The sequence below is a fragment of the Nocardioides sp. YR527 genome, assembly GCF_900101045.1.
GTDB lineage: Bacteria > Actinomycetota > Actinomycetes > Propionibacteriales > Nocardioidaceae > Nocardioides.
In genome coordinates, this window is sequence record NZ_FNFN01000001.1 from 453,985 (window position 1) to 508,246 (window position 54,262).

Genomic DNA, 54,262 nt, shown 5'->3' on the forward strand with positions numbered 1-54,262 from the left:
CGAGGTCCGCGAGTTCGTCCCTCGGCCGGCCCTGTGGGCCCATGTCTCTCCGCGAAGGGGACCGCCGAGGCCGGCCGGCCTCTGACGTCCTACGCGCAAGCACCACCGGGTGACCCCCGGTGGCGCTCGTGCGTACCCCCGAGTTCGCGAGAAGAGAAGCAACCGATGACTGTTCCCACCCAACCCCATACCGAGACGGCCGAGACGCCGAGCGATCCACAGGCCGACCACCAGGCGGACCATCAGGCCGGCTGGTGGCCGACGATCCGCCCGCTCGTGCTCCGGCTGCACTTCTACGCCGGGGTGCTCGTCGCCCCGTTCATCCTGGTCGCCTCGGTGACCGGGCTGCTCTACACGATCGCCCCGCAGGTCGAGCAGATCGCCTATCACGACCTGACGCATGTGACCCCCGCCGGCGAGACGGTCCCGCTCGCCGAGCAGGTCGCCGCCGCCCGGTCGAGCCACCCCGACGGCACGATCCTGCGGGTCGACGTCCCGCAGGCGTCCGACCGCAGCACCCGGGTGGTGTTCATCGACGAGAGCGTCCCGGCCGACTACGCGATGTCGGTCTTCGTCAACCCCTACACCGCCGGCGTGGAGGGCCAGGTACGCAGCTACGGACAGTGGCTCGGCTTCCGGGCATGGCTCGACGAGCTGCACCGCAACCTCCACCTCGGCGCCTTCGGCCGGTACTACAGCGAGCTCGCCGCCAGCTGGCTGTGGGTGGTCGCCCTGGGCGGCCTGATGCTGTGGCTCGGCCGGCGTCGCCGTGACCGGCGGCTGCGCCGACTGGTCGTCCCCGACCGGGAGGCCACCGGACGCTCTCGGGTGATGTCCTGGCACGCCGTCATCGGCGTCTGGCTCCTGCTGGGTGTGCTGGCCCTGTCGGTCTCCGGCCTGACCTGGTCACGCTTCGCCGGTGCGAATATCGGCGAGGTGCGTACGGCACTGTCGTGGACCGAGCCCACGCCGGCCACATCGCTGGAGAGCGACGCAGCGGCCACCGAGCACGCCCACCACGGCTCGTCCGGCGCCGCCGGGTCCGACGACCCGGACGCGGTCTTCTCCGAGGGTGCGGGGATCGACGGCGTACTCGAGACCGCGAGGGGGGCCGGCCTGGGTGACCCGCTCTACCTGGTGCCGCCGGCCGAGCCGGGCAGCGCCTGGACGGCCGCCGAGAACAAGCGCGACTGGCCGACCCGCTACGACGCGATCAGTGTCGACCCGAAGACCGGCGAGATGGTGGATCGGGTCGACTTCGCCGACTGGCCGCTGATGGCCAAGCTGACCGACTGGGTCATCGGCGCGCACATGGGCGTCCTGTTCGGCGTCCCCAACCAGCTGGCGCTGGCGGCACTGGCGCTCGGGCTGATCCTCGCCACCGTGCTCGGCTACCGGATGTGGTGGCTGCGGCGGCCCCGAGGCGCCCGCGGCCCGAGGTTCGGGCGGCCCGCGCCGCGCGGCGCCTGGCGTCGGCTGTCCTGGCCGGCACTGGCGGCGCTCGTGGCGACCACCGCGGTGGTCGGCTGGTTCGTCCCGATGCTGGGGGTGACCCTGATCGGTTTCCTCGTGGTCGACGCCGCGATCGGCCTGACGCGCAGCCGCAGTCGCGGATGATTCAGGAGGCGGCGCAGGCGGTGCAGAGGCCGAAGATCTCCACGGTGTGGTTGACGTCGGTGAAGCCGTTCTGCGCCGCCACCTTGTCGGCCCAGGTCTCCACGGCCGGGCCCTCGATCTCCACGGCCTTGCCGCAGCCGCGGCAGACCAGGTGGTGGTGATGGGTCGTGGAGGCGTCGCCGCACAGCCGGTAGGTCGACTCACCGTCGGGCTTGTGGATCACGTCGGCGAGCCCGTCGTCGACGAAGATCTGCAGGTGGCGGTAGACCGTGGAGAGGCCGATCTTCTCGCCGTTGGCGCGCAGCGTGGCGTAGACGTCCTGGGCGCTGCGGAAGGTGTCCTCGGCAGCGAGAGCCTCCTTCACCGCGGCGCCCTGGTTGGTTGCGCGCCGCTTGACCTGCTGGGTTGGTGCCATGAGCGACATGTTAGTCGGTATCGGTATGGATCCCGTGTCCAGCAGGGCGGTCGATGCCACGGCGTGAGACGCCTGTGTCATAATGGGAATGATTCCCAATAAGACGAAAGGCTGCCATGTCACGCACGTGTCAGGTCACCGGAGCCCGCCCTGGCTTCGGCAACAATCGCCCCTGGTCCAAGAAGGCGACCCGCCGACGCTGGGAGGTGAACCTGCAGAAGAAGACCTACTACGTCCCCAGCCTGGGCCGGAAGGTCACGCTGCGGCTCAGCACCAACGCGATCAAGCGGATCGACGTACGCGGCATCGACGCCGTCGTCGCCGAGATGCTCGCCCGAGGGGAGAGGTTCTGATGGCCAAGAAGTCCAAGATCGCGGCGGAGGCCAAGCGTCGCGACATCGTGGAGCGGTACGCAGCGCGTCGTGCCGAGATCAAGGAGCGCATCCGCGCCGCCGAGCCGGGCTCGGCCGAGCAGGCCGAGGCGGTCCGAGCCCTCTCGCGTCTCCCGCGCGACTCCTCTCCCGTACGACTGCGCAACCGAGACCAGGTCGACGGCCGGCCGCGGGGCTATCTGCGCAAGGCGGGAGTGTCCCGGATCCGGTTCCGCGAGCTCGCGCACAAGGGGCATCTGCCGGGGATCACCAAGTCCAGCTGGTGAGTTCCTAACGAGAATCGTTCCGAGTCGGCGAGGCGCGACCGGGCTTTGGTCGGGCTGTGCTAAAAACACGCTCCATGAGTACGAAGACCCCGGTGCGGGCGCCGGAGAAGCCTGGTTTCAGGCTGGGGCAGACAGAGGTCGTGGCGATCGTCCTGCTCGTCATCCTGCTCTCCCAGCGCTGGCTGCTACCGCTGCTGGACCACGACCTGTTCAACACCTGGGGCACCATCTTCGTCGCCATCGTGGTGCAGTCGGCTCCGTTCCTGCTCGGTGGTGTGCTCCTCAGCGCCGTCATCTCGACCTTCCTCTCGGAGAAGGCGCTGAGCAAGATCGTGCCCAAGAGCCCGGCGCTCGGTGTCCCGGTCGCCGGCCTGGCCGGGATCGGGCTGCCGGGCTGCGAGTGCGCCGCGGTGCCGGTGACCAACTCGCTGATCCGACGTGGGGTGGCGCCCGCCGTCGCGCTGACGTTCCTGCTGGCCGCGCCCGCGGTCAACCCGGCGGTGCTCGTCTCGACCGCGGTCGCCTTCCCGGGGCAGCCGATGATGGTGCTGGCGCGCTTCCTGGCGTCGCTGATCACCGCGGTGGCGGTCGGCTGGATCATGCTGGCCCGCGGCAAGCTGCTGCTCGAACGGCTCACCGACGTCGGCCGCGACGAGCATGCCCACGACAGGTCGTTCCTCGGCAACGTCAGCCACGACTTCCTGCACGCCTCCGGCTTCCTGGTGCTGGGCGCCATGCTGGCCGCGGCGGTCAACACCTTCGTACCCCGCTCGGTGGTCAACACCGTCGCCGGTCAGGCCGTGCTGGGGATCCTCACCTTGGCGCTGTTCGCGTTCATCGTGGCGCTCTGCTCGGAGTCCGACGCCTTCGTGGCCGCCTCGTTCACCGCCTTCTCCGACACCGCGAAGCTGGTCTTCCTCGTCGTCGGCCCGGCGATGGACATCAAGCTCGCCTCGATGGAGGCCGGCCAGTTCGGCATGGGCTTCGCCCTTCGCTTCGTACCCTTGGTGATCATCACGGCGGTCGCCTCCGCCGTCGGCATCGGATGGTGGCTGCTGTGACTCGAACTACCCAGGCCCTGGTCGTCGGATTCCTCGGTGCCGTCCTGCTCAGGCTCGCGCTCGGCGACGGCTATCTGCGGTACGTCACCAGCTGGATGAAGTGGCCGCTGGTCGCCACCGGCGTGGTGCTGCTCGGGCTGACCGTGTGGATGCTGCTGCGTCCCGCCTCTAGCGACCACGCCGACCACGACGGTGACCACGACGACGACCACGACGACGACCACGACGACGACCACGACGACGACCACGACGACACCCATGAGCACAAGGTCCCGGCGATGACCTGGCTCGCGATCGTGCCCGGCGTGATCGTCTTCGTCGCCAGCCCGCCGTCCCTGGGCGCCTACCTCGCCGAGCGACGTGCCGACGACCCGGTCGCGGCGGCTCCTGACGCCGAGATCCTGCCGCTGCCAGCCACCGACGGGCCGGTCGACGTCGAGGTCGCCGAGTTCATGTGGCGTGCCGGGGTCGAGGACGGCACGACGATCAAGGACCGCGACGTACGACTCACGGGCTTCGTCAGCACCGACGAGAACGGCAACTGGTACGTCACCCGCATCGCCATCGCCTGCTGCGCCGCCGACGCGAGCGCATCCCGGGTGCGGGTGGAGGACTACGACGACGCTCCCGAGCGCGACTCCTGGGTCGCGGTCACCGGTCGCTGGGTCGAGGGCACCGCGCCGGGCGGCAAGTCGGAGACGGCCATCGAGGCCGCCTCCGTCGAGCCGCGCGAGGCGCCGGCCAACACCTACCAGTGAGCGCCCCCGTGAGTCGCGGCCCGAGTGACCCGAGGCGCTCCGGCAACCCCGCCCGCCGGGCCGAGGCGCAGCGTGAGCCGACCTGGCGCGACCGACTCCCGCACCCGCCGCGCGCGCTCATCCTCGGCACGCTCATCGCGGTTGCGATCGGTGTCGTCGTGCTGACCCGCGACCTCGGCGGTGGAGACGCTCCGGCAGTCTCTGCCCCCTCCGGTGGGGTCTCGTCGGCCGCTCCGGTCGCCGTCGGGCCGGTCGCGTCCTTGGAGGAGTTCTGCGGCGCCGTCCAGACGATGGCGAACGCACATGCGACCCAGATGTCCACCCCGAACGACGAGAACGAGACCGCGCTCGGCCTGGCGGCGACCGGCCTGCAGTCGACGGGCGTCCCGGAAGGTACGCCGGCGGCAGCCGTCGAGGGCGTACGGATGATGATCGAGGACGCGCTGCGTACCGGCCGCGGCCAGGACCCGCTGGAGCGCAACGAGGCCCAGAACCTCGCCTACGAGCGTCTCGGCGAGTTCCTGACCGAGAGCTGCGGCGCGGCGAGCTGAGCGGTCAGCGGCGGCGGAGCAGGACGACCGAGTCCTCGAGGGTGGCGTCCTCGCCGGACGGGCTGGTGACGGGACGGTCGCGGTGCTCGAGTACGACCGTCTCCCAGCTCTCCTCGGGCAGGTCGAGCGCGGCCAGCTCCTCCTTGGCGTCGAGGAAGCGGTGCTCGTGCGCGGCGGCGTCCGCCCACGGCGGTGCGGCCGCGTGGGAGGTGACCAGCAGGTGTCCGCCCGGGCTCACCAGCTCGGCCGCCCTGCGCAGGACGTCGGTGCGCGGCAGCTCGACGGGGGAGTGGAAGAAGCTGGCGGTGACCAGGTCGTAGCTCCCGTCGAGATCGACCGCAGAAGCGAGGTCGGAGACCACGAAACTCGCCCGGTCCTCGCTCAGCCCGGCAGCTCGCGCGGCCTCGCGTCCGCGCGCGGCGGCGTTCTCGGAGATGTCGATGCCGGTGGCTCGCCAGCCCTGCTGCGCCAGCCAGATCACGTCGGCGCCCTCGCCGGAGCCCAGGTCGAGGGCCGTCCCGGGCTCGAGCCCGGAGGCGATGTCACCGAGCACGGTGTTGACCTTGCCGGACCAGATCCGGTCGCTGCCGGCGTACCTGTCCTGCCAGAAGTCCACGGGAGCGGGCCCGTCGAGAGCGCGGTCGAAGTCGTCGGTGACCAGGGTCATGTTCACGACGCTGCCGGCCATGGCGCCGGCGCTCATGCTGATCGGGACGTTGGCCATCGGGTTGGAGACGTTGCCGACCGCCCAGATCCGGTCGCTGCTGGTCTTGCCGGTCGCGTCGACGGCGAGGAAGCTGCCGACGGGTGTCTCGGTGCGGTCGAGGCCGAGGTGGGTCAGGAAGCCGTCGTGGGGGCGCAGGGTGCCGGCGGTGAAGATGGCGTCGACCTCCGTGGTCAGCCCGTCCGCGGTGCGTACAGCGGTGACCTGGTCACCGTCGCCGAGAACCTCGGTGACCGGCGAGGTCACGAGGGTGATGCCGCGCGACAGCAGCCGCTGCTCGTCGGCCTCGTCGAGGGGGTCGAGCTCCGCGGTGAAGACGACTACGTCGTCGCTCCACTGCCGGATCAGCTGCGCCTGGTGCATCCCGAGCGGTGAGGTGGTCAGGACCCCGAGCCGCCGCTCGCGCACCTCCCAACCGTGGCAGTAGGGGCAGTGCAGGACGGTCGCGCCCCAGCGTTCGGCCAGGCCCGGGATGTCGGGAAGCTCGTCGGTGGCGCCGGTCGCGACGATCGCGGCCCGGCCGGTGAGCCGCTCGCCGTCCTCCAGGAGGACGCTCACGCCGTGCTCGGTCTCGTCGAGACGGGCGACGCGCCCGGGACGGATCCCCACGTCGTACGCAGCCAGCTCATCGCGTCCCTTGCGCAGCAGGTCCGCGGGGTCGATGCCCTCGTGGCCGAGGACGCCGTGCATGTGCGCCGCGAAACGGTTGCGGGGGAGGCCGGAGTCGATCACGAGGGTGCGGCGGCGGGAGCGGCCGAGCATGAGGGCGGCGGAGAGGCCGGCGGCACCGCCGCCGATGACGATCACGTCGAAGTGTTCTGTGTGTGCGTTCATGCTTCCAGTTCAGTGGCATAATGAAAGAACGGCAAGGTTTCTTGCTGAAATGGCAAATGGGAGATGGAGCACATGATCGACGAGCTCAAGCAGGTCGGACCCCGGATCCGGGCGATCCGGCACAGCAAGGGCTGGACCCTGGATCAGCTGGCCGCGATGGCCGAGATGTCGCCGAGCACCCTGTCCCGGCTCGAGTCGGGCAAGCGGCAGGCGAGCCTGGAGCTGCTGATCCCGCTGACCCGTCACCTCGGCGTGGGGCTCGACAGTCTGGTGACGCCCTCGGTCCCGGATCCGCGAGTGCGCCGACCGGTGATCCGCAAGGACGGCATGGTGATCGCGCCGCTGACCCCGGAAGGCTCGCCGGTCAACACCTTCAAGATCACCTACGAGCCGGTGACCGAGGTGCCGGAGCCGCGGGTCCACGACGGCTACGAGTGGCTCTACGTCATCTCCGGCAAGCTACGGCTGCTTCTGGGCGACCGCGATCTGGTGCTGACCCGCGGCGAGGCGGCCGAGTTCGATACCCGGGTGCCCCACGCCATCTTCGCGACCGGGTCGCGCCCGGCGCAGGTGCTGAGCATCTTCAACAGCGACGGCGTACGCATGCACACGCATACCGCCGAGGAGTGAGACGCATCTCGGTGTGAACGAGGGCCGACCCGTGTGTAAGATGAGAATCGTTATCATTAACCACAGCGGGAGGTCCCCATGAAACAAGGCATCCACCCCGTCTCCGGGCCGGTCGTCTTCCGCGACCGCTCGGCGGACACGCTCTTCCTGATGCAGTCGACGATCCTCGAGCGTCTCGCCGAGGACCACGAGCGCGTCACCTGGGAGAACGGCCAGACCTATCCGGTCGTCGACGTCGACGTCTCCAGTGCCAGCCACCCGTTCTGGACGGGGCGCGGCCGGGTGGTCGACACCGAGGGACGAGTCGAGCGGTTCAAGCGCCGTTACGGGCGCGGCTGATGAGCACGCCCCGTCCGAGGTCGCCGCGCAACCTCTCCCGCCCCAAGACGCCGGTGATCCTGGTGAGCGGGGTCGAGGAGGGCGCGATGCTCTCGGCGACCATCTCGCTCCACCTCGGCCTCCCCGACGCGGTCATGGTGCGTCATGTCATCGACCCCGGGCGCCAGCTCCTCACCCGCGTCGTCAGCGACCTCACCGGCGTGATCGAGCACGAGGAGATCAACCTCGCCCACGCCTGCGTGGCCTGCGCGATCCGTGAGGACATCGTGCCGACGCTGGAGCGCCTCGCTGCCCAGGGGCGCTGGGGCAGCATCGTGGCCTGCCTGCCGGTCGCCGCCGAGGCGGTCCAGGTCTGCCGGGTGCTCGCCTGGGCGCCGCGGATGGCCCCGCACATCGGCATCTCCGCCGTCGTCGCCGCGCTCGAGGGCTCGACGGTCGCCGAGGACCTGCTCGGTCCCGACCTCCTCGACGAGCGCGGGCTGGCGACCTCCGAGGACGACCGTCGTGGCGTCGCCGAGGTCGCCAGCGCGATCGTCGAGTACGCCGATGTCGTCTCCATCACCGAGGCCCCCGAGCCCGAGGAGCGGTCGCTGGTGGCGACCCTGGCTCGGCCGGGTACGCCGGTGCTGACCGACCCCTCGCTCCTCGATGCCGTCGGCCTGGTCGCGGGCGTGCACCGCCACCACGCGGTGGAGGCCTGGGTCGCGGAGGTGCGCCGCAACGCGCTGCCGCCGCTGCCCGAGGGCGGTGCCTGGCGGCTCGACCTGCGCTCCGAGCGCCCGATCCACCCCGTCCGGTTCCAGGAGGAGCTGGAGCTCCTCGGCGGCGGCCCGCGCCGCTCGCGCGGCTGCTTCTGGGTGCCGACCCGCCCCGACGACATCTGCGTCTGGGACGGCGCCGGCGGCCAGGCGAGCGTCGGCTCGACCCAGAAGTGGGGTCGCACCGAGCGGCTCACCCGGATCGTCGTGGTCGGCATCGACGACGAGGCCGCGGAGATCCCGCGCGCCTTCGAGCGCGCCCTGCTCACCGACCAGGAGATCGCCCGGCGCGGCCAGATCTGGGAGGAGTCCTGGGACGGGCTCGAGGACTGGCTCGGCCCCATCGGCCGCGCCGCCTGACCTGCATCAACCACGAGAAGGAGGCCTCCATGGCCGTACCCAAGCGCAAGATGTCGCGCAGCAACACCCGCCACCGCCGCTCGAGCTGGAAGGCGACCCCGGTCGCGCTCGTGCCGGTGACCGTCGACGGACAGAGCTACGACGTGCCCCGTCGCCTGGTCCGTGCCGTCCAGCGCGGCTACCTCGACACCGCCAAGCTCCGCTGAGAGGAACGACCCCGATGCCGAAACGACCTCCGTCCCCGATCCGCAAGCGGCGCAAGCCGCTGCTGGCCCCGGACGTGACCTACGTCGACTACAAGGACGTGCAGCTGCTGCGTACGTTCATCTCCGACCGCGGCAAGATCCGCTCCCGCCGCGTCACCGGAATCACCCCGCAACAGCAGCGCGCCGTGACCAAGGCGATCAAGAACGCCCGCGAGGTCGCGCTGCTGCCCTACACGAGCACGAAGGGATAGTCCGCATGAAGGTCGTCAACTCCATCCGGTCGCTGAAGAACCAGCCCGGCTCCCAGGTCGTACGCCGCCGCGGCCGGGTCTACGTGATCAACAAGCTCAACCCACGCCTCAAAGCCCGTCAGGGTTGAGTCGGGGATACACGAAGGGCCGGGTCGAAACGACCCGGCCCTTCGTGTGATCAGGAACTCAGCCCTTGTTGACGCGCTCCTTGAAAGCGGAGCCGGGCTTGAACGCCGGGCCACGCGAAGCCGGGATGTTGAGCTCCTTGCCGGTCTGCGGGTTCCGGCCGGTGCGAGCGGCGCGCTCGCGCGACTCGAACGTACCGAAGCCGGGCAGCGTGACCTTGTCGCCGTCAGCGACGGCTGCGCTGATCGCCTCGATGGCGGCACCCAGGGCGGCGGAGGCCTGCGTCTGGGTGATCTCGGCCTGCTTGGCGATTTCGCTCACCAGGTCGGTGCGGTTCATGCGATCTCCTTTAATCGTTGATCCGAGCCGCAAAGGTTGACGAGATGCGGCTCGTCGCCAGCGTAGGCCAGACCTGGGGATCTTCAACGTTCACGCGCCGCGTGTCCCCCGTGGTTACGGGCTCTGCGGGCCTTCGAGGAGCCGCCATCCCTCTGCTTGGGTACGTTCGCGCCAGAAGTCGAGGTAGCGCCCACTGTGAGCCAGGAGCTCGGAGTGGGAGCCGCGCTCCACGATCCGGCCGCCGTCGAGGACGACGATCTGGTCGGCGGCGACGACGGTCTGGAGGCGGTGGGCGATCACGATGACGGTCCGGTCGACCGAGAGCGCGGTGAGCGCCTCCTGGACCGCGGCCTCGTTCTCGGCGTCGAGGGCGGCGGTGGCCTCGTCGAGGAGGACGACGGGGGCGTCCTTGAGCAGCGCACGCGCGATCGAGACCCGCTGCTTCTCGCCGCCGGAGAGGGTGGAGCCGGCCTCGCCGATCCGGGTCTGCCAGCCGTGCGGCAGCCGCGAGACGATGTCGTCGACGCGGGCCAGTCTTGCGGCCTCCCGCAGCTCGTCCTCGGTGGCGTCGGGGCGCGACATCATCACGTTCTCGCGCAGGGTGCCCTCGAAGAGGTAGACGTCCTGGAAGACGATCGAGACACGCCGCATCAGCGCCTCGGTCCCCAGATCGCGTACGTCGACCCCGCCGAGCATCACCGAGCCGGCCGTGACGTCATGGAACCGGGCCACCACGCGCAGCAGGGTGCTCTTCCCGGACCCCGAGGGCCCCACCACGGCGGTCAGCGAGCGCGGGGGAGCGGTGAGGGAGACGTCGTCGAGGACCCGGGCCGTGCCGTCGTAGGAGAAGGCGACGTCTCGGAGCTCGAGGCCGCTGTCGGCCGGGTCTCCGGGAGTGGCCGGCTCGGGGAGCGGGTGGAGAGCGAGCACATCGAGGACACGTCGCAACGACCCCTCGGCGATCCGCAGCGCGCTGGAGAGCTCGCCGTAGTCGATGAGCGACTCCACGAACCGCACCGTGAGGACGAGCAGGCCGATCGCCGTCGCCGGGGCGAGCGTGCCGCCGAGACTGAGGTGGACGGTCAGGGCGATCACCAGGGTCAGCAGCGCCTGGATGGAGAGCAGCTGGATCCCCAGGCCGCCGAAACCGGTCACCAGCAGCCGCCGCGAGGCCCGCTTCTGCTCCTTCAGCGCGGTCTCGACGAGCTCGTTGCCGTGGACGGTGCGTCCGAACACCCGCAGCGCCGGCTGGTTGAGCGCGAACTCGACCACCCGCGCGGATCCTTCCGCCATGGCGGCGTCGTAGGCGCCTTCGCCACGACCGACGATCGCGGCCAGGAGCCGGGTGGTGGCCAGCACCGCGACGACGCCGACGAGGAGCGCGAGCGCCAGGCGCCACTCGAGGAACGCCATCGCGACGACCACGGTGATCGGGCTGACCACGGCGGCGATCAGCGGCCGCAGCAGATGACCCGGCACCGAGGCGATGTCGGTCGCGCCCTTGGCGGCCATCCGGGACAGCTGCCCGGTGCGGTCCCGGTCGTACCAGCCCAGCGGCAGCCGCACGGTGTGGTCGCCGAGTCGGGCGAGGGTGATGTCGAGCAGGTCGCAGGCCAGGTCGTAGCCGTCCAGGTTGCCCACGGTCAGGGCCACATGATGGGCCACGAAGAGCCCGGCGAGCACACCCAGCCAGGTGGTCGCGGCGTCCCAGTCCTGGCGCAGCGCGGCGTCCAGGACCGGCACGACACAGGCGAAGGCCAGACCCTGGAGTACGCCGGTGGTGACGAACATCGCGACGACGCGGGCGAGCTGGCGCCGGTGGGGGAGATCGACGAGGGCGGCGAGCAGGCGGACGATCGTGATCACGCGTGGCCTCCGACGGGATGGGCGCGCTGGTCGGCGGCCCAGAGTCGGGTGTAGCGCCCGCCCCGGGCGAGAAGCTCCTCGTGGGTGCCGAGCTCGGCGACCCGGCCCGCGTCGAGGACCACGATCTGGTCGGCCGCGGTGACCGTGGAGAGCCGGTGCGCGATCACCAGCAGCGTACGTCCGGCGACGAGGCGTGACAGGGCTCGCTGGACGAGCGCCTCGGACTCGGGATCGGCTGCGGCGGTGGCCTCGTCGAGGACCAGGATCGGGGTGTCCGACAGCAGGGCGCGGGCGATCGCGACCCGCTGCCGCTCACCACCGGAGAGCTGGCCGTCCTCACCGACCATCGAGTCGTAGCCGCGCGGGAGCTCCTCGATCCGGTCGGCGATCTGCGCGGCCTCGGCTGCGCGGCGTACGTCCTCATCGGGTGCCTGTGGGTGGGCGAGCCGGATGTTGTCGAGGATCGAGGTGCGCAGCAGCCCGGTGTCCTGGAAGACGAAGGAGACCTGCTCGTAGAGCTGGGCGCTGGTCATCTCCCGCAGGTCCATCCCAGCGATGGTGATCCGGCCCGTGGTGGGGTCGGCGAAGCGGGGCAGCAGCTTGGCCAGCGTCGACTTGCCCGAACCGGAATGGCCCACCAGTGCCGTCACGGTGCCCGGCTCGAGGACCAGGTCGATGTCGTGGAGCACCGGCGGCGCGCCGGGGGAGTAGGCGAAGGAGACGTCCTGGATCTCGACGCGGGAGGTCGCGGGAGCAGCCGCGGTCACGGCCGGCTCCGGCAGCTCGGGCTCGGCCAGCAGCCGTTGGATGCGCCGGGCCGCCTCGGTCGCCTCGCGCAGCTCGCGGGCGGCGTAGCCGGCGACGGTGACCGGTGCGGTCATGGCCAGGCCGAGGACGAGGAACGGGACCAGGTCGGGACCCGTGATCCACGAGGCCCGGAGCATCCAGACACCGGCACCGAGGACGAGCACCAGGGTCAGCGCCGGCGTCAGGGCGAGCTCCATCAGCAGCATCCCCAGGGCGGAGTGACGCATCCAGGCCCGGTTGAACCCGCCGAACCGGGTCGCGACCTCGGCCAGCCGGCGATGCGCCTGACCGGTGGCGCCGAACGTCTTGATCTCCGCGATCCCGCCGGTGTTCTCGACCGTGGCCGCCGCGAGCTCGGCCAGCCCGGCGTCGTAGTCACGGTAGAGAGCGGCGGCGCCGCGCATCGAGATCCGGAACCCGACCAGGCCGAGCGCGAGCGGCACGAGGGTGACCAGAGCGAGCGGCGGGGAGACCACGAACAGATAGACCGCGACGACGACAGGAAGCGTGATCGCCGCGGTGAGCTCCATGACCGAGTGGGCGACGAGGTGGTGCAGCGCGGCGACGTCGTCCTGCACCGCCTTCTTCACCGTGCCGGAGTTGCGTTCGGTGAACCACGCCAGCGGCACCCGGCCGAGCCGGGCGACCAGCAGCCGGCGCAGGTGGATGGAGAGGTCGAGGTCGGCGACGTGGGAGAGCCACGACGAGCCGAGCACCGTCGCCAGGCGTACCAGCAGCGCCGCCACGCTCACCCAGACCACGACCCAGGCGCGTCCGGCATCGACAGCCGCGCCGGACGCCGCGGGCAGCAGGATCCGGGCGAGCTCGACGATGCCGACCAGCGGCACCAGCCCGGCGACGGTCGAGACGACCATCAGCAGCAGGCTGGCGACCAGCCTTCCCCGGACAGGACGAAGCGTCTGGAGGAGGGGCGAGCGAGCCAACTGTTGTCCTGCCGAGATCGAGGGGTTGCTGCGTACGAGACCTAGCCGCCGTGGCCGGTGGGGGCGAGCAGGCGCTCGAGCTCGTCCTCCTTCTCGGTGGGCACGACGAAGAGGAGCTCGTCGCCCTGCTCGAGCGGCTGCTCGGGGGTGGGTACGTAGACCTGGCCGTCGCGCAGCAGCGTGACCAGCGCGCAGTTCTCCGGGAACGGCACCAGGCCGGTGGGCTTGCCGACGTAGGGCGAGTCGGCGGGCAGGGTGATCTCGACCAGGTTGGCCTGGCCCTGCCGGAAGGTGAACAGGCGCACCAGGTCACCGACGGTGACGGCCTCCTCGACCAGCGCGGACATGATCCGCGGGGTGGAGACGTTGACGTCGACGCCCCAGGCCTCGGTGAAGAGCCACTCGTTGTTGGGGTGGTTGACCCGGCCCACCGTGCGTGGCACGCCGAACTCGGTCTTGGCCAGCAGCGAGCAGACCAGGTTGGCCTTGTCGTCACCGGTCGCGGCGATCACCACGTCGCAGTTGTCGAGCCTGGCCTCCTCGAGCGAGGAGAGCTCGCACGCGTCGGCAAGCAGCCACTCCGCGTCCGCGACCCGTTCGGGCTTGATCGAGCCCGGGTTCTTGTCGATGAGGAGCACCTCGTGGCCGTTGGTGATCAGCTCACGGGCGATGGACCGGCCGACAGCCCCGGCCCCGGCGATAGCAACTCTCATCGTCAGTCTTCCTGGGGGCCGTTCTTGATGGTCTTGTACGCCTGCGCGGTGTTCTCCTCGCGCATGACGATGTGGAGCACGTCGCCCTCCTGGATCACGCTCTCGAGGACCGGGAGGACGCCCTCACCGAGCCGGTCGATCCACGCGATCCGGCTGCCGGACTGGCGCTGGAACTTGATGGTCCGCTGACCGACCCAGGACTCGGGCATGATGACCTGGTCGATGCGGATGTTGCCCGACATGTCGCGGAAGTCGGGCTCGGCGCCGGCCGGGAGGAGCCGGCGGAGCACCTGGTCGGCGGTCCACTTCACGGTCGCCACGGTGCTGATCCCGAGACGCTGGTAGACCTCCGCGCGGCCGGGGTCGTAGATGCGGGCCACGACCTGCTGGATGCCGAACTCCTCGCGCGCCACCCGGGCGGAGATGATGTTGGAGTTGTCACCGCTGGAGACCGCCGCGAACGCCTCGGCCCGCTTGATGCCGGCCTTGAGCAGGACCTCGCGGTCGAATCCCATCCCGGCGACCTTGTCGCCGTTGAACCCTGGCCCGAGCCGCCGGAACGCCTCGGAGTTCTGGTCGATGACCGAGACCGTGTGGTTGCGGTCCTCGAGGCTCCTGGCCAGGGTCGAGCCGACGCGGCCACAGCCCATGATCACTACGTGCACCGTGTCATGATTGCACTCACCCGGGCCGCGCGTCGCCTACGCCCTCGAAGTTGGCGTGTTCAGGTGCCTGTGGCGATCCGGAAGCGCGCGGAAGTCGCGATGTGCCGTAGCGTCTGCCGTTGTGGGTGTTGGTGATGTCTCCAAGCGGATCCTGATCGGTCGCAAGCTCCGTAGCTCGCAGCTGGGCGAGACGCTGCTGCCGAAGCGCATCGCGCTACCGGTTTTCGCCAGCGATGCGCTCTCCTCGGTGGCCTATGCGCCCGACGAGATCTTCATCATGCTGGCGGTGGCGGGAGCCTCGGCCTACGCCTGGTCCTGGAAGATCGGCCTGGTCGTCGCTCTGGTGATGCTGACCGTGGTCACCTCTTACCGGCAGACGGTGCACGCCTATCCGAGCGGCGGCGGTGACTACGAGGTCGCGACGGTCAACCTGGGGCGTAAGGCGGGCGTGACCGTGGCCAGTGCCCTGCTGGTCGACTACGTCTTGACGGTGGCGGTCTCGATCTCCAACGCCGCCCAGTACGCCGCCAGCGCGATCCCCGGCCTGATCGGCCACGAGGTCCTGGTCGCAACGATCGCGATCGTGCTGCTCACCGCGATGAACCTGCGCGGCGTACGCGAGTCCGGCACGTTCTTCGCCGTCCCGACCTACCTGTTCATGTTCGCCATCCTCGGCATGGGTGTCTACGGGCTGGTGCTGCTGGTGAGCGGCAACCTGCCGCAGGCAGAGAGCGCTGCCCTTCACATCCGCCCCGAGGAGGGTTGGGAGGGCACGCTCAACCAGGTGGCGCTGGTCTTCCTGCTCGCCCGCGCGTTCTCGTCCGGGTGTGCGGCTTTGACGGGTGTGGAGGCGATCTCCAACGGCGTACCCGCCTTCCAGCGGCCGAAGAGCAAGAACGCCGCCACCACGCTGCTGCTGCTCGGCCTGATCGCGATCACGATGATGATGAGCATCATCGTGCTGGCCAACCAGATGAGCATCCGCTACGTCGACCCGCACGCTCTCGACAATCTCCGCACCGCCGCCGGCGACGCCGTGCCGGAGGGTTACGAGCAGCACCCGGTGATCTCCCAGATCGCGGCCGGGGTCTTCAACGACTTCCCGCCGGGCTTCTACTTCGTCATCACCGTCACCGGCATCATCCTGGTCCTGGCCGCCAACACCGCGTTCAACGGCTTCCCGGTCCTCGGCTCGATCCTCGCCAAGGACGGCTACGCGCCGCGGTCCCTGGGGGCGCGGGGCGACCGGCTCGCCTACAGCAACGGCATCGTCTTCCTGGCCGTGCTGGCGATCGCGCTGATCGTCATCTTCGAGGCGCAGACCACCAAGCTGATCCAGCTCTACATCGTCGGCGTCTTCGTCTCCTTCAACCTCAGCCAGCTGGGCATGATCCGCCACTGGACCCGCCACCTGGCCACCGAGCGGGACCCGGGCGAGCGGCGCCGGATGCAGCGTTCGCGAGCGATCAACACCTTCGGTCTCGGGATGACCTCGGTCGTGCTGGTGATCGTGCTGATCACCAAGTTCCTCGCCGGGGCCTGGATCACCATCCTTGCGATGGGCTTCTTCTACCTCGTCATGCTGGGGATCAGGCGCCACTACGACAACGTCGCCCGCGAGCTGGCCGCCGACGAGCAGGACAAGGTCATGCCGACGCGGGTCCACGCCATCGTGCTGGTCTCCAAGCTCCACAAGCCGACCCTGCGGGCGCTGGCCTTCGCCCAGGCGACCCGGCCCAACGCGCTCGAGGCCGTCACGGTCTCGACCACCGACTCCGACACCGCCGACCTGCTGAAGCAGTGGGACGAGCGCAACCTGCCGATGCCGCTGAAGGTGCTCCACTCGCCCTACCGCGAGCTGATCCGCCCGGTCGTCGAGTACGCCTCGGCGATCCGCGACGCCAACCCGCGTGGCGTCGTGGCCGTCTACATCCCCGAGTACGTCGTCGGTCGCTGGTGGGAGCAGCTGCTCCACAACCAGACCGCGCTGCGGCTCAAGGGCCGGCTGCTGTTCACGCCGGGCGTCATGGTCATCTCCGTGCCCTACCAGCTCGCCTCCGGCAAGGAGCGCGCCGAGGAGCTGCGCGAGGAATACTGGCTCGCGCCCGGCCTGCGTCGCGGAAGTGGACGACGATGAGCCGTCCTCCGCGTCCCGCGCACCGCGGGCGGCGGCCCCGTCAGAAGGCGTCGAAGGGCGAGTCGTACGTCGGCCGCCGCTTCGAGGTCGAGGTCGGCCCGGTCGCCCACGGCGGCCACTTCGTCGCCCGCGTGCCCCTCGAGGACGGGGCCTCCCGCGTGGTCTTCGTACGCCACGCCCTGCCCGGTGAGCAGGTGGTCGTCGAGATCACCGAGGGCACGGCCGGAGACAGGTTCTGGCGCGGGGATGCGGTCTCGGTGGTCTCGGCCGCACCGGAACGGATCGTTCCGCCCTGTCCCTACGCCGGTCCCGGCCTCTGCGGCGGCTGCGACTTCCAACACGTCTCGGTGCCCGCTCAGCGCGAGCTGAAGGCGACGGTGCTGCGCGAGCAGCTGGTACGCCTGGGTGGCCTGTCCGCCGAGGAGCCGCTGGTCGCCGACCTGGTCGTCGAGGCCGTACCCGGCGACGAGGACGGGCTGCGCTGGCGGACTCGTCAGCGCTACGCGACCGCCCCGGGCGGCGGCCGAGGCATGCGAAAGTACCGCTCCCACGACGTCATCCCGGTCGACGACTGCCTGATCGCCACCGCCGACGCCCGCGAGCCGGGTGCCGGGACGGTCGTGGAGACGGTCGAGGCCGGGGGATCGGAGCACTCCTTCGAGGTCGCCGCCGACGGCTTCTGGCAGGTGCACCCCGGTGCTCCGACCGCGCTGGTCTCCGCGGTCCTGGACGCGCTGGAGGCGGCGCCCGGCGACGCCGTCCTGGACCTCTACGCCGGTGTCGGCCTCTTCTCCGCCTTTCTCGCCGACCGGGTCGGGCCGTCGGGGGAGGTCGTCGCCATTGAGGGCGACCCGACCGCCTCGGCACTCTCCGCGGGCAACGTCCCCTCCGCCGACGTCACCGCCGGTGACGTCGCCACGGTGCTGGGCCGTCTTGAGGAGGGTCCGTTCGACCTCGTCGTCCTCGACCCGCCCCGCGAAGGAGCTCGCCGGAAGGTCGTCGAGGCCGTTGTCGCGCGGTCACCTCGCGCGGTCGCCTATGTCGCCTGCGACCCGGCCGCCCTCGCCCGTGACGTCGCGATCTTCGCCGAGCACGGCTACCGGCTGCGCTCGCTGCGCGCCTTCGACCTTTTCCCGATGACGCATCACGTCGAGGCCGTCGCGCTGCTGACCCGTTGAGTCCGGCCGCGGGGGCGGGGCCGGTCAGAAGTTGTAGCCGCCGGAGACCTCGATCTCCTGGGCGGTCACCCACCGTCCCTCCTCGGAGGCCAGCGCTGCGATCATCATCCCGACGTCCTCGGGCTCGCCGATCCGGCCGAGCGCCGTGTGCTCGGCGATCGCGGGGATCATCTCCGGATGCTTGGCGAACGCGTCGCCGCCCAGACGGGTTCGGGTGACGCCGGGGGAGACGGCGTTGACCCGGATGCCGCGAGGGCTGAGCTCCTTGGCCAGATACCGCGTCAGGGTGGCCATGCCGCCCTTCGAGATCGCGTACGCCGAGTAGCCCGCTGTCAGCCCGGCCCCCGTCGCGTTGCTGGTGACGTTGACGATCGCCCCGCCGTCTGCGAGCAGTGGCAGAAGCGCCTGCGTGAGGAAGTAGGGACCGCGCAGGTTGACCTGCATGAAGGCGTCGAACTGCTCCTCGGTGGTGTCGGCGAACATCAACGGGACCCCGCCGACGCCGGCGTTGTTGACGAGCGCGGTGAGGCGGTCGGTCCGCCAGTGCTCGGACAGCGTCTCGCCGACCTGGTCACGGAATGCGGAGAAGGACTCGGGACGGGCGATGTCGAGCTCGAGGGCGACCGCGGTGCCGCCGAGATCGGCGATCTCGCGCACGACCTCGTGGGCGCCGTCCGGGTTGCGGTTGTACGTCACGACGACCCCGGAGCCGCGGCGGGCCAGCGCGGTGGCGGTGGCCCGCCCGATCCCGGAGCTGGCTCCGGTGACCACGGCGACGGGGACGTTGGGTGTTGAGGATGCAGACATGTGGTCGGCCTCTCTGATCGGTTGGAGGTGTTCTCAACCAGACAACCGTTCGGAGCGCCTCGGAGGTAGACAGATCCTCCTGACTCCTTGCCCGATCCTGCTCGACAGGGCGCGAACCGGCATGTCACCTGGTTCACTGTCCACATGTCGATGGAGCAGTTGCGCAGCCTGATCGCTCGGCACGCCCGACGGGGGTCGAGCACCGCCGCGGAGGGCGTCCTGGTGTCCATGGTGACCAGCCCCGGTGACCCGTCGGCCGTGTCTCTGTCCGGGACGGTGTTCGCTCTGATCGCTCAGGGGCGCAAGACCCTCACCGTCGGCGACCGGATCCATGACTACGGACCTGGTGAGTTCCTGGTGACCTCCCTGGACCTCCCGGTGAGAGGTCAGTACACGGAGGCGAGCGTGCAGCACCCCGCGCTCGGGTTCGGCCTACGGCTGCGGCCGTCGGTGATCGCCGAGCTGTTGCTCGATCCTGGGGCCGAGCCCATCTGGCGCCGCTCGGCCGAGGCCGCGCCCGCGCTCGCCGTGAGCACGGCCGACGACGACCTGATCGACGCCGCGGTCCGCATGCTGCGGCTGCTGGACCGCCCCCGGGACATCCAGGTGCTGGCCCCGCTGGTCGAGCGGGAGATCCTGTGGCGGCTGATGACGGGCGAGCAGGGCGCCACGGTGCGGCAGCTCGGTCTGGCAGATAGCCGACTCCACGACGTCGGCCGGGCGGTTCGCTGGATCCGGGACAATCCGGCCGACTCGGTCTCGGTCGCGGAGCTTGCGCGGATGGCGGGGATGAGCGAGTCGGCCTTCCACCGCACCTTCCGCACGGTCACGGGCATGAGTCCGATCCGGTTCCAGAAGCAGCTGCGCCTGCAGGAGGCGCGAGTGATCCTCGCGGGGCGGGCGGGCGACGTCACCGGGGTCGCGCACGCGGTCGGCTACCAGAGCGCCTCGCAGTTCAGCAGGGAGTACCGGCGTCAGTACGGGGTGCCACCGAGCGCTCACGTCGGCGACGCGGGTGCGGCGCGCGCGAACGCATAGTCCGTTGCGGGTAGGGCGAGATGCCGGTACAGATTCATCCTGTGAGCGATGACCTGTGGGGGACCGACCGGCTCGACCTGACGGCGTATCTGGAGCGGATCGGGGTCAGCGAGCCGCCCGGCCCGTCGCGAGACGCGCTGGAGGAGATCTACGACGCCCACCTGCGTACCTTCACCTTCGACAACATCGACGTGCTGCTCGACCAGCACCCCGGTGTCGACCTGCCCGATGTGCAGCAGAAGTTCGTGGGCCGAGGGAGGGGCGGCTACTGCTTCGAGCACGGGACGCTGTTCGCGGCGGTCCTGGACAGGCTGGGCTTCGCCGTCGAGCGGCGGCTGGCACGGGTCGGTCCTGACCCGACCGCGGCGGGACGTACGCATCTGGTGGCCGTCGTCGATCTCGACGGGGAGCGGCTGCTGGCCGATCCCGGGTTCGGGCTGAGCGTCTGGCGCCCGATCCCGCTGGTCGACGGCGCGGTCGACGAGGTTCGGGGCATCACCCACCGGGTGCGGTGGGGCGAGCACGGCTGGGCGCTGGAGCGGGCCAAGGGCGACGGCTGGGAGCTGATGCACACCCACGACGAGGCGCTGGTGGTGCCCAGCGACGTCGCGATCGGCCATCACTTCACCAGCACCCACCCGACGGTGCACTTCCGGCACCGGCTGATCACGACCCGGCTCCTCGAGGACCGACACCTCAGCCTGACCCACAACACCGTCACCATCCGCCGCGAGGGCGAGGAGACCGAGCACCGTGAGATCGGGCTCGACGAGGTGATGGGCTACCTCGAGGAGCTCGCGGTCCCGCTCGCCGACGACGAGCGGGACGGCCTGCGCGCGAGGTTGGCGGGCCTCAGCTCCTGACCGCGCCTGTCACCGGCGCCGCGTTCCGGAGCGCCCAGTCCAGGGCGTGGTCGGCCACCTCCTCCCACCCCGGAGCGGCACAGATCCAATGATCGCGCCCCGGGAACTCGTGGTAGTCGGTGAGCGCGGGCGACTTGGCGTAGTGCTTGGCGTTCGACCGGTTCACCGACGGCGGCATGATGTGGTCCTTCTCCCCGGCGATGAACAGCAGCGGCGCCCGGTCGGCGCCATAGTCGACCCAGGTGTCCTGGTGGCCCGGCTTGAAGTTGGCGAACAGCCCGTACTCCCACACCCAGTTGCCCGGAGCGCCGATCGCGTAGCGTTCCCAGGCCGCGAGCGACTCCTCCTCGGTGAGCGTGTTGGTGAAGGCGTAGTGGAACTCCTCGGGCGTGAACGCGACCGCCCGGTGCCGGTTGGCGGGGTTCTTCAGAGCCGGGAACAGCGAGCGGGCCTGCGAGATCGGGTTGACCCGTACGCCCTCGGTGGGTGCCGAGTCCACGACGACCCCCGCGGCACCGAGGCCGCGGGCGAGCAGCAGCTGCGTCAGGGTTCCGCCGAAGGAGTGGCCCATGATGATCGGCGGGGCGGAGAGCGACTCGACGACCTTCGCGAGGTGGTCGACCGTCTCGGTCACCGTCAGGTTCGCGATGATGTCGGGGTTCTGGCGCAGCGCCTCGACCTCGATCTCGAAGCCGGGGTAGGCGGGGGCGACCACGGTGAGTCCCTTGGCCTCGTAGTGCGCCACCCACCCCTCCCAGCTGCGTGGGGTCATCCACAGTCCGTGGACGAGGACGACGGTGTCGGGCTCGGTGATCGGGTGCTCAGGCATGGTCTGCTCCTTGGCTGTCGAGCGATGTCGGTGTTGAGTCGAGAAAGCGGAGCAGGTCGGCGTTGAGCCGCTCCTTGTGGGTGTCGGTGATGCCGTGCGGGGCGCCGGGGTAGACGACCAGCTCGGCGCCGTCGACCAGCTCGGCCGACCGGGCGCCACCCACGGCGAGCGGGACGACCTGGTCGTCGTCGCCGTGGATGACCAGGGTCGGTACATCGATCCTGGCCAGGTCGTCACGGAAGTCGGTCGCCGAGAACGCCGCGATGCACTCGTAGGCGTTCCGCGCACCGGCCTGGAGCCCTTGGAGCCAGAACGAGTCGCGTACGCCCTGGGAGACCGCGGCGCCCGCACGGTTGTTGCCGAAGAACGGACCGTCGGCGAGGTCGCGGTAGAGCTGGGAACGGTCGGCCCGTGAGCCGGCGCGCAGCGCGTCGAAGCCATCCGCCGGCAAGCCCTCGGGGTTGTCCGGCGTACGCAGCATGAAGGGCGGCACGGCCGAGACCAGGACGAGCCGGCGCACCCGGGCGGACCCGTGCCGGGCCAGGTAGCGCACCACCTCTCCGCCTCCGGTGGAGAAGCCGACCAGGGTCACCTCATTCAGGTCGAGGGTGGAGATCAGGCACTCCAGGTCGTCGGCGTAGGTGTCCATGTCGTTGCCCACCCAGGTCTGGGTGGACCGGCCATGACCACGCCGGTCGTGCGCGATCGCCCGGTAGCCGTGCTCGGCCAGGAACAGCTGCTGCGACTCCCAGCTGTCGGCGTTGAGCGGCCAGCCGTGCGAGAGCACGACGGGCCTGCCGCTGCCCCAGTCGCGGTAGTGGATCTCGGTGCCGTCGTCGGTGATGATCGCGTTCATCACCGTGCTCATGGCCGGCCGGACCGGCTGGTGGCGTAGGCGGCCTGGAGGATCATCTCGGTCGTGGCCCGAGGGTGGCTCATCATCGCGACGTGCGAGCTGTCCACGGTTCGGGTGCGAGCGTCGGCGCGCTCGGCCATCGCGGCCTGGGCCACCGGCGGGATGAGGTGGTCGTCGCCGGCGATGAGATACCAGGACGGCACCGTCCGCCAGGCAGGCTCGGCCGACGGCGTGACCAGCGCGCCGAAGGTCGCGGGCCGCTGCCCGGCGGCCATCGCCACGGTCTGCGCGCGCGGCAGGTCATGGGCGAAGATCGAGCGGAACGCCGCGGGGTCGACATAGACGTCTCCGTCGCCCTCCGGGGCGCCGGGGTAGGGACGGACGACGATGTTCTCGAGCAGGTCGGAGTGCCCGCCGCCGAGCTCGTTGGCCGCGGCGACGTTCTCCCCCTCGTCCAAGGCGTACGCCGCGACGTAGACGAGCGCCTTGACATCGGGGTCGCCGGTGGCGGCGTTGGTGATCACGGCGCCGCCGTAGGAGTGGCCGACCAGCACGATCGGCCCCGAGATGGTGGAGAGGAACGTCTCCAGGTAGGCGGTGTCGGAGGTCAGCCCACGCAGTGGGTTCGGCGGCGCCACCACGGGGAATCCCTTCGCGGCCAGGCGGGCGGCGACATCGTTCCAGCCCGACGCGTCGGCGAAGGCGCCGTGGACGAGGACGACGGTCGGCTTGGCCGCCGATGTCCCTGCCGGGAGAGCTGTGCCCGCCACCGGAGGCTGGGCCGCTCCGGTCAGGAGAGCGGCCAGCAGGACGAGGATCGGGGCCAGTACCGCCGCACGGGCCGTCCTGGTCAGCGAGTGAGGTCGTGACATCGAGTGCTCCTTGGGTCGGATGCGTTGCGTCGACACCACCCGATCGGTGCCTGACCTCGATCCTGTGGCCGGCGGCCGCGATGCGGGTCCGGCGTGGCCACAACGGGCGCGTAGGGGCATGCTCCGTGCACCCAGGGACGCGGATTCCGGGATATCGTCGTCACGTCGGGCACCTCGGGCTCCCGTCAGCCCCTCCCCACCTCCGGAAGGCTGTCATGCTCGTCTTCGACAGTGCCACCGTGCCGGTGCGCGAGCGACGCTCGGCGATCACCGAGACCATCACCAGTGCCGCGTCCGCGACGTTCATGACTCCCGACCGCGCCGGCGACCGCCTCCACATGGCCATGGACGTGTGGGACGTCGGGGGAGTGGCCCTCTTCGACACCCGCTGCTCCGGTCACACCCTGCGACGCTCTCCGCGCAGCGCTGCCCCCGAGGAGGATGCCGTGCTGGTCACCTGCGGCTTGGAGGGCCGGGGTCTGCACCAGCATCTCGGTCACGACATCTCGGTCGGGCCTGCTGCCGTCTGGGCCACGCTCGTGACCGAGCCCTACCTCCACCACGTGACCGACACCCGGACGTTGACCGTCAAGGTCCCGCTGAGTCTTCTCGGCATGCCCGAGGGCATGGTGGCTCCGGCGCTCGCGCTCATCGGCACCAGTCCGCTGGCGCCGCTGTTCTGGCACCATCTGGCCGGCGTACGCCGCGTGGCGGACGACCTCAACGCCGCGGCAGCGGTCTCCCTGGGCACCTCGACGCTGGCTCTCACGCGGGCTCTGCTGGCCAGTGCTGTCGGCGACGACCGCGAGGTGCTCGAGGACGTTCTGCTGATGAGGGTGCAGGCGTACGTCTCCCAGCACCTCGGTGAGACCGACCTCGATGCGTCCCGCATTGCCGCGGAACACCACGTCTCGGTCCGCCAGCTCTACAAGGTGTGTGCACGATCCGGCCTGCACCTCGAGCAGTGGATCATCCGGCAACGGCTCGGCAGGGCGCACGAGGAGCTCGCCCGCGCCTCCGCCAGCGGTATCTCGGTCACCAGCGTCGCGCACCGGTGGGGATTCAAGAGCGTCTCCCACTTCGCGCGCCGGTTTCGAGTCACGTACGGGATGTCGCCCAGCGAATGGCTCGAGATGAGCCGATGACGCTTGCCTAGACGTCGCGGACGACCTGCATCGCGATCGTCGGGTCCTCGGAGAGGTCGGTGATCAGCTGCCGACGGTCCAGGACGGCCTCGTCCAGGTGCGGGCCGAGCGTGCCGAGCAGCTCGCCGGTCGTGGTGGCCGGCATCGCGTTGAGCACGCGCGGCGCACGCCGGCCGGAGTAGGGAACCACCCGCGCCAGCGCGCCGGCCACCGACCGGGTCGCCTCCGCGAACGGCGCCGTGATCGGGTCGGTGATGGGGCCGAGCCAGTCTGCGGCGCGCTCGGCCTCGGCGAGGGACGTGCGCGTCTTCAGGTCCGCGAGGCGTACGTCCTCCAGGGACCGCTCCAGTCGGCGCTGCTCGGTGAAAGCGAGGCCGACGACGACGGCGCAGCCGAGAGCGCCGAGAAGCGCGAGGCTAGCGACCAGCATGGACCTTGACCTCGGCCACGACGCCCTCGTCGGCCAGCCGCTCGCGCAGCGACTCGGCGGCCTGGTCGTAGACCATCTTGGAGAGCAGTGCCGGCCGCACCTTGTGCAGCATCGTGGCCGCCTTCGTCTGGGCCGAGGCGAGCTCGAGCGGGTTGAGGATGCGGATGCTCAGCAGCCGGTCCTCAGGCGGAAGCTCGCCGTAGGCGGTGCGCGGGGCCGAGATGTCGGCCTGCTCCAGTCGCCACAGCAGACCGATGGTCTCGGCACGCAGCGCCTGGTTGGCGCGCCGCAGGCGCCACGCGAGCGCGGCGGCGGCCACGGCGATCACCAGGGCCACGACGGCGATCAGGGTGCTCAAGGCTCTCCTCAGTTCATCGGGTTCGGGCCAATCATGGAACATCCGAGGTTCGCTGTCAGCGGCGGTGGTCACAACGCGGCGCGCCGGGCTGATTCGAAATGTCGTTCGACATCATGTATCTTGATATCAAGAGACCGACGGGCTCGCCCGTCGCAAAAGGTTAGGTGAGCCTTTGTTTTCCCGGCGCACGTCGCCGGGGCAGGATGGGCCTCAAAGACTTGAATTCGTACGTCACTGTGGACGCGAGCAAGGAGATGAACGCGTTGGCCAGCAAGGACAGCTTCGGTGCCAAGAGCACCCTGGACGTGGACGGTAAGTCCTACGAGATCTTCCGCCTGGATGCGGTCAAGGGTGAGGGCCTCGACGTCGCGTCGCTGCCCTTCTCGCTGAAGGTGCTGCTGGAGAACCTCCTGCGCACCGAGGACGGCGCGAACATCACCGCCGACGACATCAAGGCGCTGGCGGGCTGGGACGAGACCGCCGAGCCCGACAAGGAGATCCAGTACACGCCGGCGCGCGTGATCATGCAGGACTTCACCGGCGTGCCCTGCATCGTCGACCTGGCGACCCTGCGTGAGGCCGCGGCCGATCTCGGCGGCGACCCGACCAAGATCAACCCGCTCTCGCCCGCCGAGATGGTCATCGACCACTCCGTGATCGCCGAGGTCTTCGGCACGCCCGAGGCCTTCGAGCGCAACGTCGAGATCGAGTACGAGCGCAACCGCGAGCGCTACCAGTTCCTGCGCTGGGGCCAGACCGCCTTCGAGGACTTCAAGGTCGTCCCGCCGGGCACCGGCATCGTCCACCAGGTCAACATCGAGCACCTGGCCCGCACCGTCTTCACCCGTGAGGTCTCTACCGAATCTGGGGGGACAGAGCTGCAGGCCTACCCCGACACCTGCGTCGGCACCGACTCCCACACCACCATGGTCAACGGCCTGGGCGTCCTCGGCTTCGGCGTCGGCGGCATCGAGGCCGAGGCCGCGCTGCTCGGCCAGCCGGTCTCCATGCTGATCCCGCGTGTGGTCGGCTTCAAGCTCCACGGCGACCTGCCCGAGGGCTCGACCGCCACCGACCTGGTGCTCACCATCACCGAGATGCTGCGCAAGCACGGTGTGGTCGGCAAGTTCGTCGAGTTCTACGGCGCCGGCGTGACCGCGCTGCCGCTGGCCAACCGCGCCACGATCGGCAACATGAGCCCCGAGTTCGGCTCCACCATCGCGATCTTCCCGGTCGACGAGGAGACGCTCAACTACCTCAAGCTCACCGGCCGCTCCGAGGAGCAGCTGGCGCTGGTGGAGAAGTACTCCAAGGAGCAGGGCCTCTGGCACGACCCGGACGCCGAGCCGCGCTACTCCGAGACGCTCGAGCTCGACCTCTCCACGATCGTCCCCTCGATCGCCGGCCCGAAGCGCCCGCAGGACCGCGTCCAGCTCACCGACGCCAAGACCTCCTTCGAGGGTCACCTGCCGACCTACACCACCAAGCAGGACGCGAAGGTCCCGGTCAAGCTGGCCGACGGCACCGAGTTCGAGCTGGAGAACGGCGCGGTCACGATCGCCTCGATCACCTCCTGCACGAACACCTCCAACCCGTCGGTCATGATCGGCGCCGCGCTGCTGGCGAAGAAGGCCGTCGAGAAGGGCCTGACCCGCAAGCCGTGGGTCAAGACCACCCTCGCGCCGGGCTCCAAGGTCGTCACGAACTACTACGACAAGTCGGGCCTGACCCCCTACCTGGAGAAGGTCGGCTTCAACCTCGTCGGCTACGGCTGCGTGACCTGCATCGGCAACTCGGGCCCGATCATCCCCGAGGTCTCCGCCGCGGTGAACGACAACGACCTCGCGGTCGTCTCGGTGCTCTCCGGCAACCGCAACTTCGAGGGTCGCATCAACCCCGACGTGAAGATGAACTACCTCGCCTCGCCGCCGCTGGTCATCGCGTACGCCCTGGCCGGCAACATGAACGTCAACCTTCTCGAGGACTCCCTCGGCAAGGACCACGACGGCAACGACGTCTTCCTCAAGGACATCTGGCCCTCGCCGGCCGAGGTCGAGGAGACCATCGCCACCGCGATCGACTCCGACATGTTCACCAAGGACTACGCCGACGTCTTCGCGGGCGACGAGCGCTGGCAGAACCTGCCGACCCCGACCGGTGACACCTTCACCTGGGACGAGTCCTCGACCTACGTCCGCAAGGCTCCCTACTTCGACGGCATGGCCAAGGCTCCCTCGCCGGTCACCGACATCGAGGGCGCGCGGGTGCTGCTGAAGCTGGGCGACTCGGTCACCACCGACCACATCAGCCCCGCGGGCAACATCAAGAAGGACTCGCCCGCCGGCAAGTACCTCATCGAGCACGGTGTCGAGCAGCGTGACTTCAACTCCTACGGCTCGCGCCGAGGCAACCACGAGATCATGATCCGCGGCACCTTCGCCAACATCCGGATCAAGAACCAGGTCGCCCCGGGCACCGAGGGTGGTTACACCCGCGACTTCACCCAGCCCGACGCTCCGGTCAGCTTCGTCTACGACGCGGCGCAGAACTACGCCGCGGCCGGCACCCCGCTGGTCGTCCTCGGCGGCAAGGAGTACGGCTCCGGCTCCTCGCGCGACTGGGCCGCCAAGGGCACCTCGCTGCTGGGCGTCAAGGCCGTCATCACCGAGTCGTTCGAGCGCATCCACCGCTCCAACCTCATCGGCATGGGCGTCATCCCGCTGCAGTTCCCCGCGGGCCAGAACGCCGACAGCCTCGGCCTGACCGGTGAGGAGACCTTCTCGATCTCCGGCATCACCGCGCTCAACGAGGGGGTCACCCCCAAGACGGTCAAGGTCACCACCGACACCGGTGTCGAGTTCGACGCGGTCGTCCGCATCGACACCCCCGGTGAGGCCAACTACTACCGCAACGGCGGCATCCTGCAGTACGTCCTGCGCAGCCTGGTCAACGCCTGATCCTTCGCGGTCACCTACGGCCCGTCGTCTCCCTCGGGAGGCGACGGGCCGTTGCCGAATCGTGAACAGAAGGTGCCCTGCCGTGGCGCGCGCCCTGGCATTCTGAGCCGACTTTGTCGAGCTGACCGGAATCGGGCCGGACGAAGGGGTTGTGAAAAGTGCGGTCTCCGATTCGTACGTCTGTGGCGCTGTGCCTCGTCGCCGCCTTGGGTCTGATGGCGGCCTGTGCGACGCCGGGTGGGGATGATCCCGTGGTGCCGCCGGGCGGCGCACTTCCGACCCGGCTCCATGACGTCGACCGCGATCTGCCCGGGACGGACGAGGTCGGGCTGATCGGACCCCTCGCGGTCGCCTGGACCGCCGACAAGGGGCGGATGATCGGCGGACTCCCACTCTTCCGGCCGCTCTACGAGCGGGGAGTCGTCGGCGTCTCCGCGGAGACCGGAACATACGCGTTCCTCGACATCCCGATGGAGCCGGACACCTATCGCTGCGGCTTCGTCGAGCTCTCCCCGGACGGACGGCGGATGGCGTTCTGGATCAATCGGGTGTCCAAGCCATGGGTGCCGTGGGCGTGTGACGACGTCAGTGCTCTCGGGGTCTACGACACGGTGACGGGCGAGGTCGTGCGGCTGTCGATCACGCCTGGGATGAGCGTCGCGTGGATCGACTCCGATCGGCTTGTCATCGGACGCTTCGGGTCCCTGCGGCCGCGCACCGATGACCTGCGGGCTGCGCCTTTCCGGGTCTGGGACGTACGTCGTCCCGCTCCCGCGCCCCGCGACGGTCTGCCGCGGCCGTTGGGCGGTGCGCAGCTGCCGCTGCGGAGCATCGATCGGGTCGCCATCGACGGCACGTCGACCAGAGCGGTACGTGTCCGACACGACCGCGGTCCGCTCCTGGTCTCGTCGTGGGACAACAGACTGGGCGAGGAGAGTCGGCGGGTGCCAGGTCCGGAGGACTATGTGGCCGTCGTGGGCTGGCGTGACGAGGGCTCGGTGGTCGCGCTGACGCAGACCGCGGACGATGCTCCCCGGCGTCTGGTGGCCACCGAGATCGAGACCGGTAGACGGAAGCTCCTGACCAGGATCGACGACACGTCTTCGGACCCGATCAGCTTCGCCGGCGAACTCCTCTCGGTCCCACCGGTACCCCGCCCCGCCCCGCGCGCCTCCGGGTGGTTCCACGGTCCTTTCGCCGTGGCGAGTCTGTCACTGGCCACGATCCTGCTGGTCGGTACGGCACTGCTCGCCGTCGGAGCGCGGAGAAGTCGCGCGGGCGCGAACTGAACAGCCTGCCGAGGCGTCACGTACGTCGGTCGACATGGCACGGCCATGCCCAGTCGAGCGACGGGAGTGACGCCTCGGCCGACGGGGGTGACGCCTCGGCCTCAGGTCAGTGAGGCGATCCTGGCGCGGCTGTCCTCGTGGAGCGCTGCGAGGAGAGCGTCGGCGGCCTCGCCCTGCTCGGCCGTCGCGGCGGCGATCTCGGCGACGGTCTCGTCGGGGAGGCCGGCGAGGATCGGGTCGACCACGGAGGGCTCGTCGATGAATAGTGCGAGCTGGAGGATCTGGGCGCCCGAGGCGCCGTCGACGACGTCGAGCGAGGTCGCCGGGCTGACCACGCCGGTGAAGCGGGCCAGTGCCATCAGGTGACCCTGGGCGAGCAGCCGGCGACCGACCTCGACGACCAGAGCACTGTCCAGCTTGGCGATGATGCCCTCGACCCGGCTCGGGTCGAGATGGACCGAGAGCTCGGCGAGGAACTCCGGCTTCAGGTGGCCGGCCAGCTTCGCGGCGTCGGCCGGGTCCATCACCGCCGCGACCCGGGCGCTGAGCATGGGGCCCATCGCGATTTCGGTGATCTTCGCGGTGACGGCCGCGGGGAGCTTCCTGCTGACCGCGGCGAGTCCCTTCACCCGGGACTCGTGACGGCTGAACATCGCGTGCGAGACGATCCCGCGCAGGTCGCGAAGATCGTCGGGGGAGGTGGTGGCGAGGAAGGCGAGCTCGGACTCGTCCACGTGCATCTCGTGGGCGAGCTTGGTGATCTCCAGCGAGCTGGTCAGCGCGGTCATCGACTACCTCCGAGCATCTTCTGGACGACTCCGCGCAGCATCTTCGGCACCAGCTTCAGGGCCTCGTCGAGAGAGGCGTCGAACGCCTTGTCCTCCGCGGTCATCGCGCCCTGGACCAGATCGTCGAACCGGCCCAGCTGCTGGTCGTCGTACGCCTCCAGCGGCGCGAGCCGTGTCGCCGGCACGCGCAGCGTGGCAGCGAGCCGGTCGAGTCCCTCACTCATCGACTTCCTTCCCGCCGGCTGTGGCACATTCGGCCCCCGGCGGCGCCACTATATGCGGCCTCTGGAGGCGTTTGGATACGGTGTCGACATGCTCGTCGCCTTCTCGATCGCCCCGACCACGACCGACGACCCCGACGGTTCGGTGGCCGCGTCCGTCGCGGAGGCGATCCGTATCGTCCGCGACTCCGGACTGCCCAACGAGACCAATGCCATGTTCACCAACCTGGAAGGGGAGTGGGACGAGGTCATGGGTGTCATCAAGCAGTGCGTGGACGCGGTCGCCGCCGTCTCTCCGCGGGTCGGGCTGGTGCTCAAGGCCGACATCCGGCCTGGCTACACCGGCCAGCTCACCGCGAAGGTCGAGCGGATCGAGCAGGAGCTCTCCGGAGACTGACCGAGGCTAGAGACCTCGGGCCATCGCGTCCTGTCCGGTCTTGATGGCCTCCCTGATCCGGGAGTACGTCCCGCAGCGGCACACGTTGCGGATCGTGTCGAGGTCGGCCTCGGTGATGGCGCGGCCCTCCTTGCGGACCTTGTTGACGAGGGCTACCGCAGTCATGATCTGGCCGGGCTGGCAGTAGCCGCACTGGGCGACGTCGTGCTCGAGCCAGGCCTCCTGCATCGGGTGCAGACCGTCGCCCGGAGCGGTGTCGGCGAGCCCCTCGATGGTGGTGATCTCGTCGTCGGCGTCGATGTCGGCGACCTTCACCGAGCACGGGTTGAACGCCTTGCCGTTGATGTGCGAGGTGCAGGCCTTGCAGACGTTGATGCCGCAGCCGTACTTCGGGCCGGTGACCCCGAGGACGTCGCGCAGGACCCACAGGATGCGGACGTCGTCCTCGACGTCGACGGTGACGGTCTCGCCGTTGAGCTGGAAGGTGTGAGAAGGCATCGCAGGACCTCAGAACGTGTAGGCGAGGCCGTCGGTCGGCGACTCGGGGACGGACGGGATGAAGGACTTGGGCTCGAAGTGGAGCGGCTCGTGGAAGTTGATCGGGAACTCCGTGGGCATCTCGCCGGTGGCGCGGGCGTAGGCACAGGCGACGGCCGCCATCGAGGCGGCCACACCGGCCTCGCCGACGCCGCCCGGCTGGCTGCCGTGCGACTCCATCACCTCACACTCGAACTCGAACGGCGTGTTCCATTGCCTGGTGTAGGCCGAGTTGTCCCAGCTGGCCTCCAGGAACTGACCGCCGACCAGGTGGTTGCTGTAGGTCAGCGCCTGGCACATCCCGTCGGAGAAGCCGCCCATCATCTGAGCCTTCACCCCGGCCGGGTTGATGACCAGGCCGACGTCGGCGACCACGAGAGCCTTGGTGATCCGAGGTCCGGTGACTGCGTCGCGCACCTCGCGGTTGACCGTCTCGGGACGGCAGTCGATCTCGACGAGAACGGCGGTGGCGCCCTTGTACTCCTTGTGGATGGCGATGCCCTGGGCAGTGCCGGCAGGCATCGAACGACCCCAGTCACCGAGCTCGGCGGCACGGTCGAGCACCCGCTTGACGACGTCGCTCTTGAGATACCTGCGTCGGAACGCGACCGGGTCCTGCTTCAGCTTCTTGGCGAGCTGGTCGACCATCAGCTCGCTGGCGGTGGCGACATCAGGGGAGTAGATGTTGCGCACCGAGCTGGTGTTGAACCGGTCGACGGCCGGCTTGGGCTCGTTGAGCAGCTGGGTGACCACCCCGAAGTTGTAGGGCATCTCGGTGGCGAGCAGGAAGATCGACTCCGAGAAGGTCAGGTTCGACAGACCGGTCGGCAGCGCCGCCGCCTCCGCCGTCAGCCGCTCCCCGAGACCGTGGGTGAAGTCGGTGGCCACGCTGGCGTGGCGCTGCTCGAAGGTGAGCACGCTGCCGGCCAGCACCGTCGCCCGGACCCGGGAGACCGCCATCGGGTGCACCCGGCCCTGGCGCGGCTCGTCGGCACGGTGCCACATCAGCTTGACCGGCGCTCCGAACGCCTTCGACGCGTGGGCCGCCTCGAGAGCGGCGTCGAAGAACAGCTTGCGCCCGAAGGAGCCACCGCCCTGGACGACGTTGACCTTCACGTCGGTCGGCAGCAGGCCGAGAGCGGCCGCGATCTTCTCCTGGGCGGTGATCGGCGACTTGAGCCCGCCCCAGATGGTGGCCTTCCCCTCGCGTACGTCGGCGACGGCGCAGTTGGGCTCGAGGGCCGAGCCGCTGCGGAAGTGGAAGGTGAACTCGCCCTCGACCGAGGTGGCGCCGATCTTCGGCACCGCGAGCGGGATCTGCCCTGCCTTGAGCTCGGCCCGGATGTCCTTGGCCGACATCGTGGTCACGGTGCCGGAGTTCCAGGTGACGTCCAGGGCACGAACGGCGTCGATGCACTGCCCGAACGTCTTGGCCCGGACCGCCACGCCGGTGGGGATGATCGCGACGTGAGTGACGCCGGGCATCGTCTCGACGTCGCCCTTGTTCTTGATCTCGACGGCGGTGCCGTTGAGCTCGGGCGCGCGGCAGACCATCGTGGGCAGCGCGTCGGGGACATCGAGGTCCATCGCGAACTTCTTCTTGCCGGTCACGGCCTCGCGCGCGTCGACGCGCCGGTGAGGCTTCCCGACGACGGCGTGCTGGGAGGTCTCCTTCAGCTCGACCTCGACCTTCTCGGTCGTCGGCTTCGCTGCCTTCGCGGCGGCCTCTCCGTAGGTCACCGAGGACCCGTCCGGGGCACTGATCACGCCACCCTTGGAGACCAGCTGCGCCACCGTGCCACCGAGCAGGATCGCGGCTGCCTCGAGCAGCGCCTTGCGGGCGATGGCGGCGGCGACGCGGACCGGTGTGTACATCGAGATGATCGTGTTGGAGCCGCCGGTCAGCTGGTTGAAGAGCAGCTCGGGGCGGGCCGGTGCCAGCGTGACGTGCACGTGGTCGACCGGGAGGTCGAGCTCCTCGGCGATCAGCATGGACACCGCGGTGGTGATGCCCTGGCCGACCTCCATCCGCGGCAGCGCGAAGTGGGCGTGCCCCTTCTCGTCGACCTCGATCGCGATCAGGTTCGAGGTCGGCATCGCGCAGTGGCTCAGGAAGTCGTTGAGGTCGTAGAGCTCGGGGACCTGGGGCACCGACGGGATCGGCACCGCTTGGGCCGCGGACGGTGCCAGGCCCAGGTCGGCGGCGGCGATCAGGGTCGCGCCGCCGATGACGTATCCGACGAACGAACGTCTGGAGACCCGAGACGGGCCCTCAGTGGGGTGGTTCTCCATGGTGTGCTCACTCCTGGTTGGGCAGGCCGAGATATTTGTGACCCACGACACATAGCACCATTCAGCAGCCTTGGCGCGTTTGGGAAGGGCGCGTCGGGAAATGTGTGAGTTCGCTATAAATCGGCTGGTGACGGGCTATAAATGGGTTCGGATGCCGGCCTGGGTATCCAATTTCGAGGTCATATCAGAACGGTCGGTGGATCGATCTCGCGGCGCAGGATCTTGCCGGTCGGGCCCTTGGGTAGCTCGGGCATGATCCAGACGTGACGCGGGTACTTGTACGCCGCGACCCGCTCCTTCACGAAGGCGCGGATCTCCTGCGCCGAGGCCGTCGCTCCGGCTCTGAGCGAGACCGCGGCCGCCACCTCCTCACCGAGGTCAGGATGCGGAACGCCGATCACGGCGGCTTCGAGCACTGCCGGGTGCTCGTAGACGACCTCCTCGATCTCGCGCGGGTAGACGTTGTAGCCGCCGCGGATGATCAGCGACTTCTTCCGGTCGACGACGTAGTAGTAGCCGTCCTCGTCGCACCGGCCGAGGTCGCCGGTCCTCAGCCAGCCGTCGACGATCGTCTCGGCGGTCACCTCGGGCAGCTGCCAGTAGCCCTTCATCACGTTGGGACCCTTGATCAGGATCTCCCCGACCTCGCCCGGAGCGGTCTCGCTGCCGTCGTCGGCGACCAGCCTGAGCTGCACCTCGCGGACCGGGACCCCGATCGATCCTGCCTTGCGTTCGATGTGCGGGTGGTTGAAGCAGGCCACCGGCGAGCTCTCGGAGAGGCCGTAGCCCTCGAGGATCGTGCAGCCGAACGTCTCCTCGAACTCGTGGAGCAGCTCGACCGGCAGCGGTGCGCCGCCGCAGATGCAGGTGCGCAGGCTGGACACGTCGTAGGAGCCGCCGTCGGCGGCGTGGAGCATGCCGGCGTACATCGTCGGGACGCCCTCGAAGACGGTGACCCTGTCCCTGCCGATCACCTCGAGTGCGGCGGTGGCGTCGAAGCGCGGGATGAGGGTCAGGCAGGCGCCGGCCTGGACGGCGGCGTTCAGGCCACAGGTGAGGCCGAAGACGTGGAAGAGCGGCAGACACCCCATCACCACGTCCTCGGGCCCGATCTCGACGAGCGTGTCGCGGGTGAGCGCGGCGTTGCCGCCGAGGTTGTCGTGGGTCAGCTCGGCGCCCTTCGGGCGGCCGGTGGTGCCGGAGGTGTAGAGGATCACCGCCGTGTCGGAGGGCCCACGTGGCACGGGCCGGCTCGTCGTCTCCGCTGCCGGGAGGTGGGTGGTCCCGGGGGCGACGGTCACCGCCCTCACCCCGTGGGAAGCCGCTGCGGCGTACGCCTCGTCCTTCAGGTCTTCGCCGACGAACAGGAAGCGGGCGCCGGAGTCCTCGAGGTAGAACTCGATCTCCCTGGCCTTGAGCAGCGGGTTCATCGGCACCACGACGCCGCCGGCGAGGAGCGCCCCGTAGAAGTGCACCGTCCAGGCCGGGACGTTGGGCAGGACAAGGCCGACCCGGTCGCCCGGCTCCAGGCCTTCAGCGTGCAGCCATCGGGCGACCGCTGAGGCCTGCGTCAGGAGGGCGGTGTAGTCGAGGACGTCGTCGTCGAGGCGTACGGCCGGACGGTCTGGATGCCGCTGTGCCGCGTCGATCAGGTGGTGGGAGAGGTTCACCGCAGGACTCCTGCGGGTTCGGCGTCGAGGACCTGGCCGCGGGTCTCGCGCAGGGCGAGGAGGCACGCGGTGCTGAGCACGGCCAGGACCGTCACGAAGCCGGCTAGGCCGCTGGTGCCCCAACGCTCCAGCAGCGCACCTCCGATCACGAGCGGCAGTGCGCCGCCGATGATCCCGGCCAGGTTGTAGGCCATCCCGGCCCCGGTGTAGCGGTACTCCGCCCGGAACAGCTCAGGAAGGTACGCCGCGGCCGGCCCGTAGGGGATGCCGATCGCGATCATCAGGACCGCCATCGCCAGGGTGAACGAGGCGGCGTCGCCGGGGGTCAGGATCGCGAACGCCACCGGGCCGGCGACCAGGCCGAAGACCGTCCCGCTCATCAGCACGGCTCGTCGCCCGACCCGGTCGGAGAGCAGGGCGGACCCGATCACCGCGAGGCAGAGGACGAGGCCGGCCACCATGTTGGCCCTCAGCATCTGGTTGAGGGTGAGACCGAGCCCGTTCTCCTCGGGCGGCCTGGTGGCGATGCCGCCGAGGAAGACCACGGCGAGGTAGAAGGCGCCGAACGTCATCGCCAGCATTCCGCCGCCGAGCAGGATCTGCCTCCACTGGTCGCGCAGTGCGGCGGCGAACGGGAAGGACACCTTGGTCCGGGCGGCGGTGACCTTCGAGAACGACGGCGTCTCGGCGATGTTGAGCCGGACCCAGAGGCCGAGCGCGATGAGCACGATGCTGACCAGGAACGGCATCCGCCAGGCCCACTGCTGGAAGGCCGCCAGGCCGATCACCTGGATCGTGAGCAGGAAGGTCCCGCTGGCGAGGATCACGCCGAGGCCGGGGCCGAGCTGTGGGAACAGGCTGTAGCGCCCACGCTTGCCCTCCGCCGCGTACTCGGAGGTGAGCAGCGCCGCGCCTGCCCACTCGCCGCCGAGGGCGGTGCCCTGCGTCGCCCGCAGGAGCACCAGCAGCAGCGGTGCCGCCGCGCCGATCGCGGCGGCCGTCGGGATCAGGCCGATCGCGAAGGTCGCTCCGCCCATCATGAGCAGCGTCGTCACCAGGGTGCGCTTGCGGCCCAGCCGGTCGCCGAAGTGCCCGAACACCACGGCGCCCAGCGGGCGGAAGACGAAGGCGACACCGAACGTCGCGACGGATGCCCAGGTGCCGGCGGCGGTGCCCAGCGAGGGGAAGAAGAGTGGTGCGAAGACCAGCGCGGCGGCGTAGCCGTAGATCAGGAAGTCGTAGAACTCGATGGTCGTGCCGACCAGCGATGCCATCGCGATCCGTGACATCGACGGGGTCTGGGTCGTTGTGGTCATATGCCTGCCTCTGCGTCCGTCCTGCCCTGGTGGGGCAGGATGTCGGGTGTGACAGGCATCACTGTGCGGCCGCGACCGGCCTCGACACCACGAGAACGAGCCACAGACCTCGTTGTGGTCGGCCCACAACTTCGGACGAGGGGATCCAGGTGAGCACCGATGCGATCAGGCGCATCGTCGCCGGCGTCCGAGACGGCCTGCCGGGGACCGTCGAGGTCTTCCTGACGCGCACCTGGGAGCAGGTGCCGGCCTATGCGGCCAGCCCGGACCCCAACCTGCGCAGCGATGTCGCCAGCCATGCCGAGGCGGTCTTCCGGGCGGTGCTCATCACCCTCGAGGAGGGGCGCGACGCGGTCCGTGAGGACTTCCACCTGAGCGCTGGCCAGGCGGCCAACCGGGTGCGCCAGGGCATCGCGCTCGCAGACTTCCTGCAGGCGTTCCGACTCGGTCAGGTCGCGTTGTGGGAGCGCATCGTCGAGATCGCCGCCCCCGACCCGGAGACCAGTCAGGCGGCGCTGGCCACGGCCTCGCACGTGATGCAGGTGATCGAGGTGGGCAGCACGGTCGCGGCCGAGGCCTATCTGAACACCCAGCAGCTCGAGCTCGCCGAAGGCGACCGGATCCGGCGGGACCTCGTCGAGGACCTCCTGGCCGGACGCGACGTCCCCGCGGGGCCCCGGCTCGAGGTCGCCCGCTCGTGCGGGCTCGAGCGCGACGGACGGGCGGCCGTGATCATCGCGGTGCCGGTGCGCCCGCTACGTGTCGGCCAGAGTCTGCGCGAAGCGCTCCGGATCATCCGCACCGAGCTCGGCCCGGCCCAGGAGGGCGTTGCGGTGATCCAGCAGGAGCAGATGATCGGGATCCTGCCGGTGGCCACCGACGACGTGCAGGCGCTGGTGCCCGATCTACGCCGGGTGCACCGCCAGCTCGCCCGTCAGGGCATCGACCTGGCGGTCGGTGTCAGCACCGTCCACCCCGGGTGGGCGTCGGTCCCGGCGGCGTACGCCGAGGCGGGGATCGCCCGTGACTCCCTGGCAGGGGAGCCGGGCGTGGTGGCCCTGCCCATGCTCTCGACGGTCGACTACCTGGTGCTGCGCGAGGACCCCACCGTGCGTCGGCTGATCCGTCCCGAGCTGCGCCAGTTCGTCACCGACGACCTCGCGCGCGACGGGGCGATGATCGAGACGATGCTCGCCTACGTCGCCAGCGACCTCAACGCCAAGCTCGCCGCCGAGCGGCTGCACATGCACGTCAACACCGCCTATTACCGGCTCGAGCGGATCGCCGAGCGCACCGGCTGCGACCTGCGCCGGTTCGCCGACGTCGAGGAGCTGATCTTCGCGATCCGGCTCCTCACCAAGCCTCGCGGGGTGTCGTGAGGGACACGCCCTACGCGGATGCCGGCTTGCGGCCGTAGAACCAGTAGACCGCCGCGCCGAGCAGATTGGTGCTTCCCCACAGTCGCCACAGCGTCCGCGGCCCGCGGATCTCGTCGTCGGAGCGCGTCTGCAGGTCACGCAGGATCACCGGGGCGACTGCCGCCTGGGCCACGAGCGCGCTGGTGGTCAGGATCGCCTTCTGCTTCTTGGTCAGTGCCATGGAGCCAGTCTTTGCCTTGGCTTGTGTCCAGTCAAGGAACCCACGTCTCACAAGAGTGTCGGCAGGTCTGCGGTGGAGGGGAGGAGGTGGGTGTGCGGCTCGGTGGCGAGCCGGTCGTGGGTGAAGGATCCGGTGGCGACGCCGACGACGAAGCCGGCCCCGGCGTTGGTGCCGGCACCGAGGTCGTTGGGGGTGTCACCGGCGACCAGCACACGGCGTACGTCGGTGACGCCGGTGGCCTCCATGCAGCGGAAGACGAGGTAGGGGGCGGGACGGCTGGCGGGGACGAGGTCGGAGGTGACGAGGGCATCCACGGTCGAATCGGGGTCGGGGCCGACGGTCCAGCCGAGGCCGTCGAGGATCGCGGCGGCGATCTCGGTGGAGTAGCCGGTCTGCAGTGCGACCTTCACCCCTCGCGAGCGCAGCGTCGCGAACATCTCGGGCACACCCGGGAACGGCCGCGGCGGGGTCTCCCGGTAGGCGGTGACGAGGCGCTCGCCGAAGCCGTCGAAGATCTTGTCGACCTGGGCGGTGTCCGGGTCCTGGCCGAGTCCGCGCAGCAGCCCCTGGATCGCCTCCCACTTCGAGGTGCCCTTCCAGGCCAGCAGCAGGTCGTGGGGGACCGGCTCACCCGCGGCGTCGGCGACGGTCGACTCGAGCACGTCGTAGACCAGCCCACCCTCGTCGACGGTGGTGCCGGCCATGTCGAGGGCGGCAAGATCGAAGCTCACGAGATCTCCTTGAGGATGCGTACGTCGGTGCGGATCCCCGCCGCGGACGGGCGGGTGTTGTCGATGGTGAACGTGACGCGGTCGGGCCGGTAGCGGTCGTCGGCGTACTCCAGCGGGGTGCCGTCGGCGGCGGTCGCCCGTCGGCGTTCGCGCAGCAGCGGGCTGCCGATCGAGATGTCGAGCAGGTCGGCGTCGGTCTCGTCGGCCGCGACCGCGTCCATGGTGTGCCGGGCCGCGTGCAGGTCGATGCCGGCCGCGGTCAGGTATCCGTAGAGCGAGCCGGTGTCGGGGTCGAAGTCGAACAGCAGCCGTCCGACGCGTTCGACGAACGTGCTGCGCTCGAGCATCGCGGGCTGGCCGTCGAGCAGGCGGAGCCGGAGCACGTCGACGACGGGGTCGCCCTCGTCGATGCCGAGCGCCTCGGCGGCGGTCGCGGTGGCGCCGCGCCGGGCGACCTCGATGGTGCGCTGGCCCGGGGTGCGTCCGATCTGCCGCACCCATGCGCTGAACGAGATCAGCTGCTCGAAGGGCTGACCGAGCGCGGTGTCGCGCACGGTCGGAGGACGTCCCTGGCCGCCGCTGAGCAGGCCCTCGCGGCGCAGGCTCGCCAGTGCCGTGCGGATCGTGCCGCGGGAGGCGCCGAACTGCTCGCACAGCTGTGCCTCGGAGGGGATCGGGGCGCCGGTCGGCAGCTCGCCGCCGATGATCCGGGCGCGGATGGCCTCGGCGACCTGGACGTGCAGCGGGCTACTCATGGGCAGCACGTTACAACTTGAACAGACAAGTGTAATGAAGCGCTTCGTGAACGCCCGGAAAACGCTCAGAGGATCAAACCTTGCGCAGGAAAACGACCGGTTAACTTGTCTGTACATGTTCGTCGGGACGGTTGACCGAGGCCGCCGCGAGACAGAAGTGTTCGGGCCGTGCCAACTCATACGACCACCCCCGACGGTGCCGCCGACCTCGTCGTCGTCGGTGCCGGGATCGTCGGCCTCGCGCATGCTGTCGAAGGGCTCGCGCGCGGCCTGAAGGTCCACGTCATCGAACGTGACGAGCGCGCCGTCGGCGCCTCGATCCGCAACTTCGGACACATCTGCACCACCGTGCAGTCGGGCCAGGCGCTCACCTACGCCCTCCCGGCCCGGGAGCGCTGGCTCGACCTCGCCGCGAAGGCGGGCTTCGAGGTCCGGGAGACCGGCACGGTGGTCCTCGCCCGCACGGAGGCCGAGATGGCGGTGCTCGAGGAGTTCGCGCGCTCCCGCGGCACCGACCAGGCCCGGCTGCTGGACGCAGGCGCCACCCGCGCGCTGTTCGCCCCGGCCGCCGCTGACGTACTCGGCGGCGCGCACCTGCCGCTGGACCTGAGGGTGGACCCGCGCGAGGCTCTGCCCGCGATCGCCGCGTGGCTGGAGTCCGAGGGCGTTCGGTTCAGCTGGTCGACCCACGTCGGCGCCATCGACCCGGCCGCGGGCGGGATCGACGTCCGCACCAGCCGCGGAACGATCCGTTCCGCCCGCGTCGTCCACGCCGCCGGCCATGACGTCGACCGGCTCTTCCCGCTGGTGGCCGAGGAGGAGGGCGTACGCCGCTGCCGGCTGCAGATGCTCGAGGTCGCCCCTCCGGGTGATGTCGAGATCGTGCCGGCGGTGCTGACCGGGCTCTCGATGCTGCGCTACGGCGGCTTCGCCGAGACCACCGCGGCCACCCGGCTGCGCCAGGAGATCGAGGCGACCAGCCCCGAGCTCCTCGACGTCGTCATGAACCTCATGCTCACCCAGCGCCCAGCGACGGCCGGCAGACCCGGCTCGATCGTCCTGGGCGACACCCACCACTACGACCGCACGCACCTGCCCTTCGACGACGAGTACGTCGCCGAGCTGGTGCTGCGGGAAGGGGCGCGGCTGCTCGGGGCTCCGCTCACCGTCCGACGTCGCTGGCGAGGGGTCTACGCCGACTCCCCGCGGACCGACTTCCTCGACCGCGAGCCGTTCCCGGGGCTCCGGGTCGTCTCGGTGACCTCGGGCATCGGCATGACCACAGCGCTGGGCCTCGCGCCCACCGTCCTCGACCAGCTGTTCTGACCACAGGAGAAACCGAACATGTCCACGCTGCGCTCCCTCACCGCCCTTGCCGGCGCCGCCACCTTGACCCTCGCCCTGGCCGCCTGCGGCAGCGAGGCGACGACCCAGAAGGCTGCCGCCGGCGGCGAGGTCGGTCCCGACCAGATCTGCCCCGACGGCACCCTGACGATGGGCGTCGAGCCCTTCGAGGACCCCAAGACCCTGATCCCCGTCTACGAGACCCTGGGCAAGGCCCTCGGCGAAGAGCTCGGCTGCGAGGTCGAGGTGCAGATCTCCGACACGTACGTCGCCGAGATCCTGGCCATGCAGAACGGCAAGCTCGACATCGGCCAGTTCGGGCCGCTGGGCTACGTCTTCGCCCAGAAGCAGGCCGGCGCGACGCCGCTGGCCTCCTTCGCGGGCGAGGACGGCAAGGTCTCCTCCTACACGGGCGGCATCTGGGTGCCCAAGGACTCGCCGATCGAGTCCGTCGAGGACCTCGCGGGGACGACCCTGGCACTGTCCGAGTCCGGCTCCACCTCCGGTGACGCGGTGCCCCGTAAGGCGCTCATCGACGCCGGGATCGAGAAGGACGTCAAGGCCGAGTACGCCGGTGGCCACACCGAGGCGCTGCTGGCCCTGGTCAACGGCAAGGTCGACGCCGCCGAGATCAACAGCCAGACGCTCGCCTCGGCGACCGCGGAGGGACAGTTCGACGAGTCCGCCTTCCGCCAGGTCTGGACGTCCGAGCCGATCCTCAACGACCCGATCGCCGCGGGTCCGAACATGGCGCCGGAGGTGTCCGCGGCCGTCCAGGAGGCGCTCGTGAACCTGCCCGCCGACGCTGTCGCCGAGATCGGCGAGTACCTCGACTTCACCCCGCCCGCCGGCAAGCCGGCGCTGGTGGCGGTCACCGAGGAGGACTACCAGCCGGTCTCCGAGCTCGCCGAGGCCCTCGACCTGACCACGGACGACCTGTGAGCGAGCGCAGCGAGCGAACCATGGGGCGTACGCCGGCGCCTTCGTACGATGGCGCTTGCGCTACGGAGGTGTCGGCGTGATGCGCGCTGACCACCTCTCCGCCGCCGCGACGCTGCGGGTCGACGGGCTGCGCAAGGCGTTCGGCGAGAAGACGGTCCTCGACGGCCTCACGTTCGACGTCTCCTCCGGGGAGGTGGTCAGCCTCCTGGGCGCCAACGGCTCCGGCAAGTCCACGTCGCTGCGATGCGTGGTCGGCCTGGAGCGCCCCGACGCCGGCACGATCGTGGTCGACGGCGTGACCGGGAAGCCCGGTGAGGCCATGCCGACGGTCGCGATGGTCTTCCAGAAGATCCACCTGGTGCCCCGTCGCAGCGTGCTCGACAACGTCTGCGCGGGCGCGCTGGGCCGGCTCGGCCTGAGCCGGTCCTGGTCCGTGCTCGCCTTCCCGCGCGAGCTGCAGGAGGAGGCGATGGCCTGCCTGGACCGGGTCGGTCTCGCCGACAGGGCCCGGGAGAAGGCCGGTCGCCTCTCCGGCGGCCAGCAGCAGCGGGTCGCCGTCGCCCGGGCGCTGTGCCAGCGAGCCAAGGTGCTGCTCGCCGACGAGCCGGTCTCCGCGCTCGACCCGGCCGCCTCCGAGCAGGTCATGAACCTGCTCCGCTCGCTGGCCGACGACGACGGCCTCGCCGTCGCCGCCGTCCTGCACCAGCCGGACCTGGCACGACGCTTCTCCGACCGGATCCTCGGCCTGGCCGGAGGTTCCCTGGTCTTCGACAGCCCCGCGGCCGAGGTCGACGACGACACCGTCGCCGGGCTCTACCGGCCCGCCCTGGAGGCGCTGGAGGCGGCCGAGGCCGCCCGTACGAAGGAATTCGCATGAGCATCGCGACAAGGCCACCCGAGCAGGCCGTCCCGCCCCGGTTCCGTCCCTCCGGGATCGCGGTCGGAGTGGCTATCACTCTCGGTCTGATCATCGTGCACTGGTACGCCGCGGTGCAGACCAACACCTCGCCCAAGGAGCTGATCGAGGGCTGGCGGGGCCTGTGGAACTTCCTGTTCGGCCTCGACAAGACCTTCCCCAACGGCAAGACGATCCACCAGGACGGCGCCTTCCCCCTCGATCTGCGCTGGTCCGAGACGATCCGCCCCGGCCTGGAGTACTGCCTGCTGACGATCTGGATCGGCCTGCTCGGCACGACCCTGTCGATCCCGGCGGCGCTGCTGTTCGCGATCATCTCCTCGCGTACGACCAACCGGTTCGTGCCGCTGTGGCTGGCCGGGCGAGCGGTGATGTCGGTGCTGCGTGCGATTCCCGAGACGGTCTATGCGCTGATGTTCATCGCCGCGGTCGGCTTCGGGGCCTTCCCGGGTGTGATCGCGCTGGCGATCCACAACGTCGCGGTGATGGGCAAGCTGTGGTCGGAGTCGATGGACGAGGTCGACCAGGGGCCGGTGGAGGCGCTGCGCGTCGCCGGTGCCTCGCCGGTCCAGACCGCCGCTCATGCGGTGCTGCCGGCGGTGATGCCCTCGCTGCTGGGTCTGCTGCTCTACCGGTTCGACACCAACGTACGGTCCTCCGTGATCCTCGGCACCGTCGGCGCCGGCGGCATCGGGTTCTTCATCAAGACCGAGGTGGACAGCTTCCACTTCGACACGATGATGACCTACGTCTGCATGGTGATCGTCCTGATCATCGTCATCGACCTGTTCAGCGCCTGGCTGCGCCGGAAGGTCGGCGCGGTCTGATGGCGCGGCTCGCGGTGTGGCGTGGTGGCGCCGAGGTGACGCTGGAGACCGTGGACCTGCCGGTGCCGGGTCCGGGGGAGACGTTGGTCGAGATCGACCTGGCGACGGTGTGCGGCTCCGACCACCACACGGTCTCCGGCCGGCGTCCCGGTGCCTGCCCGAGCGTGCTCGGGCACGAGGGCGTCGGGCGGATCGTTGGCACCGGCCGGCGCGTGGTCTGGGGCGTCACCGTCTCCTGCGGGAGCTGTGACCGCTGCCTTCGGGGGCTCACCGCGAAGTGCCGCTCGGTGCGCAAGCTCGGGCACGAGACCTACCAGCCGGCCTGGCCGCTGTCGGGCACCTATGCGACCCACCTGCTCCTGCCCGCCGGCACCGCCGTCGTCCCGGTCCCCGACACCATGGCCGACGAGGTCGCCGCGCCGGCCGGGTGCGCCACCGCCACGGTGATGGCGGCCCTGGAACGGGCCGGTTCGCTGCGCGGGAAGCGGGTGCTGGTGGTCGGCGCCGGGATGCTCGGGCTCACCGCGATGGCCGCCGCGGCGGACGCAGGCGCGGCCGAGATCGTGGCGAGCGACGTCGAGCCCTCCCGGCTGGAGCTGGCCGTCGGCTTCGGCGCGACCTCGACGCTCCGCGCGGGTCAGGCGCCTGCGCCGGTCGACGTGGCGTTGGACTTCTCCGGCGCCGCGTCGGCGGTGGAGGCGGCGTTCGGGGCGCTCGACATCGGCGGCTCCCTCGTCCTGGTGGGCTCGGTCTCACCGGGGCGCGCGATCTCGGTCGACCCCGAGTCGATCGTGCGGGGCTGGCGGACGGTCAGCGGCGTACACAACTACGAGCCGCGCCATCTGGAACAGGCGGTCGCCTTCCTCGCCGCGTCCGAGCGCCCGTGGGCGGAGCTGGTCGAGGAGCCCGTCGGGCTCGAGCAGGTCGGTGACGTACTGAGGAGCGAGCTGGGTAGACCGCGGGCATCGGTGCGTCCGCGCAGCGACCCGAGCTAGCATCGGCCACCCGTCCTGTGTCAGGAGGACACGTGCAACGTGGTGAAGTCTGGTGGGTGGAGTTCGACGAGCGGCGGCCGGTCGTGCTGCTCTCGGGAGACGATGCGTCCGGGATCCAGGTGATGCAGGTCGTCGATCCGGCGGGCGTCGACATCACCGGTCTGGGCGTCGAGGTGGCGGTGGGCGCCGGGGAAGGACTGCCCTTCGAAGGCGTGCTCCGGGTCGCGTTGCCGCGCCCGGGCGCGACGCCTTGCACGTGGCTGACGACCCTGTCGCGGGACGACCTGATCGAGCGGGCAGGTGTCCTGACCTCCGCGAAGCTCGATGAGATCGACGACGCCCTCCGTCTCGGTGGCGTGGTCGGTCCGCCCAGCTGATCGACCGGGCCGGAGTACTAGGCTCGCGCCCCATGACCGAGTTCGCCGCTGTGATCCTTGTCGACCGTCGTGGCTGGGTGCTGCTCCAGGAACGTGACGAGCGCCCCGTGATCGCGCCGGAGAAGTGGGCCTTCTGCGGTGGCCACCTGGAGGCGGGGGAGAACCCGCTGGCCGGCGCGGTGCGCGAGCTCGAGGAGGAGACCGAGGTCCGGATCAGCCCCGACGACCTGCAGCTGCTCGGCGTCCATGACGTCCACCACCCCGAGACCGGGACCGACGACAAGCTCCACCTGTACGCAGCGGGGATCGACCTCACCGACGCCGACATCGTCTGCCACGAGGGCCGACAGATCGTCTTCGTCGACCCAGCGACAGTGCCTGACCTGGACCTCAGCGACTCGGCCCGGATCGGGCTGACACCCTTCCTCGGATCGCCCCAGCACGCGGCCCTATCCGGGTCGAGGGCCCTCAGGGTGGAGACGTAGAATCCCCTCTTATGGGTCTCCTCGAACGCATCGCCGCGCCGCAGGATCTTCGTGATCTCTCCGACGACCAGCTCGAGCTCCTCGCGAGCGAGATCCGGGACCTGATGATCCGGACCGTGGCCACCAACACCGGCCACCTGGGACCGAACCTCGGCGTAGTCGAGCTGACGCTGGCCATGCACCGGGTCTTCGACAGCCCGCGCGACAAGATCGTCTTCGACACCGGCCACCAGTCCTACGTCCACAAGCTCGTCACCGGCCGAGCCGGCGACTTCGGCACGCTGCGCCGCGAGGGCGGGATGAGCGGCTATCCCAGCCAGGCCGAGTCCGACCACGACGTGGTCGAGAACTCGCATGCCTCCACCGCGCTCTCCTACGCCGACGGGCTGGCCAAGGCCTTCACGATCCGCGGCGAGGACCGTCACGTGGTCGCCGTGATCGGCGACGGCGCGCTGACCGGTGGGATGGCCTGGGAGGCGCTCAACAACATCGCGATCCAGCACGACTCCAAGCTGGTCATCGTGGTCAACGACAACGGCCGCTCCTACACCCCGACCATCGGTGGCCTGGCAACGGCGCTGACCTCGCTGCGGACGAACCCCCGCTACGAGGTGCTCCTCGACATGGTCAAGCGCCGCCTCAACGCGGTGCCCGGGATCGGCTCGATGGCCTACGACGCGCTGCATGCGGTCAAGAAGGGGCTCAAGGACGCGGTCGCGCCCCAGGGCCTGTTCGAGGACCTCGGCCTGAAGTACGTCGGCCCCGTCGACGGCCACGACCGGCACGCGGTCGAGCAGGCGCTGGCCTCGGCCAAGCGGTTCGGCGGTCCGGTGATCGTGCACGCGATCACCCGCAAGGGCTACGGCTACGACCCGGCCGAGCGCCACGAGGCCGACCAGTTCCACTCGCCGGGTCCCTTCGACGTCCAGACCGGGGCCGAGAAGCCCAAGGGCCGGATCTGGACCGACCACTTCTCCGACGCGATGATCCGGCTGGGGGAGAGCCGCCAGGACATCGTCGCGATCACCGCGGCGATGATGCACCCGGTCGGTCTCGACGCGTTCCAGGCCAAGTTCCCCGAGCGCACCTTCGACGTCGGGATCGCCGAGCAGCACGCAGCCACCTCGGCGGCCGGCCTGGCGATGGGTGGCCTGCACCCGGTCTTCGCGGTCTACGCGACCTTCCTCAACCGCGCCTTCGACCAGGTCCTGATGGACTGCGCCCTGCACCGGGCGGGGGTGACGTTCGTCCTCGACCGCTCCGGGGTCACCGGCGACGACGGTGCCTCCCACAACGGGATGTGGGACATGTCGCTCCTCCAGGTCGTCCCCGGGCTCCGCCTGGCCGCGCCGCGCGACATCGCTCGCCTCAACGAGCTCCTCGACGAGGCCGTCGAGGTCGAAGACGCGCCCACGGTCGTACGCTTCCCGAAGGGCCCGCCGCCCGAGGACATCCCCACCATCGCCAAGCTCGGTGACGCCGACGTACTCGTGCGCAACGGCACCAAGGACGTCCTGGTCCTCGGGGTCGGCTCCATGGCCGAGGTCGCCGTGGGCGTCGCCGAGCGGCTCACCGCCCAGGGCATCGGCGTGACCGTCGTCGACCCGCGCTGGGTCAAGCCGATCGACCCGGCCCTCATCGAGGCGGCCGCCGACCACAGCCTGGTCGTCACCATCGAGGACAACGGCGTCGCGGGCGGCGTCGGCGCGTCCTTCCTGCAGGCGCTGACCGCTGCCGAGGTACGCACGCCGGTGAAGATCCACGGCATCCCGCAGGAGTTCCTCGACCACGCCAAGCGCCCCAAGATCCTGGAGAGCATCGGCCTGACCCCCCAAGCGGTCGCGCTCGACACCATCGAGCGCCTCGGCTCCCTGGCCCCCGCGCCGCTGCCCCGAGACGTCAGTATCTGACTCCGAGACGTCGAATTTTGACTCGGGCAGTCGGTCTCTCTGGTCGAGCCCCTGGCGAAGTTCGGCTGATGTGGGCTTAGAGTGGGGTCTGTCGGGGGCGACGAGGGCTCTCGGTAATGTCACCACACAGCACTCGGGGGATCCAATGCTCTATGACGACCTCGTGGCCGAATTCCGTTGGTCACCTGAGCAGATGTCGGCGCCGTTCGATCTCAGGGCGGCGGATGAACAGATCCGCAAGAGGATCGAGGGCCGGCGCGGATCGGCTCAGGCCACGGGCCGCCAGCAGCGGCCCCGCGCGCGGCAGAACGTGGGCACCCCGGAGACGGCGATCGGCGGCGGCAAGGTGACCACCGACAAGGCCTGAGTCCCTGCTGACGTACGTCCGGGCCCGACCCGGCCCCAGCATGGGACCGCCCCCGACCGATCAGATCGGTCGGGGGCGGACTTGCGTCGGTCAGTGGAACTTCTTGCCGGTGACCTTCTCGGAGATGCCCTCGCGGTCGAGGAGCTGGGTGATGCCGCCGTTCCAGAACTGGAAGCCGGCACCGGTGATCATCGCGAGGTCGATGTCCTCGGCGGCCTGGGCGACGCCCTCCTCGAGCATCCGGCCGATCTCGTCGGCGATCGCCTCCAGGGACTGCTGGCGGGCCTCCTCGGCGGTCTTGACCACATCGCCGGAGACGAGCAGCGCCTCGACCTCGGGATCGAGAGTGCGCCCGTCGGGACCGAAGAAGGAGCTCTTCTTGGCCTCGACGACCCGGTGGAGGTTCTCGGAGAGGTAGAACCGGTCCGGGAAGGCCTTCGCGAGCGTCTCGTTGTTGTGGTACGCGATCGCCGGACCGACCAGGCCGATCAGCGCGAACGGGCCCATCGGCGCGACCCCGGCGAAGGCGGACTCGACGACGTCGACAGGGGTGCCCTCGTCGGCGACCTTGGAGACCTCGCCCATGAAGCGGCCCAGGAGCCGGTTCACGATGAAGGACGGGCTGTCCTTGACCAGGATCGAGGTCTTCTTCAGCGACTTCGAGACCGAGAACGCCGTGGCCAGGGCCGCGTCGGAGGTCTTCTCGCCCTTGATGATCTCGAGCAGCGGCATCACCGCGACCGGGTTGAAGAAGTGGAAGCCCACGACCCGCTCGGGGTTCTTCAGCTCCGATGCCATCTCGGTGATCGAGAGGCTCGAGGTGTTCGTGGCGAAGACTGCGGTCTCCGGCGCGACGGCCTCGGCGTTGGCGAAGACGGTCTTCTTGACGCCCATCTCCTCGAAGACGGCCTCGATGATGAAGTCGGCGTCGGAGAAGGACTCCTCGTAGTCGACCGAGGCCGTCACGAGCGCCTTGAGGCGGTTGGTCGCGTCCTGGCTCGCCCGGCCCTTGGCCAGCTTCTTGTCGAGCTCGGCGTGGACGTACGCCACACCCTTGTCGGCACGCTCCTGGTCGAGGTCGACCATGACGACCGGCACCTTGAGGCGCTGGACGAAGAGCAGAGCGAACTGCGAGGCCATCAGTCCGGCACCGATGATGCCGACCTTGGTGACCTTCTGCGCGAGCGCCTTGTCGGGGGCACCGGCGGGGCGCTTGGCGCGCTTCTGCACCAGGTCGAAGGAGTAGAGCGAGGCGAGCAGCTGCGGGGTCTTCGACATCGCCACGAGGGCGTCGTCCTCGGCCGCGAAGCCCTCGTCACGGGTCGCCGTCTTGGCCAGGGTGAGCAGCTCGACGGCCTTCTTGGCGGCCGGGGAGGCGTCACCGGTCTTGGCCCAGGCGAAGAAGCCGGCGTTCTTGGTCGCCTCGTCCCAGCCCTCGCCCCGGTCGATCTCCTCGCGGGTGACGGTGACGTCACCGGTCAGCACCTTGTCGGCCCACAGCAGCGACTGCTCGAGGTAGTCGGCGCCGCCGAACATCGCGTCCGCGATGCCCAGGTCGAAGGCCTCGGTGCCCTTGAGCACCTTGCCGTTGTTGAGCGGGTTCTCGATGAAGACCTTGGCAGCCTTGGCCGGTCCGATCAGGTTCGGCAGCAGGTAGCCACCGCCCCAGCCCGGGATCAGGCCGAGCATGACCTCGGGCAGGCCGACGGCCGGCACCGAGTCCTGGATCGTGCGGTAGTCGGCGTGCAGCGCGACCTCGAGGCCGCCACCGAGCGCGAGCCCGTTGATGAACCCGAACGACGGCTTCTTCGTCGTGCCGTCGCCATCGCCCAGCTTGCGGAAGACCGCGTGACCGAGCTCGGCGATCGTACGGATCCCGTCGGGGCCGCCCGCCTGCAGCGAGGTCAGGTCGGCGCCGGCTGCGAGGATGAACGGCTTGCCGGTCACCGCGATCGCGTCGATCGAGTCGTCGACCAGGGCCGCGTCGTACGCCGTGTTGAGCTCGACCAGCGACCTCGGCCCGAAGGTGTTCGGGCGGGTGTGGTCGTGGCCGTTGTCGAGGGTGACCAGGCCCAGGACCTTGCCGGAGGGCAGGGTGACCTTCGCCAGCTTGGCCGCGGTCACGACCTCGTCGTCGGAGAAGAGCTTCTCGACATCAGCGAGAAGGGTGTTGATGCCAGTCACTTGGCGTCTCCGTTCCAGTGAGGGTTCTCCCAGATGACCGTGCCGCCCATACCCAGGCCGATGCACATGGTGGTGAGGCCGTAGCGGACCTCGGGGCGCTCCTCGAACTGGCGCGCGAGCTGGATCATCAGCCGCACACCGGAGGAGGCCAGCGGGTGACCGAACGCGATCGCGCCGCCGTAGGGGTTCACGCGCTCGTCGTCCTCGGCGATGCCGAAGTGGTCCAGGAACGCGAGCACCTGGATGGCGAACGCCTCGTTGACCTCGAAGGCCTCGATGTCGTCGATCGTGAGCCCGGCCTTGGCCAGCGCCTTCTCGGTCGAGGGGATCGGGCCGACGGCCATCACCTCGGGGGCGACGCCGGCGAAGGCGTACGACACCAGCCGCATCTTGATCGGCAGACCGAGCTCGCGGGCGACTTCCTCGGAGGCCAGCAGCGAGGCGGTCGCGCCGTCGTTGATGCCCGCCGCGTTGCCCGCGGTGACGCGGCCGTGCGGGCGGAACGGGGTCTTCAGCTTGGCCAGGTCCGCAGGAGTGGTGCCGGGACGCATCGGCTCGTCGGTGGTGGCCAGGCCCCAGCCGTTCTCGGCCGAGCGGGTGGCGACGGGGACCAGGTCGGGCTGGATCTTGCCGTCGGCGTACGCCTTGGCCGCCAGCTCCTGGGAGCGGACGGCGAACGCGTCGGTGCGCTCCTTGGTGATCGCCGGGTAGCGGTCGTGGACGTTCTCGGCGGTGTTGCCCATGACGAGCGCCGAGGGGTCGACGAGCTTCTCGGAGATGATCCGCGGGTTGGGGTCGACGCCCTCACCCATCGGGTGGCGGCCCATGTGCTCGACACCGCCGGCGATGACGACGTCGTAGGCGCCGAAGGCGATGCCGCCGGCGGTCGTGGTGACGGCGGTCATCGCGCCGGCGCACATGCGGTCGATCGCGTAGCCCGGGACGGACTGCGGGAGCCCGGCGAGCAGGCCCGCGGTGCGGCCGATCGTCAGGCCCTGGTCGCCGATCTGGGTGGTCGCGGCGATGGCGACCTCGTCGATCCGCTCGGGGGGAAGCTCGGGGTTGCGGCGCGTGAGCTCACGGATGAGCTTGACGACCAGGTCGTCTGCGCGGGTCTCGGCGTACTGGCCCTTGGCCTTGCCGAAAGGTGTGCGTACGCCGTCGACGAAGACGACTTCTCGCAGCTGTCGGGTCACCGTGTCACTCCATGTGGGTTGCCGGTCGTTGCCGCCGGGCGGCGCTGTTGGTGCGGGCACGGGTAGTGCCCGTCGCCTACATTACCCGCTAGTAACAACGGCCGCACCGAGGGGGAGGTCACACCGCCTCTCGTAGCGGAGGCCGCCGGTCCCCGCGCGTCGGCTTGGGAATAACCTGGGCGTCCAGAATGCTGCGCTGTCGTCATGTGGAAGCGTGTATTGAGAAGGTTGAGCCCCAGGGTCGAGATCCCTGGCGAGGCAGGCGACGACAAGGTCCGCGAGGGCCTGACGCAACGGGAGGAGACACCGATGGCCGGATCACGACTGGTGCACATCGTGGACGACCTGCCCGAGGAGATCATCCTTGCCGGTGGGGACCAGCTGCCGCTGGTGGTCGTCCTGGACGGCTTCCTCGACGCGGGCAAGGCCGCCGAGCGGGCCGCGGCCCATCTGATCCAGACCTCGAGGCGAGCGCCGGTCGTGGCGACCTTCGACGTCGACGAGCTCCACGACTACCGGGCCCGACGCCCGGCGATCTCGTTCGTCAGCGACCACTACGAGTCTTTCGACGCCCCGCGGCTGGTCGTCCGGCTGCTCAAGGACACCGGCGAGACCCCCTACCTCCTGCTGCACGGCCCCGAGCCGGACAACCGCTGGGAGGCCTTCGCCGCCGCCGTACGCGAGGTCGTCGAGCGCCTCGGCGTGACCGAGGTGATCGCGCTGGCCTCGGTGCCGATGGCGGTGCCGCACACCCGGCCGCTGACCACGACCAGGCACGCCAACGACCCGGCGCAGGAGCTCGCCGGCCAGGTCTGGGAGAGCCCCTGGAAGGGTGAGATCCGGATCCCGGCCTCGGCCCAGGCCCTGGTGGAGGTACGCCTGGGGGAGTGGGGCCACCCGGCGGGCGGCTTCGTGGTGCACATGCCGCACTACCTGGCCCAGAGCGACTACCCGGCAGCGGCGGTCGTGCTCGTCGACGCGCTCGAGCGCGCGGCCAAGCTGACGATCCCGGTCTCCGACCTGGAGGCCGAGGCCCAGCTCCGCGAGGAGGAGATCGCCTCCTACATCGAGGACAATGCCGAGGTGCGGGAGGTCGTGGCTGCTCTCGAGCAGCAGTACGACACCTTCCAGCGCGGCGAGGAGTCCGGGCGCTCGCTCCTGGCTCCCGACGAGCCGCTGCCGACCGGCGACGAGCTCGGCGAGCAGTTCGAGCAGTTCCTGGCCGGGCTGAACGGCCCCGACCCCGATGACAGCTCTGAGAAGGATTGAGAGACACTCACTCACATGACGACCGACGCCGTAGCGGCGGATCAGGCAGTGGCCGAGCTGGTAGGCGTGCTCGACCTGGTCGAGATCGACAAGGACCTCTTCCACGGTGCCACCACGACCCGCAACTCACGGGGCCGCGCCTACGGCGGCCAGGTGGCCGCCCAGGCGCTGATGGCCGCGGTGCGGTCGGCCGACCCGGCCTTCACCGTGCACTCGATGCACTCCTACTTCCTGCTGCCGGGCGACCCGTCCTACCCGATCGTCTACGACGTCGAGCGGATCCGTGACGGGCGCTCCTTCGAGACCAGGCGGGTGAGCGCGCGCCAGAAGGGGCGCGACATCTACTACCTCACCGCCAACTTCCAGCGCGAGGAGACCGGCTTCGAGCACCAGGACGCGATGCCGTCGGTGCCGCCGCCGGAGAAGTGCATCGACTTCCTCAAGATGATGGCCGATTCCGGCAGTCCCGAGGCGGTCTCGCTGGCGCGCGAGTGGGAGGCGGTCGAGATCCGCGCCGTCGGCAACTCGCTGCTCGGCCTCGAGCCCGACCCGGCACGCCCCTCGCAGCAGCGCCTCTGGATCCGCCTGGGCGCCTCGCTCCCCGACGACCCCGACACCCAGCGCGGCGCCTTCACCTGGGCCTCCGACATCTCGCTCCTGGGCGCCTCCCTGGCCGCCCACTCGCTGGACCACAAGGGCATCCAGATGGCCTCCTTGGACCACACCATCTGGTTCCACCGCCCCTTCCGCGCCGACGAGTGGTGGCTCTACGACCAGGAGAGCCCCTCGGCCTTCGGCGGCCGTGGCCTCTCCATCGGCCGCGTCTTCACCGCCGACGGGGTGCTGGCGGCGACCGTCGCCCAGGAAGGCCTCATCCGCCCACCCCGCGCCTGACACCCGCCGACTCGGCGCGTCTGTCCCGGATTCCGGCGCCGAGTCGGCGCATCTGTCCGCCGTGGCGCCCGTAGGGCAACGCGCTATCGCACACCGTGGTTGCCTGCCGCGATAGCGCATCCGACCGGCGGGCTAGGGTGACGGACGTGGATCAGATCACCGTGTACGAGAAGCCGACCTGCACGACGTGTCGGAACCTGTTCGTCCTCCTCAAGGAGGAGGGGATCGACTTCGAGAAGGTCGACTACCACGTGCTCGGCCTGCGTGCCGAGGAGGTCAGGGACATCCTGGCGAAGACCGGCCTGAGCGCTCGCGACGTGCTGCGCAAGCGCGAGCCGGTCTACAAGGAGCTCGACCTGGGCAACCGCGACCTCTCCGAGGACGAGTTGGTCGAGCTGATGGTGAAGCACCCGGCCCTGATGGAGCGCCCGATAGTGCTCAAGGGCGACCGCGGCGTGCTCGCCCGGCCGATCGAGAAGGTCCGCGAGCTGTTCTGAGCCGGCTCCCGACGGCGCCCAGGAAGGTCCCGATCCGGGCACGGTGGTCCCAGACCATCGTGCCCAGCGACCAGAGGCTGAAGCCGAGCACCGCGGCGCCGGCGAGGCTGAGTGCCGCGGGGCCCGCCGCGGTCCAGCGCAGCTGGGTCACCAGCAGCACCGCCGCTCCGGTCGCGCCGGCGAGACCGACAAGGCGGTTGGTCCAGCCGCGTACGCCGCTCTCGCCGCCGCCGGTCACCGCATCGATCGCTCCGGTGAGGAACGTCAGCGGCAGGAAGATCCAGCCGACCCCGCGAGCGAGCCGGGCGCCGATGAGAAACCGCAGGAACCCGCCGTTGGTGCTCCCGCGGGCGAACTGCCGCAGCGCGCCGA

The 54,262-nt window shown here is 70.1% G+C and carries 59 protein-coding genes (2 of these 59 running past the window's edge); 34 read left to right on the forward strand and 25 right to left on the reverse strand.

The genetic code is table 11. The annotated features are described in order from the left end of the window. A protein-coding gene (locus BLT25_RS02145; RefSeq protein ID WP_091042394.1) for a cell division protein FtsQ crosses the window boundary here: on the forward strand, nucleotides 1-85 show its 3' portion. Its footprint begins 455 nt before the window's first position; the window shows 85 of its 540 coding nt (coding positions 456-540); its start codon lies beyond the left edge, outside the window; it ends in the stop codon at nucleotides 83-85. An 80-nt stretch (nucleotides 86-165) separates the two neighbouring features. Further along, a complete protein-coding gene (locus BLT25_RS02150; protein ID WP_091041388.1) occupies nucleotides 166-1,617 on the forward strand; it encodes a PepSY-associated TM helix domain-containing protein in 1,452 nt (483 codons plus the stop codon). Nucleotide 1,618: 1 nt separating this feature from the next. On the opposite strand, the gene BLT25_RS02155 is transcribed toward BLT25_RS02150, so the two are convergent. Then, nucleotides 1,619-2,032 carry a Fur family transcriptional regulator gene (locus BLT25_RS02155; protein WP_091042397.1) on the reverse strand — a complete coding sequence of 138 codons (414 nt, stop codon included), beginning with the start codon at nucleotides 2,030-2,032 and terminating at the stop codon, nucleotides 1,619-1,621. A gap of 116 nt (nucleotides 2,033-2,148) precedes the next feature. On the opposite strand from BLT25_RS02155, the gene rpmB reads away from it, so the two are divergent. The 5 genes from rpmB (at nucleotide 2,149) to BLT25_RS02180 (ending at nucleotide 5,060) form a co-directional block, all read left to right on the forward strand. Then, the gene (gene rpmB / locus BLT25_RS02160) at nucleotides 2,149-2,385 is read left to right on the forward strand and encodes a 50S ribosomal protein L28 (protein ID WP_091041389.1); all 237 of its coding nucleotides are present in this window, start codon (nucleotides 2,149-2,151) and stop codon (nucleotides 2,383-2,385) included. Then, nucleotides 2,385-2,690, forward strand: a complete 306-nt coding sequence (gene rpsN, locus BLT25_RS02165; RefSeq protein WP_091041391.1) for a 30S ribosomal protein S14 — start codon at nucleotides 2,385-2,387, stop codon at nucleotides 2,688-2,690. Before rpmB ends, rpsN begins: the two co-directional genes overlap by 1 nt. A 74-nt stretch (nucleotides 2,691-2,764) precedes the next feature. Beyond that, entirely contained in the window at nucleotides 2,765-3,751 is a 987-nt protein-coding gene (locus BLT25_RS02170) for a permease (protein ID WP_091041393.1), read from the forward strand. Continuing rightward, nucleotides 3,748-4,509: a TIGR03943 family putative permease subunit gene (locus BLT25_RS02175; protein WP_176883544.1), complete on the forward strand. Its 762-nt coding sequence runs from the start codon at nucleotides 3,748-3,750 to the stop codon at nucleotides 4,507-4,509. The genes BLT25_RS02170 and BLT25_RS02175 overlap by 4 nt, the downstream gene beginning before the upstream one ends. Nucleotides 4,510-4,517: 8 nt before the next feature. After that, nucleotides 4,518-5,060 carry a hypothetical protein gene (locus BLT25_RS02180; RefSeq protein ID WP_091041396.1) on the forward strand — a complete coding sequence of 181 codons (543 nt, stop codon included), beginning with the start codon at nucleotides 4,518-4,520 and terminating at the stop codon, nucleotides 5,058-5,060. 4 nt (nucleotides 5,061-5,064) lie between these two features. Here BLT25_RS02180 and BLT25_RS02185 read toward each other — a convergent pair whose 3' ends face one another. Next, on the reverse strand, nucleotides 5,065-6,618 hold the full coding sequence (locus tag BLT25_RS02185) for an FAD-dependent oxidoreductase (protein ID WP_091041398.1): 1,554 nt from the start codon (nucleotides 6,616-6,618) through the stop codon (nucleotides 5,065-5,067). A gap of 72 nt (nucleotides 6,619-6,690) precedes the next feature. On the opposite strand from BLT25_RS02185, the gene BLT25_RS02190 reads away from it, so the two are divergent. From BLT25_RS02190 to ykgO, 6 genes are all read left to right on the forward strand, one after another. Then, nucleotides 6,691-7,248: a helix-turn-helix domain-containing protein gene (locus BLT25_RS02190; RefSeq protein ID WP_091042399.1), complete on the forward strand. Its 558-nt coding sequence runs from the start codon at nucleotides 6,691-6,693 to the stop codon at nucleotides 7,246-7,248. Between the two features lie 78 nt (nucleotides 7,249-7,326). Beyond that, on the forward strand, nucleotides 7,327-7,587 hold the full coding sequence (locus BLT25_RS02195) for a type B 50S ribosomal protein L31 (RefSeq protein ID WP_091041399.1): 261 nt from the start codon (nucleotides 7,327-7,329) through the stop codon (nucleotides 7,585-7,587). Further along, nucleotides 7,587-8,705, forward strand: a complete 1,119-nt coding sequence (locus BLT25_RS02200) for a GTP-binding protein (protein ID WP_091041401.1) — start codon at nucleotides 7,587-7,589, stop codon at nucleotides 8,703-8,705. Before BLT25_RS02195 ends, BLT25_RS02200 begins: the two co-directional genes overlap by 1 nt. Before the next feature lie 29 nt (nucleotides 8,706-8,734). After that, nucleotides 8,735-8,911 carry a 50S ribosomal protein L32 gene (gene rpmF, locus BLT25_RS02205; RefSeq protein WP_091041403.1) on the forward strand — a complete coding sequence of 59 codons (177 nt, stop codon included), beginning with the start codon at nucleotides 8,735-8,737 and terminating at the stop codon, nucleotides 8,909-8,911. 14 nt (nucleotides 8,912-8,925) lie between these two features. Continuing rightward, complete coding sequence (rpsR, locus tag BLT25_RS02210) at nucleotides 8,926-9,162, forward strand: 30S ribosomal protein S18 (protein WP_091041405.1); 237 nt, start codon at nucleotides 8,926-8,928, stop codon at nucleotides 9,160-9,162. A gap of 5 nt (nucleotides 9,163-9,167) precedes the next feature. Then, the gene (gene ykgO, locus BLT25_RS02215; protein WP_045547214.1) at nucleotides 9,168-9,290 is read left to right on the forward strand and encodes a type B 50S ribosomal protein L36; all 123 of its coding nucleotides are present in this window, start codon (nucleotides 9,168-9,170) and stop codon (nucleotides 9,288-9,290) included. A gap of 58 nt (nucleotides 9,291-9,348) precedes the next feature. Here ykgO and BLT25_RS02220 read toward each other — a convergent pair whose 3' ends face one another. Genes BLT25_RS02220 through BLT25_RS02240 form a run of 5 tightly spaced genes read right to left on the reverse strand, consistent with a single transcriptional unit; the run spans nucleotide 9,349 to nucleotide 14,622 of the window. Then, nucleotides 9,349-9,714, reverse strand: coding sequence for an HU family DNA-binding protein (locus BLT25_RS02220; RefSeq protein WP_371113315.1), 366 nt, complete (start codon nucleotides 9,712-9,714; stop codon nucleotides 9,349-9,351). Between the two features lie 27 nt (nucleotides 9,715-9,741). Then, on the reverse strand, nucleotides 9,742-11,493 hold the full coding sequence (locus tag BLT25_RS02225; protein ID WP_091041409.1) for an ABC transporter ATP-binding protein: 1,752 nt from the start codon (nucleotides 11,491-11,493) through the stop codon (nucleotides 9,742-9,744). Beyond that, nucleotides 11,490-13,244, reverse strand: a complete 1,755-nt coding sequence (locus tag BLT25_RS30575; RefSeq protein ID WP_091041410.1) for an ABC transporter ATP-binding protein — start codon at nucleotides 13,242-13,244, stop codon at nucleotides 11,490-11,492. The genes BLT25_RS02225 and BLT25_RS30575 overlap by 4 nt, the downstream gene beginning before the upstream one ends. 41 nt (nucleotides 13,245-13,285) lie before the next feature. After that, nucleotides 13,286-13,957: a potassium channel family protein gene (locus BLT25_RS02235; protein ID WP_091041412.1), complete on the reverse strand. Its 672-nt coding sequence runs from the start codon at nucleotides 13,955-13,957 to the stop codon at nucleotides 13,286-13,288. A 2-nt stretch (nucleotides 13,958-13,959) separates the two neighbouring features. Continuing rightward, on the reverse strand, nucleotides 13,960-14,622 hold the full coding sequence (locus tag BLT25_RS02240) for a potassium channel family protein (RefSeq protein ID WP_091041413.1): 663 nt from the start codon (nucleotides 14,620-14,622) through the stop codon (nucleotides 13,960-13,962). A 121-nt stretch (nucleotides 14,623-14,743) separates the two neighbouring features. Here BLT25_RS02240 and BLT25_RS02245 point away from each other — a divergent pair, with 121 nt between their 5' ends. Continuing rightward, nucleotides 14,744-16,759 carry an APC family permease gene (locus tag BLT25_RS02245; protein ID WP_091041415.1) on the forward strand — a complete coding sequence of 672 codons (2,016 nt, stop codon included), beginning with the start codon at nucleotides 14,744-14,746 and terminating at the stop codon, nucleotides 16,757-16,759. Further along, entirely contained in the window at nucleotides 16,756-17,937 is a 1,182-nt protein-coding gene (locus BLT25_RS02250) for a class I SAM-dependent RNA methyltransferase (protein ID WP_091041416.1), read from the forward strand. Before BLT25_RS02245 ends, BLT25_RS02250 begins: the two co-directional genes overlap by 4 nt. Nucleotides 17,938-17,961: 24 nt before the next feature. Here BLT25_RS02250 and BLT25_RS02255 read toward each other — a convergent pair whose 3' ends face one another. Then, a complete protein-coding gene (locus BLT25_RS02255; protein ID WP_091041418.1) occupies nucleotides 17,962-18,744 on the reverse strand; it encodes an SDR family NAD(P)-dependent oxidoreductase in 783 nt (260 codons plus the stop codon). Between the two features lie 144 nt (nucleotides 18,745-18,888). On the opposite strand from BLT25_RS02255, the gene BLT25_RS02260 reads away from it, so the two are divergent. Together BLT25_RS02260 and BLT25_RS02265 are read left to right on the forward strand one after the other, a co-directional pair. Next, a complete protein-coding gene (locus BLT25_RS02260) occupies nucleotides 18,889-19,782 on the forward strand; it encodes an AraC family transcriptional regulator (protein WP_091041419.1) in 894 nt (297 codons plus the stop codon). A gap of 41 nt (nucleotides 19,783-19,823) precedes the next feature. Beyond that, nucleotides 19,824-20,645, forward strand: a complete 822-nt coding sequence (locus BLT25_RS02265) for an arylamine N-acetyltransferase family protein (RefSeq protein WP_091041422.1) — start codon at nucleotides 19,824-19,826, stop codon at nucleotides 20,643-20,645. Here BLT25_RS02265 and BLT25_RS02270 read toward each other — a convergent pair. Genes BLT25_RS02270 through BLT25_RS02280 form a run of 3 tightly spaced genes read right to left on the reverse strand, consistent with a single transcriptional unit; the run spans nucleotide 20,635 to nucleotide 23,202 of the window. Then, the gene (locus BLT25_RS02270) at nucleotides 20,635-21,474 is read right to left on the reverse strand and encodes an alpha/beta hydrolase (RefSeq protein WP_091041425.1); all 840 of its coding nucleotides are present in this window, start codon (nucleotides 21,472-21,474) and stop codon (nucleotides 20,635-20,637) included. The genes BLT25_RS02265 and BLT25_RS02270 overlap by 11 nt on opposite strands. Then, on the reverse strand, nucleotides 21,467-22,330 hold the full coding sequence (locus BLT25_RS02275; protein ID WP_091041427.1) for an alpha/beta fold hydrolase: 864 nt from the start codon (nucleotides 22,328-22,330) through the stop codon (nucleotides 21,467-21,469). Before BLT25_RS02275 ends, BLT25_RS02270 begins: the two co-directional genes overlap by 8 nt. Nucleotides 22,331-22,338: 8 nt before the next feature. Next, nucleotides 22,339-23,202 (reverse strand): alpha/beta fold hydrolase, encoded by an 864-nt coding sequence (locus BLT25_RS02280; protein WP_091041429.1) that lies wholly within the window; start codon nucleotides 23,200-23,202, stop codon nucleotides 22,339-22,341. 215 nt (nucleotides 23,203-23,417) lie between these two features. On the opposite strand from BLT25_RS02280, the gene BLT25_RS02285 reads away from it, so the two are divergent. After that, nucleotides 23,418-24,347, forward strand: a complete 930-nt coding sequence (locus tag BLT25_RS02285) for a helix-turn-helix domain-containing protein (protein WP_176883546.1) — start codon at nucleotides 23,418-23,420, stop codon at nucleotides 24,345-24,347. 7 nt (nucleotides 24,348-24,354) lie between these two features. Here BLT25_RS02285 and BLT25_RS02290 read toward each other — a convergent pair whose 3' ends face one another. Continuing rightward, the gene (locus BLT25_RS02290; protein ID WP_091041434.1) at nucleotides 24,355-24,777 is read right to left on the reverse strand and encodes a hypothetical protein; all 423 of its coding nucleotides are present in this window, start codon (nucleotides 24,775-24,777) and stop codon (nucleotides 24,355-24,357) included. Further along, complete coding sequence (locus BLT25_RS02295) at nucleotides 24,764-25,135, reverse strand: hypothetical protein (protein ID WP_091041437.1); 372 nt, start codon at nucleotides 25,133-25,135, stop codon at nucleotides 24,764-24,766. Before BLT25_RS02295 ends, BLT25_RS02290 begins: the two co-directional genes overlap by 14 nt. Before the next feature lie 254 nt (nucleotides 25,136-25,389). Between BLT25_RS02295 and acnA the strand changes: the two genes are divergently transcribed. Both acnA and BLT25_RS02305 read left to right on the forward strand, forming a co-directional pair. After that, a complete protein-coding gene (acnA, locus tag BLT25_RS02300) occupies nucleotides 25,390-28,092 on the forward strand; it encodes an aconitate hydratase AcnA (RefSeq protein WP_091042402.1) in 2,703 nt (900 codons plus the stop codon). A 158-nt stretch (nucleotides 28,093-28,250) separates the two neighbouring features. After that, entirely contained in the window at nucleotides 28,251-29,381 is a 1,131-nt protein-coding gene (locus BLT25_RS02305) for a hypothetical protein (protein WP_143033616.1), read from the forward strand. A gap of 101 nt (nucleotides 29,382-29,482) precedes the next feature. Here BLT25_RS02305 and BLT25_RS02310 read toward each other — a convergent pair whose 3' ends face one another. Further along, a complete protein-coding gene (locus BLT25_RS02310) occupies nucleotides 29,483-30,169 on the reverse strand; it encodes a hypothetical protein (RefSeq protein ID WP_091041443.1) in 687 nt (228 codons plus the stop codon). Beyond that, entirely contained in the window at nucleotides 30,166-30,393 is a 228-nt protein-coding gene (locus BLT25_RS02315; RefSeq protein ID WP_091041446.1) for a hypothetical protein, read from the reverse strand. Before BLT25_RS02315 ends, BLT25_RS02310 begins: the two co-directional genes overlap by 4 nt. A gap of 88 nt (nucleotides 30,394-30,481) precedes the next feature. On the opposite strand from BLT25_RS02315, the gene BLT25_RS02320 reads away from it, so the two are divergent. Next, the gene (locus BLT25_RS02320; protein WP_091041448.1) at nucleotides 30,482-30,787 is read left to right on the forward strand and encodes a thiamine-binding protein; all 306 of its coding nucleotides are present in this window, start codon (nucleotides 30,482-30,484) and stop codon (nucleotides 30,785-30,787) included. A 6-nt stretch (nucleotides 30,788-30,793) separates the two neighbouring features. Here the strand turns inward: BLT25_RS02320 and BLT25_RS02325 are convergent, their stop codons facing one another. From BLT25_RS02325 to BLT25_RS02340, 4 genes are all read right to left on the reverse strand, one after another. Beyond that, complete coding sequence (locus BLT25_RS02325) at nucleotides 30,794-31,285, reverse strand: (2Fe-2S)-binding protein (RefSeq protein ID WP_091041451.1); 492 nt, start codon at nucleotides 31,283-31,285, stop codon at nucleotides 30,794-30,796. 9 nt (nucleotides 31,286-31,294) lie between these two features. Beyond that, a complete protein-coding gene (locus tag BLT25_RS02330; protein ID WP_091041454.1) occupies nucleotides 31,295-33,616 on the reverse strand; it encodes a molybdopterin cofactor-binding domain-containing protein in 2,322 nt (773 codons plus the stop codon). A gap of 179 nt (nucleotides 33,617-33,795) precedes the next feature. After that, nucleotides 33,796-35,286: a long-chain-fatty-acid--CoA ligase gene (locus tag BLT25_RS02335; protein ID WP_091041456.1), complete on the reverse strand. Its 1,491-nt coding sequence runs from the start codon at nucleotides 35,284-35,286 to the stop codon at nucleotides 33,796-33,798. Continuing rightward, nucleotides 35,283-36,602 carry an MFS transporter gene (locus tag BLT25_RS02340; protein WP_218131211.1) on the reverse strand — a complete coding sequence of 440 codons (1,320 nt, stop codon included), beginning with the start codon at nucleotides 36,600-36,602 and terminating at the stop codon, nucleotides 35,283-35,285. The genes BLT25_RS02335 and BLT25_RS02340 overlap by 4 nt, the downstream gene beginning before the upstream one ends. A gap of 149 nt (nucleotides 36,603-36,751) precedes the next feature. Here BLT25_RS02340 and BLT25_RS02345 point away from each other — a divergent pair, with 149 nt between their 5' ends. Continuing rightward, on the forward strand, nucleotides 36,752-37,981 hold the full coding sequence (locus tag BLT25_RS02345) for a PucR family transcriptional regulator (RefSeq protein ID WP_256328409.1): 1,230 nt from the start codon (nucleotides 36,752-36,754) through the stop codon (nucleotides 37,979-37,981). A 10-nt stretch (nucleotides 37,982-37,991) separates the two neighbouring features. On the opposite strand, the gene BLT25_RS02350 is transcribed toward BLT25_RS02345, so the two are convergent. The 3 genes from BLT25_RS02350 to BLT25_RS02360 are packed head-to-tail and all read right to left on the reverse strand — an operon-like array spanning nucleotide 37,992 to nucleotide 39,687. Next, nucleotides 37,992-38,201 (reverse strand): hypothetical protein, encoded by a 210-nt coding sequence (locus BLT25_RS02350; RefSeq protein WP_091041458.1) that lies wholly within the window; start codon nucleotides 38,199-38,201, stop codon nucleotides 37,992-37,994. 47 nt (nucleotides 38,202-38,248) lie between these two features. Then, complete coding sequence (locus BLT25_RS02355) at nucleotides 38,249-38,932, reverse strand: phosphonatase-like hydrolase (RefSeq protein ID WP_091041461.1); 684 nt, start codon at nucleotides 38,930-38,932, stop codon at nucleotides 38,249-38,251. Beyond that, nucleotides 38,929-39,687, reverse strand: coding sequence for a GntR family transcriptional regulator (locus tag BLT25_RS02360; protein ID WP_091041463.1), 759 nt, complete (start codon nucleotides 39,685-39,687; stop codon nucleotides 38,929-38,931). Before BLT25_RS02360 ends, BLT25_RS02355 begins: the two co-directional genes overlap by 4 nt. A gap of 168 nt (nucleotides 39,688-39,855) precedes the next feature. Here BLT25_RS02360 and BLT25_RS02365 point away from each other — a divergent pair, with 168 nt between their 5' ends. The 9 genes from BLT25_RS02365 (at nucleotide 39,856) to BLT25_RS02405 (ending at nucleotide 47,850) form a co-directional block, all read left to right on the forward strand. Beyond that, nucleotides 39,856-41,013: a TIGR03364 family FAD-dependent oxidoreductase gene (locus tag BLT25_RS02365; protein ID WP_091041465.1), complete on the forward strand. Its 1,158-nt coding sequence runs from the start codon at nucleotides 39,856-39,858 to the stop codon at nucleotides 41,011-41,013. 18 nt (nucleotides 41,014-41,031) lie between these two features. After that, nucleotides 41,032-41,973 carry a phosphate/phosphite/phosphonate ABC transporter substrate-binding protein gene (locus tag BLT25_RS02370; RefSeq protein WP_091041469.1) on the forward strand — a complete coding sequence of 314 codons (942 nt, stop codon included), beginning with the start codon at nucleotides 41,032-41,034 and terminating at the stop codon, nucleotides 41,971-41,973. Nucleotides 41,974-42,052: 79 nt separating this feature from the next. After that, the gene (locus BLT25_RS02375; protein WP_091042408.1) at nucleotides 42,053-42,850 is read left to right on the forward strand and encodes a phosphonate ABC transporter ATP-binding protein; all 798 of its coding nucleotides are present in this window, start codon (nucleotides 42,053-42,055) and stop codon (nucleotides 42,848-42,850) included. Beyond that, on the forward strand, nucleotides 42,847-43,716 hold the full coding sequence (gene phnE / locus BLT25_RS02380; RefSeq protein ID WP_091041471.1) for a phosphonate ABC transporter, permease protein PhnE: 870 nt from the start codon (nucleotides 42,847-42,849) through the stop codon (nucleotides 43,714-43,716). The genes BLT25_RS02375 and phnE overlap by 4 nt, the downstream gene beginning before the upstream one ends. Further along, a complete protein-coding gene (locus tag BLT25_RS02385) occupies nucleotides 43,716-44,711 on the forward strand; it encodes a zinc-binding dehydrogenase (RefSeq protein WP_091041473.1) in 996 nt (331 codons plus the stop codon). Before phnE ends, BLT25_RS02385 begins: the two co-directional genes overlap by 1 nt. Nucleotides 44,712-44,743: 32 nt before the next feature. After that, nucleotides 44,744-45,088, forward strand: a complete 345-nt coding sequence (locus tag BLT25_RS02390; protein WP_091041476.1) for a type II toxin-antitoxin system PemK/MazF family toxin — start codon at nucleotides 44,744-44,746, stop codon at nucleotides 45,086-45,088. A gap of 32 nt (nucleotides 45,089-45,120) precedes the next feature. Beyond that, nucleotides 45,121-45,573, forward strand: coding sequence for an NUDIX hydrolase (locus BLT25_RS02395; RefSeq protein ID WP_091041478.1), 453 nt, complete (start codon nucleotides 45,121-45,123; stop codon nucleotides 45,571-45,573). Nucleotides 45,574-45,584: 11 nt separating this feature from the next. Continuing rightward, nucleotides 45,585-47,483: a 1-deoxy-D-xylulose-5-phosphate synthase gene (gene dxs / locus BLT25_RS02400; RefSeq protein WP_091041481.1), complete on the forward strand. Its 1,899-nt coding sequence runs from the start codon at nucleotides 45,585-45,587 to the stop codon at nucleotides 47,481-47,483. 145 nt (nucleotides 47,484-47,628) lie between these two features. Continuing rightward, nucleotides 47,629-47,850, forward strand: a complete 222-nt coding sequence (locus BLT25_RS02405) for a hypothetical protein (protein ID WP_091041484.1) — start codon at nucleotides 47,629-47,631, stop codon at nucleotides 47,848-47,850. Between the two features lie 90 nt (nucleotides 47,851-47,940). On the opposite strand, the gene BLT25_RS02410 is transcribed toward BLT25_RS02405, so the two are convergent. After that, entirely contained in the window at nucleotides 47,941-50,034 is a 2,094-nt protein-coding gene (locus tag BLT25_RS02410; protein WP_091041485.1) for a 3-hydroxyacyl-CoA dehydrogenase NAD-binding domain-containing protein, read from the reverse strand. Then, nucleotides 50,031-51,230, reverse strand: a complete 1,200-nt coding sequence (locus BLT25_RS02415) for a thiolase family protein (RefSeq protein WP_091041488.1) — start codon at nucleotides 51,228-51,230, stop codon at nucleotides 50,031-50,033. The genes BLT25_RS02410 and BLT25_RS02415 overlap by 4 nt, the downstream gene beginning before the upstream one ends. A gap of 309 nt (nucleotides 51,231-51,539) precedes the next feature. Between BLT25_RS02415 and BLT25_RS02420 the strand changes: the two genes are divergently transcribed. The 3 genes from BLT25_RS02420 to BLT25_RS02430 all read left to right on the forward strand — a co-directional run bounded on the left by BLT25_RS02420 (nucleotide 51,540) and on the right by BLT25_RS02430 (nucleotide 53,890). Next, nucleotides 51,540-52,499: a proteasome assembly chaperone family protein gene (locus BLT25_RS02420; protein ID WP_091042411.1), complete on the forward strand. Its 960-nt coding sequence runs from the start codon at nucleotides 51,540-51,542 to the stop codon at nucleotides 52,497-52,499. 15 nt (nucleotides 52,500-52,514) lie between these two features. After that, complete coding sequence (locus BLT25_RS02425; RefSeq protein ID WP_176883548.1) at nucleotides 52,515-53,393, forward strand: acyl-CoA thioesterase; 879 nt, start codon at nucleotides 52,515-52,517, stop codon at nucleotides 53,391-53,393. 146 nt (nucleotides 53,394-53,539) lie between these two features. Next, nucleotides 53,540-53,890, forward strand: coding sequence for an ArsC/Spx/MgsR family protein (locus tag BLT25_RS02430; RefSeq protein ID WP_091041490.1), 351 nt, complete (start codon nucleotides 53,540-53,542; stop codon nucleotides 53,888-53,890). On the opposite strand, the gene BLT25_RS02435 is transcribed toward BLT25_RS02430, so the two are convergent. After that, on the reverse strand, nucleotides 53,832-54,262 hold the 3' portion of the coding sequence (locus BLT25_RS02435; protein WP_091041492.1) for a hypothetical protein. The gene runs 865 nt beyond the window's last position; the window shows 431 of its 1,296 coding nt (coding positions 866-1,296); the start codon falls outside the window, past its right edge; its stop codon occupies nucleotides 53,832-53,834. The genes BLT25_RS02430 and BLT25_RS02435 overlap by 59 nt on opposite strands.

Bases quoted from the DNA above. Each gene is read 5' to 3' on its own strand.
- BLT25_RS02200 (WP_091041401.1), top strand. From the start codon at position 7,587: ATGAGCACGCCCCGTCCGAGGTCGCCGCGCAACCTCTCCCGCCCCAAG.
- BLT25_RS02260 (WP_091041419.1), top strand. From the start codon at position 18,889: ATGTCGATGGAGCAGTTGCGCAGCCTGATCGCTCGGCACGCCCGACGG.
- acnA (WP_091042402.1), top strand. From the start codon at position 25,390: ATGAACGCGTTGGCCAGCAAGGACAGCTTCGGTGCCAAGAGCACCCTG.
- phnE (WP_091041471.1), top strand. From the start codon at position 42,847: ATGAGCATCGCGACAAGGCCACCCGAGCAGGCCGTCCCGCCCCGGTTC.
- BLT25_RS02340 (WP_218131211.1), bottom strand. From the start codon at position 36,602: ATGACCACAACGACCCAGACCCCGTCGATGTCACGGATCGCGATGGCA.
- BLT25_RS02360 (WP_091041463.1), bottom strand. From the start codon at position 39,687: ATGAGTAGCCCGCTGCACGTCCAGGTCGCCGAGGCCATCCGCGCCCGG.
- BLT25_RS02375 (WP_091042408.1), top strand. From the start codon at position 42,053: ATGCGCGCTGACCACCTCTCCGCCGCCGCGACGCTGCGGGTCGACGGG.
- ykgO (WP_045547214.1), top strand. From the start codon at position 9,168: ATGAAGGTCGTCAACTCCATCCGGTCGCTGAAGAACCAGCCCGGCTCC.
- BLT25_RS02150 (WP_091041388.1), top strand. From the start codon at position 166: ATGACTGTTCCCACCCAACCCCATACCGAGACGGCCGAGACGCCGAGC.
- rpsN (WP_091041391.1), top strand. From the start codon at position 2,385: ATGGCCAAGAAGTCCAAGATCGCGGCGGAGGCCAAGCGTCGCGACATC.
- BLT25_RS02185 (WP_091041398.1), bottom strand. From the start codon at position 6,618: ATGAACGCACACACAGAACACTTCGACGTGATCGTCATCGGCGGCGGT.
- BLT25_RS02285 (WP_176883546.1), top strand. From the start codon at position 23,418: ATGCTCGTCTTCGACAGTGCCACCGTGCCGGTGCGCGAGCGACGCTCG.
- BLT25_RS02370 (WP_091041469.1), top strand. From the start codon at position 41,032: ATGTCCACGCTGCGCTCCCTCACCGCCCTTGCCGGCGCCGCCACCTTG.
- BLT25_RS02425 (WP_176883548.1), top strand. From the start codon at position 52,515: ATGACGACCGACGCCGTAGCGGCGGATCAGGCAGTGGCCGAGCTGGTA.
- BLT25_RS02280 (WP_091041429.1), bottom strand. From the start codon at position 23,202: ATGTCACGACCTCACTCGCTGACCAGGACGGCCCGTGCGGCGGTACTG.
- BLT25_RS02275 (WP_091041427.1), bottom strand. From the start codon at position 22,330: ATGAACGCGATCATCACCGACGACGGCACCGAGATCCACTACCGCGAC.
- BLT25_RS02325 (WP_091041451.1), bottom strand. From the start codon at position 31,285: ATGCCTTCTCACACCTTCCAGCTCAACGGCGAGACCGTCACCGTCGAC.
- BLT25_RS02235 (WP_091041412.1), bottom strand. From the start codon at position 13,957: ATGAGAGTTGCTATCGCCGGGGCCGGGGCTGTCGGCCGGTCCATCGCC.
- BLT25_RS02405 (WP_091041484.1), top strand. From the start codon at position 47,629: ATGCTCTATGACGACCTCGTGGCCGAATTCCGTTGGTCACCTGAGCAG.
- BLT25_RS02315 (WP_091041446.1), bottom strand. From the start codon at position 30,393: ATGAGTGAGGGACTCGACCGGCTCGCTGCCACGCTGCGCGTGCCGGCG.
- BLT25_RS02155 (WP_091042397.1), bottom strand. From the start codon at position 2,032: ATGGCACCAACCCAGCAGGTCAAGCGGCGCGCAACCAACCAGGGCGCC.
- BLT25_RS02320 (WP_091041448.1), top strand. From the start codon at position 30,482: ATGCTCGTCGCCTTCTCGATCGCCCCGACCACGACCGACGACCCCGAC.
- BLT25_RS02330 (WP_091041454.1), bottom strand. From the start codon at position 33,616: ATGGAGAACCACCCCACTGAGGGCCCGTCTCGGGTCTCCAGACGTTCG.
- BLT25_RS02385 (WP_091041473.1), top strand. From the start codon at position 43,716: ATGGCGCGGCTCGCGGTGTGGCGTGGTGGCGCCGAGGTGACGCTGGAG.
- dxs (WP_091041481.1), top strand. From the start codon at position 45,585: ATGGGTCTCCTCGAACGCATCGCCGCGCCGCAGGATCTTCGTGATCTC.
- BLT25_RS02170 (WP_091041393.1), top strand. From the start codon at position 2,765: ATGAGTACGAAGACCCCGGTGCGGGCGCCGGAGAAGCCTGGTTTCAGG.
- BLT25_RS02395 (WP_091041478.1), top strand. From the start codon at position 45,121: ATGACCGAGTTCGCCGCTGTGATCCTTGTCGACCGTCGTGGCTGGGTG.
- BLT25_RS02350 (WP_091041458.1), bottom strand. From the start codon at position 38,201: ATGGCACTGACCAAGAAGCAGAAGGCGATCCTGACCACCAGCGCGCTC.
- BLT25_RS02310 (WP_091041443.1), bottom strand. From the start codon at position 30,169: ATGACCGCGCTGACCAGCTCGCTGGAGATCACCAAGCTCGCCCACGAG.
- BLT25_RS02195 (WP_091041399.1), top strand. From the start codon at position 7,327: ATGAAACAAGGCATCCACCCCGTCTCCGGGCCGGTCGTCTTCCGCGAC.
- rpmB (WP_091041389.1), top strand. From the start codon at position 2,149: ATGTCACGCACGTGTCAGGTCACCGGAGCCCGCCCTGGCTTCGGCAAC.
- BLT25_RS02255 (WP_091041418.1), bottom strand. From the start codon at position 18,744: ATGTCTGCATCCTCAACACCCAACGTCCCCGTCGCCGTGGTCACCGGA.
- BLT25_RS02250 (WP_091041416.1), top strand. From the start codon at position 16,756: ATGAGCCGTCCTCCGCGTCCCGCGCACCGCGGGCGGCGGCCCCGTCAG.
- BLT25_RS02190 (WP_091042399.1), top strand. From the start codon at position 6,691: ATGATCGACGAGCTCAAGCAGGTCGGACCCCGGATCCGGGCGATCCGG.
- BLT25_RS02270 (WP_091041425.1), bottom strand. From the start codon at position 21,474: ATGCCTGAGCACCCGATCACCGAGCCCGACACCGTCGTCCTCGTCCAC.
- rpmF (WP_091041403.1), top strand. From the start codon at position 8,735: ATGGCCGTACCCAAGCGCAAGATGTCGCGCAGCAACACCCGCCACCGC.
- BLT25_RS02420 (WP_091042411.1), top strand. From the start codon at position 51,540: ATGGCCGGATCACGACTGGTGCACATCGTGGACGACCTGCCCGAGGAG.
- rpsR (WP_091041405.1), top strand. From the start codon at position 8,926: ATGCCGAAACGACCTCCGTCCCCGATCCGCAAGCGGCGCAAGCCGCTG.
- BLT25_RS02290 (WP_091041434.1), bottom strand. From the start codon at position 24,777: ATGCTGGTCGCTAGCCTCGCGCTTCTCGGCGCTCTCGGCTGCGCCGTC.